41 protein-coding genes are annotated in these 47,133 nt (G+C 72.8%); 15 read left to right on the plus strand and 26 right to left on the minus strand.

The window, feature by feature from the left end; all coding sequences use genetic code 11:
* Positions 1–304 precede the first annotated feature (304 nt).
* Positions 305–1,813 (minus strand): carotenoid oxygenase family protein, encoded by a 1,509-nt coding sequence (locus tag FXF51_RS41895; RefSeq protein WP_262380176.1) that lies wholly within the window; start codon positions 1,811–1,813, stop codon positions 305–307.
* Between the two features lie 323 nt (positions 1,814–2,136).
* On the opposite strand from FXF51_RS41895, the gene FXF51_RS41900 reads away from it, so the two are divergent.
* Positions 2,137–3,147: a 3-oxoacyl-ACP synthase III family protein gene (locus FXF51_RS41900; RefSeq protein ID WP_148440331.1), complete on the plus strand. Its 1,011-nt coding sequence runs from the start codon at positions 2,137–2,139 to the stop codon at positions 3,145–3,147.
* 41 nt (positions 3,148–3,188) lie between these two features.
* Entirely contained in the window at positions 3,189–5,363 is a 2,175-nt protein-coding gene (locus FXF51_RS41905) for an MMPL family transporter (RefSeq protein WP_148440332.1), read from the plus strand.
* Here the strand turns inward: FXF51_RS41905 and FXF51_RS41910 are convergent.
* From FXF51_RS41910 to FXF51_RS41935, 6 genes are read right to left on the minus strand one after another with little or no spacing between them, the layout of a single operon-like run.
* Positions 5,341–6,294 (minus strand): alpha/beta fold hydrolase, encoded by a 954-nt coding sequence (locus FXF51_RS41910; protein ID WP_148440333.1) that lies wholly within the window; start codon positions 6,292–6,294, stop codon positions 5,341–5,343. The two genes, FXF51_RS41905 and FXF51_RS41910, sit on opposite strands and share 23 nt — an antisense overlap.
* Entirely contained in the window at positions 6,294–7,409 is a 1,116-nt protein-coding gene (locus tag FXF51_RS41915) for an NAD-dependent epimerase/dehydratase family protein (RefSeq protein ID WP_148440334.1), read from the minus strand. Before FXF51_RS41915 ends, FXF51_RS41910 begins: the two co-directional genes overlap by 1 nt.
* Complete coding sequence (locus FXF51_RS41920; RefSeq protein WP_148440335.1) at positions 7,406–9,019, minus strand: fatty acid CoA ligase family protein; 1,614 nt, start codon at positions 9,017–9,019, stop codon at positions 7,406–7,408. The genes FXF51_RS41915 and FXF51_RS41920 overlap by 4 nt, the downstream gene beginning before the upstream one ends.
* 34 nt (positions 9,020–9,053) lie before the next feature.
* Positions 9,054–9,389, minus strand: a complete 336-nt coding sequence (locus FXF51_RS41925; RefSeq protein WP_148440336.1) for a hypothetical protein — start codon at positions 9,387–9,389, stop codon at positions 9,054–9,056.
* A 15-nt stretch (positions 9,390–9,404) separates the two neighbouring features.
* The gene (locus FXF51_RS41930) at positions 9,405–10,640 is read right to left on the minus strand and encodes a beta-ketoacyl-[acyl-carrier-protein] synthase family protein (RefSeq protein WP_262380177.1); all 1,236 of its coding nucleotides are present in this window, start codon (positions 10,638–10,640) and stop codon (positions 9,405–9,407) included.
* A complete protein-coding gene (locus tag FXF51_RS41935) occupies positions 10,637–10,885 on the minus strand; it encodes an acyl carrier protein (protein WP_262380178.1) in 249 nt (82 codons plus the stop codon). The genes FXF51_RS41930 and FXF51_RS41935 overlap by 4 nt, the downstream gene beginning before the upstream one ends.
* A gap of 226 nt (positions 10,886–11,111) precedes the next feature.
* Here FXF51_RS41935 and FXF51_RS41940 point away from each other — a divergent pair, with 226 nt between their 5' ends.
* A complete protein-coding gene (locus tag FXF51_RS41940; RefSeq protein WP_148440337.1) occupies positions 11,112–11,681 on the plus strand; it encodes a hypothetical protein in 570 nt (189 codons plus the stop codon).
* On the opposite strand, the gene FXF51_RS41945 is transcribed toward FXF51_RS41940, so the two are convergent.
* Complete coding sequence (locus tag FXF51_RS41945; protein WP_148440338.1) at positions 11,671–12,399, minus strand: PEMT/PEM2 family methyltransferase; 729 nt, start codon at positions 12,397–12,399, stop codon at positions 11,671–11,673. The genes FXF51_RS41940 and FXF51_RS41945 overlap by 11 nt on opposite strands.
* A gap of 53 nt (positions 12,400–12,452) precedes the next feature.
* The gene (locus FXF51_RS41950) at positions 12,453–12,830 is read right to left on the minus strand and encodes a hypothetical protein (protein WP_148440339.1); all 378 of its coding nucleotides are present in this window, start codon (positions 12,828–12,830) and stop codon (positions 12,453–12,455) included.
* A gap of 220 nt (positions 12,831–13,050) precedes the next feature.
* Here FXF51_RS41950 and FXF51_RS41955 point away from each other — a divergent pair, with 220 nt between their 5' ends.
* Positions 13,051–13,914, plus strand: a complete 864-nt coding sequence (locus tag FXF51_RS41955; protein ID WP_316247664.1) for an oxidoreductase — start codon at positions 13,051–13,053, stop codon at positions 13,912–13,914.
* Positions 13,915–13,926: 12 nt separating this feature from the next.
* On the opposite strand, the gene FXF51_RS41960 is transcribed toward FXF51_RS41955, so the two are convergent.
* From FXF51_RS41960 to FXF51_RS41975, 4 genes are all read right to left on the minus strand, one after another.
* A complete protein-coding gene (locus FXF51_RS41960) occupies positions 13,927–14,757 on the minus strand; it encodes a carbohydrate deacetylase (protein ID WP_187414872.1) in 831 nt (276 codons plus the stop codon).
* Entirely contained in the window at positions 14,754–16,133 is a 1,380-nt protein-coding gene (locus tag FXF51_RS41965; protein ID WP_262380179.1) for an MFS transporter, read from the minus strand. The genes FXF51_RS41960 and FXF51_RS41965 overlap by 4 nt, the downstream gene beginning before the upstream one ends.
* A 171-nt stretch (positions 16,134–16,304) precedes the next feature.
* Complete coding sequence (locus tag FXF51_RS41970) at positions 16,305–17,159, minus strand: lytic polysaccharide monooxygenase (protein WP_148440342.1); 855 nt, start codon at positions 17,157–17,159, stop codon at positions 16,305–16,307.
* A gap of 24 nt (positions 17,160–17,183) precedes the next feature.
* Positions 17,184–18,242 carry a glycoside hydrolase family 19 protein gene (locus FXF51_RS41975; protein WP_187414873.1) on the minus strand — a complete coding sequence of 353 codons (1,059 nt, stop codon included), beginning with the start codon at positions 18,240–18,242 and terminating at the stop codon, positions 17,184–17,186.
* A 220-nt stretch (positions 18,243–18,462) separates the two neighbouring features.
* Here FXF51_RS41975 and FXF51_RS41980 point away from each other — a divergent pair, with 220 nt between their 5' ends.
* The gene (locus FXF51_RS41980) at positions 18,463–19,839 is read left to right on the plus strand and encodes an NlpC/P60 family protein (RefSeq protein ID WP_148440343.1); all 1,377 of its coding nucleotides are present in this window, start codon (positions 18,463–18,465) and stop codon (positions 19,837–19,839) included.
* Between the two features lie 9 nt (positions 19,840–19,848).
* Here the strand turns inward: FXF51_RS41980 and FXF51_RS41985 are convergent, their stop codons facing one another.
* The 3 genes from FXF51_RS41985 to FXF51_RS42000 all read right to left on the minus strand — a co-directional run bounded on the left by FXF51_RS41985 (position 19,849) and on the right by FXF51_RS42000 (position 22,739).
* Complete coding sequence (locus FXF51_RS41985; protein WP_222871699.1) at positions 19,849–21,045, minus strand: cytochrome P450 family protein; 1,197 nt, start codon at positions 21,043–21,045, stop codon at positions 19,849–19,851.
* Positions 21,046–21,127: 82 nt separating this feature from the next.
* Complete coding sequence (locus tag FXF51_RS41990; RefSeq protein ID WP_187414879.1) at positions 21,128–22,159, minus strand: hypothetical protein; 1,032 nt, start codon at positions 22,157–22,159, stop codon at positions 21,128–21,130.
* Positions 22,152–22,739 (minus strand): RNA polymerase sigma factor, encoded by a 588-nt coding sequence (locus FXF51_RS42000; RefSeq protein ID WP_262380180.1) that lies wholly within the window; start codon positions 22,737–22,739, stop codon positions 22,152–22,154. The genes FXF51_RS41990 and FXF51_RS42000 overlap by 8 nt, the downstream gene beginning before the upstream one ends.
* A gap of 192 nt (positions 22,740–22,931) precedes the next feature.
* On the opposite strand from FXF51_RS42000, the gene FXF51_RS63100 reads away from it, so the two are divergent.
* From FXF51_RS63100 to FXF51_RS42045, 9 genes are all read left to right on the plus strand, one after another.
* On the plus strand, positions 22,932–24,242 hold the full coding sequence (locus FXF51_RS63100) for a TetR family transcriptional regulator (RefSeq protein ID WP_187414874.1): 1,311 nt from the start codon (positions 22,932–22,934) through the stop codon (positions 24,240–24,242).
* A 174-nt stretch (positions 24,243–24,416) separates the two neighbouring features.
* Entirely contained in the window at positions 24,417–26,237 is a 1,821-nt protein-coding gene (locus FXF51_RS42010; protein WP_148440345.1) for a flavin-containing monooxygenase, read from the plus strand.
* 26 nt (positions 26,238–26,263) lie between these two features.
* Positions 26,264–27,901, plus strand: a complete 1,638-nt coding sequence (locus tag FXF51_RS42015; protein WP_222871700.1) for an SMP-30/gluconolactonase/LRE family protein — start codon at positions 26,264–26,266, stop codon at positions 27,899–27,901.
* A gap of 101 nt (positions 27,902–28,002) precedes the next feature.
* A complete protein-coding gene (locus FXF51_RS42020) occupies positions 28,003–29,460 on the plus strand; it encodes an MDR family MFS transporter (protein ID WP_262380181.1) in 1,458 nt (485 codons plus the stop codon).
* Positions 29,461–29,804: 344 nt separating this feature from the next.
* On the plus strand, positions 29,805–30,398 hold the full coding sequence (locus FXF51_RS42025) for a hypothetical protein (protein ID WP_262380182.1): 594 nt from the start codon (positions 29,805–29,807) through the stop codon (positions 30,396–30,398).
* A 226-nt stretch (positions 30,399–30,624) separates the two neighbouring features.
* On the plus strand, positions 30,625–31,782 hold the full coding sequence (gene trpB, locus FXF51_RS42030; protein WP_148440349.1) for a tryptophan synthase subunit beta: 1,158 nt from the start codon (positions 30,625–30,627) through the stop codon (positions 31,780–31,782).
* Positions 31,779–32,579 (plus strand): tryptophan synthase subunit alpha, encoded by an 801-nt coding sequence (gene trpA, locus FXF51_RS42035; RefSeq protein WP_148440350.1) that lies wholly within the window; start codon positions 31,779–31,781, stop codon positions 32,577–32,579. The genes trpB and trpA overlap by 4 nt, the downstream gene beginning before the upstream one ends.
* Positions 32,580–32,612: 33 nt before the next feature.
* Positions 32,613–33,368, plus strand: a complete 756-nt coding sequence (locus FXF51_RS42040; RefSeq protein WP_148440351.1) for a GntR family transcriptional regulator — start codon at positions 32,613–32,615, stop codon at positions 33,366–33,368.
* Positions 33,369–33,544: 176 nt separating this feature from the next.
* Positions 33,545–34,309, plus strand: coding sequence for a DUF899 family protein (locus FXF51_RS42045; RefSeq protein ID WP_148440352.1), 765 nt, complete (start codon positions 33,545–33,547; stop codon positions 34,307–34,309).
* Positions 34,310–34,397: 88 nt separating this feature from the next.
* On the opposite strand, the gene FXF51_RS42050 is transcribed toward FXF51_RS42045, so the two are convergent.
* The 10 genes from FXF51_RS42050 to FXF51_RS42095 form a co-directional block, all read right to left on the minus strand.
* Positions 34,398–36,005, minus strand: coding sequence for an amidase (locus FXF51_RS42050; protein ID WP_148440353.1), 1,608 nt, complete (start codon positions 36,003–36,005; stop codon positions 34,398–34,400).
* A 67-nt stretch (positions 36,006–36,072) separates the two neighbouring features.
* Complete coding sequence (locus FXF51_RS42055; RefSeq protein WP_222871702.1) at positions 36,073–37,095, minus strand: DUF2804 domain-containing protein; 1,023 nt, start codon at positions 37,093–37,095, stop codon at positions 36,073–36,075.
* Positions 37,092–38,507 (minus strand): NAD-dependent succinate-semialdehyde dehydrogenase, encoded by a 1,416-nt coding sequence (locus tag FXF51_RS42060; RefSeq protein WP_148440354.1) that lies wholly within the window; start codon positions 38,505–38,507, stop codon positions 37,092–37,094. The genes FXF51_RS42055 and FXF51_RS42060 overlap by 4 nt, the downstream gene beginning before the upstream one ends.
* Positions 38,500–39,171: a GntR family transcriptional regulator gene (locus FXF51_RS42065; protein ID WP_187414875.1), complete on the minus strand. Its 672-nt coding sequence runs from the start codon at positions 39,169–39,171 to the stop codon at positions 38,500–38,502. Before FXF51_RS42065 ends, FXF51_RS42060 begins: the two co-directional genes overlap by 8 nt.
* Positions 39,172–39,184: 13 nt before the next feature.
* Positions 39,185–40,345, minus strand: coding sequence for a mandelate racemase/muconate lactonizing enzyme family protein (locus FXF51_RS42070; RefSeq protein WP_148440356.1), 1,161 nt, complete (start codon positions 40,343–40,345; stop codon positions 39,185–39,187).
* A 5-nt stretch (positions 40,346–40,350) separates the two neighbouring features.
* Positions 40,351–41,181, minus strand: coding sequence for a carbohydrate ABC transporter permease (locus FXF51_RS42075; protein ID WP_148440357.1), 831 nt, complete (start codon positions 41,179–41,181; stop codon positions 40,351–40,353).
* Positions 41,175–42,065 (minus strand): carbohydrate ABC transporter permease, encoded by an 891-nt coding sequence (locus FXF51_RS42080; protein WP_262380183.1) that lies wholly within the window; start codon positions 42,063–42,065, stop codon positions 41,175–41,177. The genes FXF51_RS42075 and FXF51_RS42080 overlap by 7 nt, the downstream gene beginning before the upstream one ends.
* Positions 42,062–43,423 carry an ABC transporter substrate-binding protein gene (locus tag FXF51_RS42085; protein WP_148440358.1) on the minus strand — a complete coding sequence of 454 codons (1,362 nt, stop codon included), beginning with the start codon at positions 43,421–43,423 and terminating at the stop codon, positions 42,062–42,064. The genes FXF51_RS42080 and FXF51_RS42085 overlap by 4 nt, the downstream gene beginning before the upstream one ends.
* Before the next feature lie 37 nt (positions 43,424–43,460).
* Entirely contained in the window at positions 43,461–44,594 is a 1,134-nt protein-coding gene (locus FXF51_RS42090) for a zinc-binding dehydrogenase (RefSeq protein WP_148440359.1), read from the minus strand.
* A gap of 74 nt (positions 44,595–44,668) precedes the next feature.
* Positions 44,669–45,736: a DUF5937 family protein gene (locus FXF51_RS42095; protein ID WP_148440360.1), complete on the minus strand. Its 1,068-nt coding sequence runs from the start codon at positions 45,734–45,736 to the stop codon at positions 44,669–44,671.
* A 92-nt stretch (positions 45,737–45,828) separates the two neighbouring features.
* Here FXF51_RS42095 and FXF51_RS42100 point away from each other — a divergent pair.
* Positions 45,829–47,133 (plus strand): ATP-binding cassette domain-containing protein (locus FXF51_RS42100; RefSeq protein ID WP_148440361.1); only part of this gene is annotated, 1,305 nt, incomplete at its 3' end.

Here is a 47,133-nt window from a genome sequence, read left to right on the forward strand (position 1 = left end):
CGCCCGTCGGCCCTGCCGCCCGTCGGGATGTCTGTCGCAGGCCGGATCGCGTGGTCTCTGCCGGGGGCGGGGGTGCGACAGCCTGCCCGTCGCGAGAGTTGATCAGCCGATCCGGGCGGGTGCACACTGCGGACGCGGAAAGATCCGGCACCATCGCCCCCACCCCCGGGTCGGTGGAGATCACATCCCTATGACCGGCGCCGTCCATCCGGCGTGACCGCGCTCCCGTTCTGGCCGGACGCGCTCCGCCCGACGGCGGCGGCCCCGTCGAAGGTGACACCTGCTCCACCTCGCCCGCCGGAGTTCACTCGCGGGATCGGGGGATCCACGAGCCGTGGAATCCGGCCGGGACGCCGCGGGGCAGCTCCACCGTCGCCACAGGGCCGCCCTCCACGCGGGCCGCGTCCAGCACCAGGAGCTGTGAGGCGGAGCCGTCGCGGCGGGTGGCGACGGCCATCAGCCAGCCGTCGTCCTCGCGGCGCGGGCCCGGCGTCGCCGGCACGAACACCGCCTCCCCGACCATCGTCTCGGCGTCCAGCTCGTGCACGGCGCAGGTGCCGGTGACGTCGTCGTACTTGACGATCGCGCAGTGGTCGCGGCTGCGGGGCTCGTTGCCGGTGACCGTGTAGAGGTAGCGGGAGCGCCGGCCGGTCAGGTCGTCGTCGATCGTGGGGAACTCCACCACCCGGTCGTCGAGCTGCTGCTCGGTGGCGCGGCCGGTGGCCGGGTCGAGGATCCAGCGGTGCAGGGAGGAACGGCCGATCGCCGGGGCGCCAAGGTCGCGCGCGCCGTCGGTTCGCGAGCCGACGCCACGGTCGGAGCCAGGCGGCGGGGTCGGAAGGGGCGGCGGGGGTAGGGGGCCGAAGGTGCGTTCGGCGTCGGTGCGGGACAGGCGTGGGGAGAAGCCGCGCGCGGCGTCCGCCCGGGACAGCATCGCCCAGAGCGCGGTCCACTCGGCGGGCGAGTAGCGGACGGCATCGAGGATCACCCGGCCGCCGGCGTCCTCGTGGGCGTTGCCGACGTGGAAGATCCAGCACGGCTCGATCTCGAACCACGTCACCTCGGCGCCGGGACGATCGTGCCGCATCAGGCCGAGCCGGGCGCCGTGAGCCTCGTCCCAGCCGTACGGGATGCCCCGGTCGGCCAGGGAGAGCTGGAACGTCATGGGCAGGTCGAGCCAGACGACGTGGTGCTCGGTGACGGCGAAGTCGTGCATCATCGTGCCCGCCCGCACCGGCACCTCCCGGCTGTGGACGAGCTCGCCCTTGGCGTCGAGCCGGTGGTAGGTGAGCAGCGGCGGGACGAAGCCGTAGCCGAAGAAGTGCAGCTCTCCGGTGTCCGGGTCGGTCTTGGGGTGGGCGGTCATGGCGGTGGTGAGCCGGCCGCCGAAGTCGCAGGGGCCGACGGTGGCGAGGTCGGGCGTCACCTCGTACGGCAGGCCCACCTCGACGAGGGCGTAGACGCGGTCGGCGTGCGCCATCACGTGGGTGTTGGCCGAGGTGGCCGTCAGGTCGATCCGGCCGTCGGGGGTGACGAACGGCTTGTCGTGGAAGGCGCCGGTCCGCACCCACCGGTTGCGGTACCACTCGGCGCGCCCGCCGCGCAGCCGTACCCCGTGCAGCATGCCGGGACCGGCCTGGAGGTGGCCGCTGCGCCGGCCGGGCAGGGGGTTGGGGCCGTTGCGAAGATAGCGGCCGTCCAGCTCGGGCGGGAGCGTGCCGGTCACGGGCAGGTGTACGGCGTCGATCTCGTCGGGCACCGCCTGGAGGTGGCCGGGGAGGCCGTACTGTTCGACGGTCTGCGGGTCGATCACGACGCCTCCAGCGAGGTACGGGAGAGCGTCACCAGCGGGTCGATCACGGCGCCTCCAGCGAGGTTCGGGGCAGCGTCACCATAGGACGGGGCGGCGGCGCCGCCTAGGCGCGCCGTGGCCACATTGCCGCTCGGCGGCGCCCGCCGGGATCGCCGCGCGGTGGCGCTGGTCAAGGCCTCGGCAAGCCGGGGCGTGCGCTCGGCGGTTCAGCTAGGTTCGCCGCCGGGTCTTGCTTATCGTGGGCGCCTGTTGCCCAGGAAAGGCGGACTTAGCATGCTCTATCGGCCAGCCGCGCGGCCCGTACGGGGAAGGGGCGAGCCCGCATGAGCCGGTCGCGGTACTCCCGCGTGGCGGGGGTGGCGGTGCACCTGCCGGACGACAGCCTGACGACACCGCGGCTGGAGGACCTGCTCGCCGAACGCAACCCCGGCGTCCAGGTGCCGCGTGGCCTGATCGAGCGGCACAGCGGCGTGCGGCGCCGCCACGTCGCGCCGCCGGAGAGCATGGCGTCGGACCTGGCGGTGGCGGCGGCCCGGCGGCTGCTGCGGCAGACCGGGCACGCGCCGCCGTCCATCGACCTGATCATCTACGCGGGCGTGTCGGGCGACGCCGTCGAGCCGGCGACCGGTCACATGGTGGCGGCCAAGCTGGGGGCGAACTGCCCCGTCTTCGACGTCCGGGACGCGTGCAACAGCGTCCTGCGGGCGATCCACCTCGCGGACGCGCTCATCACCGGCGGCTACCACCGGACGGTCCTCATCGCGTGCGGCGAGGTCGTGACCGCCGGCATCCAGTGGCGGCTGGAGTCGCAGGAGGACTTCGAGCCGGCGATCCCGTCCTACACGGTCTCCGACTCGGGCACGGCGCTGCTGCTGGAGTCCAGCGGGACACCAGGGGTGCTCGGGGACCGATTCGGGGCGAACTCCGCGTACTGGGAGTCCTCGATCATGCCGTTCGTACGCGATCCGCTCGGCGGGTTCGGCGCCGGGCCCTTCGCGATCGACCCGGTCTCGCTGGCCATCGGGGTGCAGAAGCTGGACCTGAGCGTGCTGCGGCAGCCGCTGGCAGAGCGGGGGCTCGGCTGGGAGGACATGGCGGTGGTGTGCGTGCACCAGCCGTCGCTGGCGGCGCTGCACTGGTTGTGCGAGCTGATCGAGCTACCGCCGGACAAGGCCGAGGTGACGATCGTCGATCACGGCAACCTGGCCGCCTCGACGTTGCCGATGCAGTTGCGGTCGGCGGAGGAGGCGGGGCGGCTCAAGCGGGGCGACCTGGTCGCGCTGGTGGGGGTGGCGAGCGGGCTCAGCTCGGGCACGGTGCTGCTGCGCTGGTGAGGACGCGCCCCGCCGGGACCGGACCATGAGGAGGAGTGTCCATGCCGGTCGGCATCCGTCATCGCAGCCCCCGCGCCGTACCCCCCGCCGGGTCCGGCCTGTGGCAGGACGGTCTCGCCGCGGGCTCCGGCGTCCTCGACCGGCTCGGGCGGGCGGTCGCGGGCCCGGCCGGATGGCTCGTCATCGCGTGCTGGCTGCTCCTGGCGGGCGCGGCGCTGACGGTGCTGCCCGGCCTCGCGCAGCGGCTGGCCCCGCCCTCGCTGGAGGTGCCCGGCTCACCGTCCGCGAGAGCCGCGGCGGTGGTCGCGCGCGGCTTCCCCGAGCTGGGCGGCGAGCAGATGATGCTGGCGTTCGGCTCGTCCACCTTGAACGCGGACGAGCCGCGCCACCAGCGGGCGGTCGCCGCCACGGTGGAGGCGCTGGCCGCCCGTCCGGACGTCGGCGCGATGCTGCCGCTGCCCGGGACCGACGGCGGGCACCCCCGCCACGCGTACGTGCTGGCCGGCGTGCACGGCGACGAGCCGGCCCGGCAGCGGAACCTGCCCGCCCAGCTCGCGACCGCCCGCCAGGCCGCCCAGGACGCGTCGGGCGGCGTGGTCACCGTGACCATCCTGGGGGTGAGCCGGGCCTTCGCGCAGCTCGCGCACGCCGACATGGCGGATCTGCGGTCGATGGAGGCGATGACCGTCCCGGTGGCGGCGGTGCTGCTGGTGCTCGGCCTGGGCGCGGTGGGGGCGGCGGCGCTGCCGCTGGTGGTGGGCGGTGCGGCGATCCTGACCGCGGTGGGCGCGCTCGCGGTGGCGGCGGCGCTGGCGCCGGTCGACTCGACCATGCTGACCTACACCGTCACCATGTCGCTGGGGCTGGGGCTCGACTACACGCTGCTGATCCTGCTGCGTTACCGTCAGGCGCGCCGCGCCGGGCTGACGACGCGGCTCGCCGCCGGGCGCGCCGCCGCCACGGCGGGCGGCACGGTGCTGTGGTGCGGGGCCGCGATCGTCGTCACGTCCTGCGCGTTGCTGGTCGTGGACGTGCCGTGGGCGCATTCCCTGGCGCTGGCCGGCATGCTGGCCGCGCTCGTCACCCTGGCCGCCGCGCTGACGCTGGGACCGGCGCTGCTGTCCCGCCTGGACCGGTGGCTGGAGTTCGGCACGCTGCCGTGGCGCAGGGCCGGGGCGGCGGGCGGGCGGGCGGCGTGGTTGCGGAGCGCCGAGCACATGATGCGGAGGCCCGGCCGGTACGCCGTGGCCGCCGTCGCCGTGCTGGCCCTGGCCGCCGTGCCGGTGCTGCACCTGCGGATGGGTCTGCACTACGACCGTCCGGCGCTGGCGGGCACCGACATCGGCGCCGGGATGGCCGAGCTGGAACGCGACGGGGTGGCCGGGCTGACCACCGTGGCACTGCCGCACCCCGGCGGCGCCGCGCCCGTGGACACCTTCGCCTTCCAGCAGGCGCTGCGGGCCGACCCGAGGGTGTCCATGGCCACCGTGATGGACAACGGCAGGGACCTGACCGTGATGCTCATCGCCGACCGGTGCCCGCCGGACGGGGCCGCCGCGGCCGCGTTCCAGCGGGACCTGCACGCGATGGGCGCGCGCCTGCTGCCCGCCGGACAGCCGATGCCGGCCGTCGGGCCGGCGGCGCGGCTCGGCGACCTGGCGGCGGCGGCGCTGGACGGGCTGTGGCAGGTGCTGGCGGTGGTGCTGCTGGCATCGTTCGGGTTGCTGCTGCTGACGTTCCGCAGCCTGCTGATCCCGCTCAAGGCGGTCGCCATGAACCTGCTGTCCGTCTGTGCCGCCTTCGGGCTGCTCACCGCCGTCTTCCAGGACCTGGGGCCGGAGGGCGCCGACGTCAACGCGTTGCTGCCGCTGATCGTGTTCACCATCGTCTTCGGGCTGTCCCTGGACTACGAGGTCTTCCTCGTGCACCGCATCGCCGAGCACTACCGCCGGAGCGGCGACAACACCGCCGCCGTGGTGCACGGGCTGCGGTGCACGGCGCGTCCGATCACGCTGGCGGCGGCCATCATGGCGGTCACGTTCGGGGGGCTGATGCTCACGCGGCGGCTGGACTTTCAGCAGGGCGGGTTCGCGGTGGCGGCGGCGATCGTGCTGGACGCCACGATCATCCGGATGGTGCTGGTGCCGAGCCTGATGCGGTTGCTGGGGCGGTGGAACTGGTGGCTGCCCGGGTTCAGCGGCGCAGGAAGGCGGTGACGGCCGGTTCAGTGTGGCGCAGGAAGGCGGTGATCGCCGGGACGAGGCTGTCGTGGGCGTCCTCCAGCACGTAGTGCCCGGCGCCGGGAAAGGCGTGCACCTGCGCGCGCGGCAGGCGCCGCCGCCACTCGCGCAGCATGAGCGGGTCGAGGACGGGATCGCGCAGCCCCCACCCGATCAGTACGGGCCGGTCGGCGAACGCGGCCAGCGTCTCCCCCGCCCGCACCAGCAGCGGCCACGACGGGTCGCCGGGGCCGAGCGGGATGTCGTGGACGAACCGCTGGACGGCCAGCCGGTGCTCCCTCCCGTCGTCCGGCGCCAGGAAGGCGGCCCGCACGTCCGGCGGGAGCCGGTCGCGCAGCCCGAACGGCGGCAGCGTGGCCAGCCGGGCGAACGCGTGGTGGCGCAGGAACAGGCGCTCGCCCAGCCGCGTCTCCCGCAGCAGCCACAGCGGCAGCCGCAGCGCCGGGCGCACCCGCGGGCCGTGCGGGTCGGGGAAGGCGGCGGTGTTGAGCACGACCAGCCGGGACACCCGGCCGGGGTGGCGGGCGGCCCAGGCCATGCCGATGGGGCCGCCCCAGTCGTGCATGACGAGCGTCCAGCCGTTCTCGGGGGCGGAGCGTTCGGTGATGAGGTGGTCGGTGAGGGCGTCGAGGTCGTCCACGCGGGAGGCCAGGGTGAAGGGGTGACGGCCGGCGGCGGGCTTGTCGGACAGGCCCATCCCGAGGTGGTCGGGGGCGATGCAGCGGTGCTCGCCGCGCAGCGCCAGGACGAGGCGTCGCCACAGGTAGCTCCAGGACGGGTTGCCGTGCAGCATGAGCACGGGCGCGCCGTCGCCCTCGTCCAGGTAGTGCAGGCGCAGGGCGTCATGGGTGAACCAGCGCGACTCGAAGGGGTAGCCGGGCAGGGGCGGGCGCGTGCGGGTGGGCATCAGACCTCAGACGTGCGGGCGGACGGGTGGCGGGCCGGCGTCAGGACCTCAGGCGTGCGGGCGGACGGGTGGCGGGCCGGCGTCAGGACCTCAGACGTGCGGACGGAGGCGTGGTCCGGGGCGGCGGGGTCGCCGGACAGGTGCCTGGCAAGCCTGGCCAGCCCTTCGGCCATGCCGACGCGCGGCTCGTAGCCGAGGTCGCGGCGGGCGGCGGAGATGTCGAACCAGTGGGACGTCGTGGCCTGCACGACCGCCATCCGGGTGATCGGCGGTTGCGCCCGTACGCGGGCCAGCCGGTAGCCGTGCTCGACGGCCGCCGCGCCCAGGCGGGCCAGCCGGGCGGGCACGTGGCGGGTCACCGGCGGCAGGCCCGCCGCGCCCAGGAGGCCGTTGACCCAGTCGGTGAGCGTGACCGGCTCGTCCTGGGTGATGAAGTAGGCGCGGCCGGCGGGCGGCGATCCGGGGGCGAGCGCGTCCAGGGCCAGCAGGTGGGCCTCCGCGGCGTTGCCGACGTACACGGTGTCGATGCGCTTGCCGGGGGCGCGCGGCAGGACGAGCCGGCCGCGGCGGGCCCGCGCGGCGAAGCGGGGCAGGAAGTGCGGGTCGCCCGGCCCCCAGATGAGGTGCGGGCGCAGCGCGACCGTGGCCAGCCGGTCGCCGTCGGCGGCCAGGACCATGCGTTCGGCGATCGCCTTGGTGGCCGGGTACGGGGCGGGGAAGCGGCGGGCGTACGGGGCCGACTCGTCCACGCCCTCCAGGTCGCGGCCGTCGTGGACGACGCTCGGCGAGGAGGTGTGCACCAGACGGGTGACGCCCGCACGCCGGCAGGCCTCGATCACGTTCGCGGTGCCCTCCACGTTGATCGAGCGGTAGGCGTGGGCCGGGCCCCACATGCCGGCCAGGGCGGCGCAGTGCACCACCGCGTCGCAGCCGGACACGGCGGCCCTGACGCCGTCCCGGTCCCGCAGATCGGTGGTGTGCTGGAGCACGCCGAGATCGGCCAGTGCCGGGTGGTGGCGGCGGTTCAGCGCGGAGACGTGCTCGCCTCGTGCCGCCAGGAGCCGGCAGATGGCTTGGCCGAGGAATCCGCTGCCGCCGGTGACCAGGACCTTCATCGTTCCTCCAGGCCGAGCTTGCGGGCGGCCCAGCGGGCCAGGAGCGGGCGGCGGATCTTGCTGGCGTGCCGGACGTCCGTGGGGAGGCCTGGATGCGCCAGTACCTCGGCGACAGCGCCGCCCGTGGCGGCAAGCGCCCGCACCCGTTCGAGGGTCTCGTGGCGTGAGGTGCCCGGCTCGCACTCCACGCACAGGACGGGACGCTGGTCGCCCGGCGGGCCCACGCCCACCAGCGCGCTGCGGCGCACGCCCGGCAGCGCGTTGACGATCGGCTCGACCTGGTCGGTGTACAGCTCGCCGCCGGCGGTGCGCACCCGCTCGCTCTTGCGCCCCGCGAACCACAGCCGCCCCTGCTCGTCCATCAGGCCCAGGTCACCCATGCGGTGGACGGGCTCGCCGTGGTCGTCGACGCGGGCCAGGGCGCCCTCGTCCGGGCGGGCGAGGTACGGGTCGCCGACCGCCGGGCCCGCCACGGTGATCTCGCCCACGGTGCCCGGCGGCACGAGAAGGTCGTCCGACCAGTGTGGGATCGCCTCGTCGGTGATGCGGATGACGCGCACCTTGTTGCCCGGCAGGACGCCGCCCAGGCAGGTGCCCGCGCCGCGCGCGGTGGCCTCGGCGGTAGCGGTCAGTTCGGCGGCGTCCGCCATGCTGACCAGCAGGCATTCGGTGGCTCCGTAGATCGAGCGCACGTCGGCGTGCGGGGGCAGGCAGCGCAGGGCGCGGCGCAGCACCGGGAACGGGAGGGGCGCGCCGGCGGTGAGCACCACCTCGACGGTGTCCAGGATCTGGTCGTGCCGCAGGCAGTGGCGGGCCAGCCGGTCCAGCAGGGCGGGGGCGGCGAACAGGGCGCGGACGCGGTGGGTGGTGATCGAGCGGGCCATGGCGGCCGGGTCGGTGCGTTCCGGGCGGCTGGGGGTGCGGCGCGGGATGATCGCCTCGCACCCCATCGACGGGGCCGCCACGGCGAACGGGGGGAAGGTCGAGTACAGCGTGGTGCCGGGTTCCAGTGCGCCGAGGTGGGCGAGCAGCTCGGTCTGTCCGGCCAGATGGCGGTGGCGGTAGGGGACGCCCTTGGGCGCGCCGGTGGAGCCTGAGGTGAAGACGATGAGCGCCGGTTCGTCGCCGTCCGGTGCCGTCCAGGCCGGGTGGCGGGTGCGGGCGTGGCGGGTGCGGGCGAGCCACATGGAGCGGGTGGCGAGTGTGACGGTGGTGCGCACGCTGTCGCGCGCCCAGCCCAGCAGGACGCGCGCCAGGTGGGCGCGCGGGATCGCGACGAACGCCTCGGGAGCGGCCTCCGCGAGGCACGCGCCGACCGCCCGCGCCCCGAGGCCCGGATCGATCAGCACCGGCACGGCCCGCAGCCGCAGCAGCGCCAGGACCACTGCGACCAGGTCACGGCCGGGCGGGACCAGGACGGCGGCCCGTGTTCCCGCCGTGACGCCGGCGCGCGCCAGCCTGGTCGCCGCCCCCGTGATGAGGTCGTCGAGCTGGGCGTAGGTCAGGGTCTCGGTGTGGCGGCGCCGTTCGACGCGGCAGGCGACCGTGCCGGGATGGGCGCGCGCCCAGTGCTCGGTCATGGCCACGACGTCGAAGAGCGGGGTGGTCACACCACATCACCTCTCACAGCTCGGAAGCGGGGGGTCAGCAGGACGCGGCCTCCAGGACGCGCAGGTCCCTGGGCAGCTGGAAGCCTAGGATCTGCGTCTCGGGTGCCGCCGCGACACCCGATGAAGTGGCGCCCGGCGCCGCGGCCGCTGATGTGGCAGCGGAGACCCCGGCTTGCGACCCGCCGGCGGAGCCGGACCTGAAGAAGTTCGTGAAGGCCTGGGCGAGCGCCTGCACAGGCACGGTGAGACACACCCGTTCCGGATCCGGCCCCGCCGCGACCCCACCGGGCACGTCGGCGGCGGCCGGACTGGCGGGGGCGGCGGTGGCGAGAAGGGCGGCGGCGAGAAGAGCGAGAGCGGAGATGCGCACAGCGAGAGTCCTTGGTCAGTATGGCGAGAAGATCAGCGTGGCGTTGTGGCCGCCGAAGCCGAACGAGTTGGACATCACCGGCCCCGGCGGCATGGGCCGTACCCGGCTGACGACGTCGACGTCGCAACGCGGGTCCAGGTGGTCGAGGTTGGCGGTCGGCGGAATGGCTCGTTCGTTCATGGACAGGACGGCGGCCACGGCTTCGATGGCGCCCGCGGCGGCGATGGCGTGCCCCGTGACCCCCTTGATCGAGGTGACGGGCACGCGGGCGGGGCCGAACACGTGGGTGATCGCCTGGGCTTCGGCCACGTCGTTGAGCGGCGTACCGGTGCCGTGCGCGTTGACGTGCGCGATCTCGTCCGGTGCGAGGCGGGCGTCGGCGAGTGCGGCGCGCATGCAGCGGGCGGCGCCTTCGCCGTGCGGCGGCGGGGCCGTGAGGTGGTGGGCGTCGGAGGTGGAGGCGTAGCCGGTGAGCTCGGCGTGGATGCGGGCGTCGCGGCGCAGGGCGTGCTCCAGGTTCTCCAGGACGAGGAACGCGGCGCCCTCGGCCAGCACGAAGCCGTCCCTGTCGCGGTCGAAGGGCCGGCTGGCGCGTTCAGGCGCGTCGTTGCGCAGTGACAGCGCCTGGCAGCGGTGGAAGGCGAGCAGCACGGTCGGGGTGACGCAGGCCTCCGCTCCCCCGGCGATGACCAGGTCGGCGGAGCCGTCGCGCAGGAGGCGGGCGGCCTCGCCGATCGCGTGCGAGCCGGAGGCGCAGGCCGTCTCCACGGACAGGCTCGGCCCCTGGATCTGGTGGTGGATGCCGATGGCCGCCGCCGCGGAGTTGTGCATGATCATCGGCACGTGCAGCGGGCCCGGGTTGCCGCGTTCCGGGTGCCGGCCGGTGAGCATGACCGTCTCGTCGGTCATCCTGCCGCCGAACCCGGTGCCGGTGACGACCGCGCGCCGGTGCGGCGGCGTCCTGGGCGGGCCGTCGCCGGCGTCGGCGAGCGCGTCGGTGGCGGCGCAGAGCGCGAGCTGGGCGACCCGGTCGAGCCGGGACGCCTGCTTGGGCGTCAGGTACGCCGAGGTGTCCAGGTCGCTGATCTGGCAGGCGAAGCCGACGCCCAGCCCCTCGGTGCCGAACGAGGTGATCGTCCGGGCGGTGGAGCGGCCGGCCAGCAGCGCGTTCCACAGCTCCTTGGGGTGGGCGCCCGCCGTCGTGCGCACGCCCATCCCGGTCACGGCGACCCGGACGCGGGAATCCCTCACGCGGACTCGCTCAGCAGCAGCCGCGCCTTGGCGTAGACGTCGCCCACCGTCCGGACGTCGGCGAGGGTCTCGCGGGGCAGCGGCCCCCACGTGTCCTCCAGGGCGACGTGCAGTTCGGCCAGGTCCAGGCTGTCGGCCTCCAGGTCCTCGCGCAGCAGCGCGTCCTCGGTGACCCGGCTCGGATCGACCTTGAGAATCTTCGCGCAACGCTCGCGCACCACGGTCACGATGTCGTCGTCGCTCACGTCGGGCTCCTTCCTGCCAGCGCGTCGAAACGCGGCTCGTGTCACCCAGCGTCGCCGATGGGGCGATAGATGATCACTTGTGGCACGTCGTCCGCCGTTAAGGAGTTGATCAAGTTTTGCCGCGAAGCGGTTCGCCCGTGCCGCCGCAGATCATGCTCGCTTCTGTCGTGGGCGCGCCTGCGAGGGATCAGCCGCGCACCGATCACGGCACGTACGAGGAGATGACATGCCCGTTCACCCGCTCATGCCCGTAGCCGCGGCCCTGGCGGCCGTCCTTGCCACCGCGCCCGCCCCCGCGCCCGCCCCCGCGACCGCCTCGGCGACCGTTCGGCAGACGCTGCTCACCTGCCAGGTCGCCACCACCTCCGAACGTCCGATCACGTTCTCCCCGCCGGTCAAGCTGCTGCCGCGCACGGTGACGGCGCAGGCCGGCATCGTGCTGACCGGCTGCGCCTCCGCCTCGCCGTCGGCCGCCCACCTGCGCTCGGGCATCATGAACGTGCACAGCACCGGCCGCGCCTCCTGCGCCGGCGTGCGGGACGTCCGCGGCAAGGGCACCATCACCTGGTACGGGGCCGACGGCAGGCAGACGGGCGTGTCCACCGTGCGGCCGTCCGTGGAGAAGGTGGCCGGTTACAACCCGGGCGACATGCTGCTCGGCGGGCGGGTCACCAAGGGGGCGCTGGCCGGCTCCAGCCTGGCCGGCACCGCCACCCCCACCTCCGACGTGAACGCCTGCGCCACCAAGGGGCTGAGCGCCGTCCACGGCACCGGGAAGATCACCTTCATGACCTGACGTAGGCGCGCTCGATGAAGGGGCGTTCGCAGAAGTGGTAGAAGAGGTAGATGCCGAGCTGGAAGGCCGCCGCGAAGGCGAGGCCTTCCAGGGAGCGTGACCAGACGGCCCAGCCGTAGGCGTGCAGGTTGCCGGCGCCGTACATGGGGTTGCGCAGGTACCTGTAGGGGCCGGCGACCACCAGCTCGCCCGCGTCCTTGAGCGGCCGGCCCGCGAACATGTCGCGGCAGTAGTAGGTGTCCAGGCCGGCGGTGCGGGCCGCCCAGACCTTCGTGAACGTGCCCGCCGCCATGAGCGCCGCCCCGATGACGTACGCCGCCCAGGACGGGATCGCCGCCGGGAGGCTGTCGCCGTAGGCGTAGATGACGACGGCCTGGGCGAAGCCCTGGTTCATGAACAGCAGGCCCAGGGCCACCTCGTACATGGCGTAGGCGCGGTCCTCGCCGAAGCGGGCGATGAGGGCGGTGCGGCCGGGGCCGCCCAGTGTCAGGCTCAGCCCGCCGTAGTACAGCAGCCACACCGCGGTGGCGTAGGCGGTGGCCACGGCCGGGGTCGTCAGCACGGGGGTGAGCAGGTAGTACAGGGCCGCCATCGCGGTGAACAGGAGCAGGCGGGCGGGGCGGTAGCGGGTGCCGCGGTCCAGGCGCAGGCCGGAGATGCCGAGCAGGATGATGGGCAGCCGCCAGGTGGCGGGCCGCGCGGTGGTGATGGTGTGCATGTGCGGGTCTTCCGGTCGCTGGACGGGTGGTGCCGTGTGTCCCGTGGGCCGGGTCAGCAGGGGGCGGCTTGCAGGACGAGCATGTTCTCGGGCACGACGGGGCCGGACGGGCGCGGTCCCGACGCCTGCACCTGGGCGGTCCGGGGCTGAGCAGGGGCGATGACGCTGGGCGCCGCGGCCTCAGCTACGGCTGGGGCGATGGCGCTGCCCGCCGCGGTCTCTTCCGCGGCGGGCGCGGCGCTCGCCGCGAAGCTGGACAAGAAGGTGCTGAACGCCTGGGCCATCGCCCCCACGGGCACGCTGACGCACAGCTTGCCCGTATCACCGCCGGGCGCGGCAGCCGGCGCGGTGAGCGGGTCGGGGGTGTCGGCGGCGGCGGGCGCGGCGAGCAGGACGGTGCAGAGGGCGGCGGCGAGAGCGCGGAGGCGCACGGTGACTCCTTGGTCGAGGCGGCGACGGATCAGGGCGCGGGAGGCGATCTGTCACTCAGCGTCGCCGATGCGGCATTAGGTGATCACTTGTGACGCGACGTACGCCGTCAAGGAATTGATCAAGTTTGCCCCGCACGTGACGATCCATCCGCATCCGCGTGGTCGGCGGCGGCCGGCGCCGTGGGGTGTTTGGCCGGAACGCTTCCGGCCTCTACCGTGGATGATCGTGACAACGGAACGATGGGCGCTGGGCGGCGATCTGAGCGTCGCGCGGATCGGCTACGGCGCGATGAAACTCACCGGCTGGCCGAGGGGCGAGCGTCCCGGCAGGGAGACGGCGCTGGCCGTCCTGCGCAGGGCCGTGGAGCTCGGGGTGAACCACATCGACACCTCGAACTACTACGCCCGTGACGGCGTGGCGGCCAACGAGCTGATCCGGGAGGCGCTGCACCCGTACCCGGACGACCTGGTGATCGTGACCAAGGTGGGGGCGCTGGTCGAGGGCCCCGACATCGCCCTGCCCGCGCCGCGGAAGACCGGCCTGACGCCGGACGGCCTGCGCCGCGGCGTCGAGGCGAACCTGCGCTCGCTCGGCGTGGACCGCCTGGACGTGGTGAACCTGCGGATGGGCGACCTCGACCGCGGCGGGACGCCCCTGGCCGAGCCGCTGGAGACGCTGCTCGCGCTGCGCGAGGAGGGGCTGATCCGGCACCTGGGCGTCTCCAACGTCACGGCCGCCGAGGTCGAGGAGGCCCGCAAGATCGCGCCGATCGCCTGCGTGCAGAACCTCTACAACCTGACGCGCCGCGAGGACGACCCGATCGTGGACGCCTGCGCGGAAGCCGGGATCGCCTACGTCCCGTTCTTCCCTGTCGGCGGCTTCCAGCCGCTCACGGCCGAGCGCCTGGACGCGGTCGCCGCCAGGAACGGCGCGACGGTGCCGCAGGTGGCGCTGGCCTGGCTGCTGGCCCGCTCGCCGAACATCCTGCTCATTCCGGGTACGGGATCGCCGGCCCACCTGGAGGAGAACGTCGCCGCCGGCAGGCTGAGCCTGAGCGTGGAGGATCTGGCCGAGCTGGGATAGCGGACGGCGGCGTCAGGCCCACCAGCTCTCGACCACCTCGACGCCCTCGCTGTCGAGGGCCTGGTGCCACACGGGGTCACGCAGCAGCCGCGCCTCCCACGTCCGCACGATGCCGTCCGGGCCGATGACGGCGTCCTCGCGGGACGGGTGCAGGAACAGCTCGCTGGTGCCCTCGGGCAGGGCGGCGAGGCGGCGCAGGTAGTCGTCCCTGAGCCGTTCGTAACCGCCGAGGTCGCGGGCCGTGCTGCGGTTGGTCGCGATCGTCTGCGGGATGCGCACGCCGAGCGCGTCGGCGTGCGCGACGGCCTGCGCGTGGGCGGCGGCGAGCGGCGGCGGGAGCGGCCCGCCGAAGTACGGCTCGGGGTCGCGGGGCAGCCGGAAGGCCAGGCCGTTGCGGGCGCACCAGGCGAGCGTCCCGGCCAGCCAGGATCGGCCGTGCAGGCCGTACAGGGTGCCGGAGTGCGAGTCGGCGGCCACGGGCGGCAGGCCCTGCGCGCGCATCCAGCGGAGTTGCGCGTCCGCCTCGCGCAGGACGTCCGCCGTCTCGCCGCGCGCGCCGAGCACGAACGGGTCGTCGCTGAGCGTTCCGTCGGGGTCGGCGAGGCCGGCCGCGCCGTCGAGCGGGCGCCAGCGCGGCAGGCCGCGTTCGCTGGTGAGCGTCACGTGCAGGCGGGGCACGACGCCCGCCTGCCGCATGCGGGCCGCGGCCTGCTCCGCCTCCGGCGAGACGCAGATGAGCGTCGTCGCGGAGACGTGTCCCTCGGCGAGCAGCGCGGCGATGACGTCGGTGGTTCCAGGCTCGCGGCCGAGGTCGTCGGCGGTGATGACGACGCGACGGCTCACCGGGGCTGCTCCGTGGCGCTGTCGTCCACAGCGGTCCCGTCCGGCTCGACCGCCTCGGGCGGCGTCTCCACCGGCACCGAGATGAGCCACGCCGCCACCGCGCCGATCGCGGTCAGCACGAACGGGTACGCGCACAGGTACACCCGGAACGCCAGCCCGGGATCGCCCCCGGGGTCGTCCCCCGAGTTGTACCCGAAGAACACCCCGAGCGACGTCAGCGCCAGCCCGGTCACGATCCCGTTGAGCCGCGAGAAGAAGCCGAACGCCGACAGGAAGAGCCCCTCCCTGTGCTCCCCGTTGCGGGTCGCGTCGGCGTCCAGGACCCGCGCCACGATGAGGTCGTTGGTGGCCAGCATCCCCGACCACCCGGCCCCGACGAGCACCCCGGCGGCGATCGCGGTGAGCAGGTCGGTGGCGAAGAACAGGGCGGCGAAGCTGACCGCGAGGGCGGCGAAGGCGATCCGCCAGGCCCACATGGCGCCGCGGCGGGCCACGACGCGCGTCCACACGGCGAGTCCGGCCGCCGAGACGAGGATGACGACGCCCTGGAGGTAGAGCGCGTTCACGACCGGGAGGCCGAGCGAGTAGCGGACGTAGAGCTGGATGCCCGAGAGCACGAGCGCCATGGCGATGCCGTAGCAGGCGCCGGTGAGCCCGACCGTCCAGAACATCGGGTTGCGCACGATGGACCACACGCCGGGCAGCAGCCGGGACCGTTCGCGCGTCGAGTAGCGCGGCCGCTCGCGCGCGCTGAGCGCCATGAACGCGATCACGACCACGGCCACCACCCCGTAGATGATCGCGGTGGTCTGGAAGCCCTCGGTGGACTCCTCGGTGCCGAACACGCTCGTCGTGAGCAGCGGGGTGACGGCGAGCGAGATCACCAGCGCCACGAGCTGGAAGCCCTGCCGCAGGCTGTTGGCGACGGCGCGGTCGCGCTCGCGCGGGTACAGCTCGGGCAGCAGCGCGCCGTAGTTCGCGTTGAGCATCGAGTCGAAAGCCTCGCACAGGATCGCGAACACCGCGAACCACACGACCAGGCCCATGCCCTCCAGCGAGGACGGCGCCGAGAAGAAGGCGATCATGCAGGCGGCGAGCATCGGCGCGCCGACGAGCAGCCACGGCCGCCGCCGGCCGAACCGGGTGCGGGTGCGGTCGGACAGGTGGCCGAGCAGCGGGTTGTCGAGGGCGTCGATGACCGCGTAGATCACCATCACGGCGCCGTAGGCGCGGACGTCGAGGCCGAGGATGTCGACGTAGTAGAGGATCATCGATCCCTTGATCATGTTGATCGGGATCGAGGTGCCGAACATGCCGATGGCGTAGCGCCACGCGGGAGTCCGCCCCGGGTCGGAGACCGTAGCAGGCTGGGACACGCGATCACCTTCCTTGCGGGGGGCGGCGATGCCGTACGGGGGCGGGCATCGCCGCGAGCCCTCACGGTACGGGTTTACCCCCATTCAGGTGATCGTCCGGCGGCGGCCTCTCGTTCCACCCGATCGGCGGCGCCCGGCTTCCCGCCGGGCGCCGCCGGTCTGGTCACCGCGTCAGACGCGCTTCCACAGGGCGGCCACGTTCGGCGGCTCCCAGCCGGTGAGCGCCGTGTGCGCCTGGATACACGAGTAGGTCACGCCGTTGTACGTCACCTTGTCCCCCACGCGGTAGGCCGTGCCCGCGCGCCAGGTGCCGCCCGGCTGGGTGGCGGTCGGCGTGGGGGTGGGCGTCGGCTTCGGGGTGGTGGTCGGGGTGGCGGTCGGGGACGGGGTCGGGGTCGACGGGTTGCCGCCGCCGAAGTCCACGTCGGAGCAGGTGTAGAAGGCCTCGTTGCTGCCGACCACCCGCTGCCAGATCGAGTAGAGGACGTGCCGGCCGGTGCGCTGCGGCAGGTTGATGGTCCAGTTGGTGAACGTCGTCGGGTTCTGGCCGTTGAACGTCTTGATGTGCACCAGGTCGGACCACTTGAGGGGCATGGTCGGGTTCCAGCCCGCGCGGGTGATGTAGAACTCGAAGTTGCTGTTCGCGTGCGGGGCGGTGGCGTGGTAGGTGAGCGTGAAGTTGCCGGGGCTCACCTTGGTCGCGGGCCAGTCGGCGCGCTGCAGGTCGAGGCCGCGGTACTTCTCGCGGCCCGCGCTGCAGAGCTTGCCGTCGGGGATGAGCTGGCGGTGCCGTCCGCCCGCTTCCAGCAGGGAGACCTCGTTCCAGTCGTAGTAGGCCTGGGTGCCGCCGGCGGCGACGGCGGCCTTGCACGCGGCGGACTTCGGCGCCTCCGGGCCCTCGTTCTTGCAGACGTAGACCCGGCTGGGCGGGTTGGACATGGTGCCGTGGGCGTTGGCCGCGGACGCCGGCAGCAGGGCCAGCACTCCGGAGGCGGCCATCGCGGCGGCGATGGTGCTCTTGCGCATGCGTACTCCTGGGGGGTGGGGGGATCAGCAGGAGAGGTTGCCGCCCGGGCTCACGCCGAGGATCTGGGTGAAGCGCTGGTAGGCGTTGATGCGGCTCTGCACCTGGGCGGGGTTCCCACCGCCGCACTCGATGCCGCCGTTGATGCTGCGGATCGTCTCGCCGAAGCCGCGGCTGTTGACCATGGCGTTGTGCGCGGTCATGGTGCCCGGCCCGTTCTGGGTCATCCAGTACCAGAGCGCGGTCTTCCAAGCGACCGCGGACTCCCGCTCCACCCGCCACGGGTCGGCCAGCAGGTTGATGCCGAGGGCGTCACCGGCCGCCTTGTAGTTGAAGTTCCAGCTCAGCTGGATCGGGCCGCGGCCGTAGTAGGCGGCCTGCCCGGCGGGGCAGCCGTAGGGCTGGCCGGAGTCGCAGTAGTGCGGGTAGTTGGCGGTGTTCTGCTCGACGATGTGGACGAGGCCGCCCGTCTCGTGGTTGACGTTGGCCAGGAAGGCGGCGGCCTCCTGCTTCCTGACGGTGTCGCTGCCGGTGCCGGCGAACGCCGGGTAGGCGGACATGGCGGCGGTCAGGCCGCTGTAGCTGTAGAACGCGTTGCGTCCAGGGAACATCTGGTTGAACTGCGCCTCGCTCACCACGAACCCGCCCTGGCCGGGCGGATCGGTCGGGGTGGTGCCGCCGCAGGTGTACGGGTCCCAGTACCAGTGCGAGATCACCGGGTCGTAGCCGGGGTTCTCGTGGACGGCGACATAGTGGTTGCCGTCGGTGTAGCGGACGATGCTGCCCGCCGCGTACCACTGCCCGGCCACCCAGTTCGGGTGGTCGCAGGACGGGGCGGGCGTGCCGCCTCCGCAGGCGCCTTGATCGGCCCAGACGCCGGCGGTGCCGGGCGTCTCGTTCTGCGTCCACCATTTGGCCGACCAGTTATGGCCGTTGTAAGAGATCACGGCGCCGCCCTGGTAGGCGGTGGAGGCGTTCCATGCCGTCGCGCAGGCTGCCGCTGAGGCCGACGACACGGGGAGGATGACTGAGATCGTGCCCGCCGCGAGCAGCGCGGCGGCCAGCGACGTCAGGCTTCGTCGCACCCGACACTCCCTTCGCTGTCTAACCCTTAGGAAAGTTTCCTATGAGTAGAGGCGATGGTGGCATGATCCGGTCCGGCGCGACAAGGTTTTCAGTCAAGTCCCATGTCAGGCGGGGTGCGCCGGCCTCGGTGTCCCGCTCCTGCGCACAAATTCCGCTCGTCCATGCGTCCACGCCCCGCTCCGCGACGAACAGTCCAGAGCACCGACCAAGGGGGACCGCATGATCGAGCACCACAGACCGGGGGGCCGCGCGGCCCAGAGGGCCATCGCCGCGGGGGGCGGGCTGGTCTCAGGCATGGCCCTGATCGCCGCCGTCTCGACCGGCCCCGGGTACGCCGCCGCCTCGGCGAACCCGGACCAGTTGAACAGCACCATGTGCGACTACGCGGGAGGCGACACCGCCGGGCTCGGCCTGACCGCCGAGCAGACCGGCAACGCCGAGGTCATCGTCGAGGCCGCCGCCGACCTCGACCTGCCGCGCCGGGCGGCGGAGATCGCGCTGGCCACCGCGTTCCAGGAAAGCCGCTTCGACAACGGCGCCGTCTCGGCGAGCGGCAGGTCCTTCGGCCTGTTCCAGCAGACACCCGCCGCCGGCTGGGGGACGCGCGAGCAGGTCACCACCCCGAGCCGCGCCGCCCGTTCGTTCTACCAGCGGCTCGTGCGCGTGCCCAGGTGGCAGAGCATGCCGCTGACGAAGGCCGCCGCGCTCGTGCAGCGGCCCCGGACCGATCTTCGGGGCAGGTACGCCAAGCACGAGACGCTCGCCAAGCAGCTCGTCGCCGCGTTATGGGACGAGCGTGACCTGGATGATCTCGACCTGACGGACAGGGAGAAGGCCCGCATCCAAGAGCGGCTCAAGACCGCCGCCGGTCTTGGGCTCTCCCGGGAGAAGGTCGTCTCCGCGCTGGCCGGCGACCTGCGGGAAGAGGACGACGCCGAGGACTCCGAGACGATTCTTGATCAGGACGAGGACTCCGACACGGCGCGCGACGAGGCCGAGGACATCGTCGGCGACATCGCGGCGGGGTTGTGCGACGAACGCGACGACGACGAACGCGACGATGCACGCGACGACGACGTACGCGACGACGACATGCGCAGTGGCACGATGCGCGACGACAACATGCGCAGTGGCAACATGCGTGACGGCGACATGCGCGGCGGCAGCGGAACCCCGCTCACCGCCACCGGCGCCGGCGGCAACACAGCCGTCAGCGCCGCCCTGACCCAGCGCGGCATCCCCTACTCCTGGGGCGGCGGCGGCCCGGCCGGCCCCAGCTACGGCATCGGCCGCGGCGCGGACATCAAGGGCTTCGACTGCAGCGGCCTCACCGAGTACGCCTGGAGCAAGGCCGGCGTCCGCATCGGCGGCACCACCTACGAGCAGGTCAACAAGGGCCGCAAGGTGGCGCGTTCCGAGGTGCGGCCGGGCGACCTGGTCTTCTACGACACCGACCCCACCCGCCCTGGCCCGGACCACGTCGGGCTGGCCATCAACAACACGCAGATGGTGAACGCCCCCAGCACCGGCGCGGTCGTCCGGGTGGACTCCATCGACCGGCGGAGCTACCTGACCGCGGTGCGCCCGTCCCGCTGACGCCGGTCGTCAGCGAACCCGTACGGGCAGGCTGTGCACCCCCCGGATGAGGGTGCTGGCGCGCCACTGCAGGCTGGGCGAGCCCAGCTCGATCGTGGCGAAACGGCCGAGCAGCTTCCCGATGGCGATCTGCGCCTCCAGCCTGGCCAGCGGCGCGCCCACGCAGTAGTGGATGCCGTGACCGAAGGCCAGGTGGCCGCCGCCCGGCCGGCTGACGTCCAGCCGGTCGGGGTCGGGGAACCGGTCCGGGTCGCGGTTCGCGGCCAGCAGCGAGATGAAGACGAACTCGTTCGCGGGGATCTCGACGTCGCCGACCCGGATCGGCTCGGTGGTGAAACGCAGGGTCGCGATGTTGATCGGCCCGTCGAAGCGCAGGAACTCCTCCACCGCGCCCGGCAGCAGGGCGGGGTCGGCCCGCAGCGCGGCCTGCTGGGCGGGGTCGCCGATCAGGGCGAGCACGCTGTTGGCGATCAGGTTGACCGTGGTCTCGTGGCCCGCCACGAGCAGCAGGAACGCCATGGACACGACCTCGTCCCGCGACAGCCGGTCGCCCTCGTCGGAGATGTGCACCAGCTCCGACAGCAGGTCCTCGCCGGGTTCGGCGCGCTTGGCGGCGACGAGGCGGGTCAGGTAGGCCAGCATCCACGTGTGGGCCTCGCGCATCTCCTCGGGCGACGAGGCCGCCACGAAGGGGCCGGTCCAGGTCCTGAACTCGTCGTGGTCGGAGGCCGGGATGCCGAGCAGCTCGCAGATGACGGCGATCGGCAGGGGGAAGGCGAACGACTCCATCAGGTCGGTCTCGCCCGCCTCGGCCATGGCGTCGAGCAGGCCGTCGGTGATCTGCTCGATGCGCGGGCGCAACCGGGACACCGTCCTGGCCGTGAACGCCTTGTTGACGAGCTTGCGCAGGCGCGTGTGGTCCGGCGGGTCGGAGTTGAGCATGTGGGCCGACAGCGAGGAGGCGTACGGGCCCGCGGTGCCCGGCGGGAACAGCTCGACCGCCCTGGCGCTGTCCTTGGCCAGCCTGGGGTCGTTGAGCAGTTCCCTGGCCTCCGCGTACCTGGTGACCAGCCACACCCGGAGCCGCCGGTGCGCGAGCGCGGGCCGCACCGGCCCCGTCTCACGCACGCGCCGGTAGGCCGGGTGCGGGTCCTGGAAGAAGGCCCGGTCGAGGTTCACTGCCGGGTACGTCTCGCCGTTCTGCAACGTGCACCTCTCCGCCTCGCGTGTCTGCTGAGGTCAGGATGGCAGAGCCGCGTGTACGGGCCGCATACCCGGCGTTGCCTGCTCAGCGTGGGAGTTCGTCCGTCCACCCGGTGGTGACCGAGATGTAGGAGTTGCTCATCGCCGACCCCCCTTCGGACGTCAACAGGACGTTGGCGCGCACCACCCGGGCGGCGTCCGGATCGACGACCATCTTGATCGTCAGCTTCCCGGCGAACGGAATCCGCAGCTCCTGCCCACCCTCGACCGGCCCGGCGTTCTCCACCCCCGGCGTGCCGGCGAGCGCCTCGAACGCGGCCGAACGCACCCGCGCGGGCGCCGGCAGCTCCGTGATCAGGGTGATCAGCGGGGAGACGAGCGCGCCCTCCCGGTCGGCGGGCATCATGGCGTGGTCGTGTCTCGGCAGTTCGGCCAGGCGCCGCTTCAGCTCCTCCGGTTCGGACGGGAGCGCTTCGAGGTCCGCGAAGCCGATCTCGGCGCCCATCAGCCTGAACGGCGCCGGGTCCTCGACGACGGCCCCTGGAGTGGCGTACGGCTCGTTCCTGGTCCAGCGGCGGCCGTCGCGGCCGGTCCAGCTCTCCTGCGCCTCCGGACCGTCCACGCTCTGCCAGGTGCGGGTGATGTGCCAGTAGGCGCCCGTCCCCGAGGGGATGCGTTCGGCGCTGGCGGCAGCCATCAGCAGGACGTCCCGGCCAGAGGCCGGTGCGGCGGCGGGCGGGAGCGCGCCGGTGAGGATCACGGCGACGGCCGCCGCGGCGGCTACGGCCATGCCCAGCGTGGGCAGAAGCCAGCCACGGCCCCGGCGAACGCGGCCCCGGCGGGTGTGGTCCGGGCGGGTGTGGTCCGGGCGGGTCTGGTCCGGGCGGGTCTGGTCCGGGCGGGTCTGGTCCGGGCGGGTCTGGTCCGGGCGGGTCTGGTCCGGGCGGGTCTGGTCCGGGCGGGTCTGGTCCGGGCGAGCGCGGCCCCAGCGGGCGTGACCTGGGCGGGCGTCGCCCTGGGCGATCCAGGCCTGGAGGCGTTCCCGGCTGCGGTCGATCGCCTCGGTCGACGGGGCGGGCTTGGCCAGCAGGGTCGCGACGGCGTCCAGGTCATCCACGGGTGTGCTCCTTCTCGACAAGGGCGATGATCTTGCTTCGGGCGCGGCTGAGCCGGGAGCCCACGGTGCCGGCGGCGATGCCGAGCGCCTGGGCCACTTCGTCGTAGCTGAGCTGGCCCAGCGCCACGAGCAGCAGCACGTCGCGCTCGCCGCCGGACAGCGCGGCCAGCGCCTTGGCCAGGTGCGGCTGCATGCGCTCGGCGGCGACGGAGGTGACGACCCGGTCCTCGTGGCCCTCCACGGCGGGCTCGGGCCCCAGCTTCGCGAGCGCCCTGTAGTGGCGGATCTCCTTGCGGCGGTGCCGGGCGATCAGGTTGGTGGCGATGCCGAACAGCCAGGGCCGCAGGTCGCCGCGTTCCGGGTCGTACCGGTCGCGGCGGTCGAAGGCCAGCAGGAACGTCTCGGCGGCGAGGTCCTCGGCGATCTGCGTGTCCAGGCGACCGGCGACGTAGAGGTAGATGTCGCGGTAGTAGCGGTCGTGGACGGCGGTGAACAGGGCAGGGTCGCGCCGAAACCGCGCGGCCAGTTCCGCGTCGGCCAGCTCATGGTCGGTCGCCTGTTCGCTCACTTCGGTACTCACGTTCTTGTCTCCGGCATGGAGGTCAAGCCTTCCGGTCAGGTTCGGCGGTCACGATCACCCATCCTTCGCCGCAACCCGGAATCGTCTTCCCCCGCGCGTGTGCGGGCCGCTGTTCACTTCTGCGCCCAACCGAGCAGTCGTTTGCACTAAGTGCAGGTGCGGCCCGACTCACCGAGGCCCTACTGTCTAGGGGTGACCTCCACGTCCCCGGACCTCCGCACCACCGTCGCCGCGGACAAGACCGAGCGCTGGCACCGCCTGCGCCAGGCCGCCCTGACCCTGTTCGAGGAGCGCGGATTCGCCGCCGTGTCGATCGACGACATCGCGGCGGCGGCCGGGGTGTCGCGGCGCACGTTCTTCAACCACTTCGAGACGAAGGCGGGTGCGCTGTTCGACCCGGCTCCCGGGGAGGCGGCGCAGGTCGCGGAGCTGCTCGCCCGGGAGGTCGGCGCCGACCCGTGGGTGGCCCTGACCAGGGCGCTCAGGGCGTACCTGGCGGTGGAGTTCCGCACGGTGTCCGCGCGGCGGCGCATCCTGGCGGGCCAGCCCGAGCTGAACCGTTTCCTCCTGCTGGCCAACATGTACTTCGAGGAGTCCGTCCTGGCCTGGCTCGGCGGTCGCGGCATCACCGGGCTGCGCGCCCGGGCGATGAGCAGCATGGCGCTGGCCTGCGTACGGGAGGCCTTCACCGCGTGGGACGCCGAGAGCGGCCAGGCGCGCCTGTTCGAGCTGTTGGACCAGCTGTTCGCGCTGGCCGCGGCGGGCACGGCGGCCATCAGGCCGACGGGAGCCGCCGACAGAGCCACGAACAGGACCACGAGCAGGACCGCGAGCAGGACCGCGGACAGGGCGACAGACAGAGCCACGAACAGGGCCACGCCGAAGGCGAGCCAGACCAGGAGCCGGATCCTCCTGACCGCCGAGCGGCTGTTCGCCGAACACGGGGTGTTCGCGGTCTCCAACCGCCAGATCAGCGAGGCCGCGGGCCAGGGCAACAACGCCGCGGTCGGCTACCACTTCGGCACCAAGTCCGACCTGCTGCGCGCGATCGTCGACGACCACACCGCGCGGCTGGAGCGGATCAGGGAACGGCTGCTGCGATCCAGGGGCGACAGCACGGAGCTGCGCGACTGGGTCGCCTGCGTCGTGCTGCCGTTCACCGACCACCTGAGCAGCCTGGGAACCCAGAGCTGGTACGCCAGGCTCGCCGCGCAGATCATGACGGAACCGCGGCTGCGCGAGCTGGTGGCGGGGGGTTCGCACGACGCGCCCGGCTTCCACACGGTCGTCGCCGGCCTGCACCGCTGCCTGCCCGGCCTCCCGCCGGAGCTGCGCCGCCGGCGCGACGACATGGCCCGCACGCTGCTCGTGCACACCTGCGCCCATCGCGAGCGCACGCTGCCGGCGGACGCGGACGCGGCCAGGGCTGCGTGGGAAGCCACGGCCGCCGAGCTGATGGACGCCGTCGAGGGCCTGTACCTCGCCCCCGCATCCAGCCATTGAACCAATCATTTGACTTAATTTTCCGACTCCGGTTAGCTTTTCTCAGACGGGGCGATCATCATCCGCCGCTGCACCACGTGCCTGCCGCCCCGTCCGTTCGGCTGTGCGATCTCCCGCGCCATGTCCCCCCGGGTGCGGCTGTGACGCAGCGGCGCCACAACCGGAAGGGCATCCATGGACCAGTCTGCGAAGCCGCCCGCGCCTCTCACCGTCGCGGAGCCGGGCTTCGACCCGGACGCGCTGCGCGCCAGGTACCGCCACGAACGCGACCGCCGGCTGCGGCCCGACGGCAACGCCCAGTACCAGGGCGCCCGCGGCGAGTTCGGCTACTACGCGGCCGACCCGTACACGCCGCGCACCGAGCGGGAGCCGGTCCGCGACCGGGTCGAGGCGCTGGTGGTCGGCGGCGGCTTCGGCGGACTGCTCACCGGGGCCAAGCTGCGCGAGGCCGGCGTGGACGGCATCAGGATGCTTGACGAGGCCGGCGACTTCGGCGGCACCTGGTACTGGAACCGCTACCCGGGCATCCACTGCGACATCGAGTCGTCCGTCTATCTGCCGCTGCTCGAAGAGGTCGGCTACCTGCCCACCATGCGGTACGCGCCCGGCGAGGAGATCCGCCAGCACGCCGTCGCGATCGCCAAGCTCTACGACCTGTACCGCGACACGATGTTCCACACCCGCGTCACGGAGCTGCGCTGGGACGACGACGCGGACGAATGGCAGGTGCGCACCGACCGCGGCGACGACTTCCGGGCCCGCTACGTCGTGATGTCCGCCGGCACCCTGGCCCAGCCGAAGCTGCCCGGCATCCCGGGCATCGAGACGTTCAAGGGGCACACGTTCCACACCAGCCGCTGGGACTACGGCTACACCGGCGGCTCGGCGGAGGGCGGCCTGCACAAGCTCGGCGGCAAGCGGGTCGCGGTCGTGGGCACCGGCGCCACCGGCATCCAGGTCATCCCGCACCTGGCGCGCGACTCCCAGCACCTGTACGTCTTCCAGCGCACCCCCTCCTCGGTGGACGTCCGCGACAACCGCCCCACCGACCCGGCCTGGACCGCCTCCCTCAAGCCCGGCTGGCAGCGGGAGCGGATGGACAACTTCCTCACCGTCGTCACCGGCGGGCACGCCGAACAGGACCTGATCGACGACGGCTGGACCAGCACCGCGCGCCTCCAGCGCAACCTGCTGGCGGGCACCGTCGACACCGATCTGTCGCCCGAGGAACGCGCGTACCTCGACGAGATCGCCGACTTCCAGAAGATGAACGAGATCCGCGCCCGCGTGGACGAGGTCGTCACCGACCCGGCCACCGCGGAGCTGCTCAAGCCCTGGTACCGCTACATGTGCAAGCGCCCCACCTTCAGCGACCACTACCTGCAGACGTTCAACCGGCCCAACGTCACGCTGGTGGACACCGCCGACCACGGCGGCATCACCGCGATGACCGAGTCGGCGGTCGTGGTCGGCGACCAGGAGTACGAGGTCGACTGCGTCATCTTCGCCACCGGCTTCGAGGTCGGCCGGTCGGGCATCGTCTCCGGCACGCTGCCGGTGTTCGGCCGGGGCGGCGCGCCGCTGCTCGGCACCTGGCGGCAGGGCCCGCGCACGCTGCACGGCTTCTACAGCAACGGCTTCCCGAACCTGTTCCACCTGGGGTCGCTGCAGAACGCCGCCGCGGTCAACTTCGTGCACATCCTGCTGGAGCAGGCCGTGCACATCGGCGCTGTCGTAGCCGAGGCGCGCCGCCGTGGCGTCATCACCGTCGAGCCGACCAAGGACGCCGAGGAGGCGTGGATCGCCACGATCCGGGAGCTGGCGCCGGACAACAGCCGTTTCCAGGCCGAGTGCACGCCCGGCTACTACAACAACGAGGGCAAGCCCCGCCCGGTCAGCTTCGCCTTCGGGCCGGGCCCTGTCGCCTTCCACGACCTGCTGCGCCGCTGGCGGGCCGAGGGCGGCGTGGACGAGGTGCTGGCGGGCGGCCGATGACCGATCAGCCAAGGAGCGCGCGACCGGTGACCGGCCGGCCGGGGAGCGCGCGGCAGGGGAAGCGCCGTAAGGTCGAGGCTCTCGTCCGGGCGCGCCCGCTGTGGGGCTCGAACGGCATGGCCTTCGGTCCGGACGGCCGCCTGTACGTGGCCCAGTTCCTGGCCGGGCAGATCAGCGCCGTGGACGTGGCGACCGGCGACGTCGAGGTGGTCGTGTCACCGGACGGCCCGCTTCAGTCCCCCGATGACCTGGCCTTCGACAGCGACGGCGCGATGTACGTGACCGACCTGGTCCCCGGCCGGGTGTGGCGGCGTGACCCGGCCGGGCACTTCACGCTCGTCACCGACGAGGTGACCGCGCCGAACGGCATCGCCTGCGTCGGCACCCGCGTGTTCGTCAACGAGATGATCCCGGGCGGACGCCTGCTGGAGCTCGGCGACGACCCCGCGGTGCTCGCCTCGGGCCTGGCCATGGGCAACGCCATGCAGCTCGGCCCCGACGGACGGCTCTACTACCCGCACATGCTCACCGGCGAGGTGTTCCGCGTCCCGCTCGACGGCGGCGAGCCCGAGCTGGTGGCCGCGGACGTGCCCGACCCGGTCGCCGTACGCTTCGACCGCGAGGGCGTGCTGCTGGTCCTGTCGCGGGGCGAGTCCGGATTCGTCACGCGGCTCGACCTGGCCGGCACCGGCGACAGGTCCGCGATCGTCAGTGAGCTGAACGCCCTGGACAACGCCGCCTTCGACGCCGACAACCGGATGTTCGTCTCCAGTTACGCCCATGGCGGGGTCGCCGAGCTGGCGGGCGACGGGCGTACCCGCCAGATCGTGCCCCGCGACCTCGGCGGCCCGTTCGGAGTGACCGTCGATCTGGGCGGCGGCGTCCACGTGGCCGACCACTACCGCCTGGCCCAGCCCGCGAAACAGCCCACAGAACAGTCCGCTGGACAGCCCGCAGAACAGTTCGCGGGGCAGCCCGCGGGGCAGCCCGCCGACCGTCCCGACGAGGACGTCACCACCACCGAGCTGGTGAACTTCGTGCACGGCGTCGCCGCCGACGGCGACCTGCTCCACACCACCTCCCAGTACGGGCAGGTCCGCACCTACGACCGCGTCTCCGGCACGACGCGCACCAGAGCGAACGGCCTGGACCGCCCGCTGGGCATCGCCGTGCGCGCCGACGGCACCCTGCTGGTCGCCGAGTCGGGCGCGGGCCGCGTCGTCGCCATCGACCACGACGACCAGGTCAGCGTGGTGGCCGACGGCCTCGGCAGCCCGGCAGGGGTGGCCGTGGACGGTGGGCGCTGCTACGTCACCGACGAGCGGCTGTCGGCGATGTACCGGATCGGGGACGGCGGGCCCGAGCTGCTCGCCGGCGGGCTCGGCGCCCCTCAGGGGATCACCGTCCACGACGGCGTCGTGTACGTTGTCGAGACCGCCCACCGCCGCCTGCTCGCCATCGACCCCGCCACCGGCGACGTCACGGTCGAAGCCGACTCGCTGCCGGTCGCGAGCCCGACGCCCGATCCCCGGCCCGGCCTGTTCGTCGTGCCCGGTCTGCCCGGGATGCCGCGCCCGTTCGCCGGGATCGCCGCCACGCCGGACGGCGCCCTGGTGCTGTCCGCGAACGGCGACGGCAGCGTCCTACGCCTCAAGACGCCATGAGCGCCGCACACCAGCGGCGTCCCGCATCACAAGACAACGGGAGCGCCGCACACCAGCGGCGTCCCGCGCCACAAGACAACGGGAGCGCCGCCCATCGGCAGGTGCTCAAGGCGCTCAGCGGGCTGCTCCTCGCGCTGTTCGTCTCGACTCTGGCCAGCACCGTCGTCTCCACCGCGCTGCCGCGCATGCTCGGTGACCTGCACGGCTCCCCCACCCAATACACCTGGGTGGTGACCGCCACCCTGCTGGCCGCCACCGTCGCCACCCCGATCTTCGGCAAGCTCGCCGACCTGTTCTCCAAGCGGGCCCTGATCCAGATCGCCGTGGTGATCTTCGTCGCGGGCTCGATCGCCTCCGGTCTCTCCCAGGACGCCGGACAGCTCATCGCCGCCCGCGCCCTGCAAGGGGTCGGCGTCGGCGCGTTGCAGACCCTGGTCAACATCGCGATCGCCGCGCTGGTCTCGCCCCGCGAACGCGGCCGGTACGCCGGTTACCTGTCCAGCGTCACCTCGATCTCCACCATCGGCGGCCCGCTGCTGGGCGGCTTCATCGTGGACACCTCGTGGCTGGGCTGGCGGTGGTGCTTCTTCGTCGGCATCCCCGTCGCGATCGCGGCGCTGATCATCCTGCAGCTCACCCTGAGGCTGCCGGTCTACCGCCGTGACAACGTGAGGATCGACTACTGGGGCGCCACGTTCATCACCGCGGGCGTCAGCCTCCTGCTGATCTGGATCTCGTTCGTCGACGACGCCTTCGCCTGGGCCTCCTGGCAGACGGCCGCCATGGTCGGCGGCTCCGTCCTGCTGCTGGGCGTCGCGCTCCGGATCGAGTCGCGGGTCGCGGAGCCGATCGTGCCGCTGCGCATCATCCGGCAGCGCGCCACCGCCCTGGCGATCCTCGGCAGCCTCGCCGCCGGCACCGCCATGTACGGCGCGACGGTCTTCCTCACCCAGTACTTCCAGGTCAGCCGCGGCCACACGCCCACCGAGGCGGGGCTGCTCACCATCCCGATGATGGCGGGCATCCTGGTCTCCTCGATCGTCGGCGGGCGGCTGGTGTCCCGCAGCGGGAGGCTCAAGCCGTTCCTCATCACCGGATCCGTGTCGCTCACCGCCGGGTTCGTGGTGCTCGGCCTGATCGACCAGCACACGTCCATGGTGCTCATCGCCGCCGCGATGGTGCTCGTCGGCGCGGGCGTCGGGCTGACCCTGCAGAACTTCGTGCTCGTCGTGCAGAACGCCGTCTCGCTGACCGACATCGGCGCCGCCAGCGCCACCGTCGTGTTCTTCCGTTCGCTCGGCGGCACCGTCGGCGTCGCCGTGCTCGGCGCGGTCCTGGCCCGCCAGGTCGGCGCGGGCACGGCCGCGGGCGTGCCCGCTGCCGCCGCCTACGGTTCCGCCACCGGGCACGTCTTTCTCATCTCGGCCGCCGTCGCCGTGGTGGGTGTCGTCGCCGCGCTGCTCCTCAAGCCGATCACCCTGCGGACGAAGGCGGCGGAGGGCGGGCCGCCGGCCCAGGGGGAGAAAACCCGGCGCGGCTCCGAACCAACGGCCGTGTGACGGCATCCAAGAAGATCACAGAACCTCGAAGGGACTGATGTGATCACTGGGCCGCGCACGACACAGGACGCCCTCGCCGCCGCGTGCCTGTCCTCAGCATGGTGAGCCGCAAACGAGCGTCACGCTCGGGGAGGCAGCGCGACGCGAGCCGCAAGCGGGCCGCACGCTCCGAGCAGCCGCCTGACGCGAACCGCAAACGCGCCGCACGCTCCGAGCAGCCGCCTGACGCGAACCGCAAACGCGCCGCACGCTCCGGGCAGCAGCCTGACGCGAGCCGCAAACGCGCCGGGCAGCAAGCCGACGTGAGCCGCAAGCGGGCCGCACGCTCCGGGCAGGAGCTTGACGTGAGCCGCCTGCCCGAAGACATCGTGGCGCTCATCGACGCCCTCGAACCCGGCGAGAGCCTGGTCCTCACACGCGACGGCGCGTCGATCGCGACGATCTCCAGCACCGTGGACGTGATCCAGGGCGCCGTGGTCGACCGCGACGCGCCGGAGGAGCAAGCCGACGAGCAGCCACCGATCGACCTCGACGGCGTGACGGTCGTGGCCACGGCGATGGAGCTGTCGGCCGCGGCCCGGGTCGCGCTGTCGGACCAGCTCGGCCCGGACTACGTGGTGCTCGACATGCACGCGGCCCCCAAGACGGCCGACGTGCTGCTGGTGCCGCCGGCGAGCCCGCAGCTCATCGGCAGGCTGCGGCTGATGTTCCCGGAGGCCCGCGTCATCGTCGCCGAGATCGAGGACCACGAGCTCGGGGTCCGGTATGAGGGCCCGGTCGGGCGGCTGCTCAACGCCGGCGTCGACGGGTACATGCCGCCGGCGGCCCTCCCCCAGGTGGCCAGGCAGCTCGACTTCACGCTACGGCAGGGACGCGAGCTCGCCGGCGGAACGGCGGTGCCCCTGCAGATCACACCGCCGGACCCCGGCGACGCATAAAACAGCCCGCGCGAACGATCGCACGGTCCGGCCCGCGGTGGGTACGCGGGCGCCTGGCCCGGCCCGCTGCAGGGGCGTGGGCCGCTTCCTCGTGCTCACCCGAGGTGGCGCGCCGTGCCCTTCCCATGCCACACTCACTGTTATAGAACTCTCTACAGAGTTATAGAACGAGGTGAGCGCAGAGATGACCCAGACACGGCATGCGCCCGTTCAGCCGTCCGAAACGATGGGCGAACCCACGGCACGGGGCCGCTTCGGCGAGTACGGCGGCCGGTACGCGCCGGAATCCCTGGTGGAGGCGTGCCGCGAGGTGGACGAGGCGTTCCGCGAGGCGTGGGCGGATCCCGGCTTCCGCGGCGAGCTGGCGGAGCTGCTCGCCCTGCACGCCGGGCGGCCCACCCCCCTCACCCCGGCCCGCAGGCTGTCGCGGGAGCTGGGCGTGCGGCTGTACCTCAAGCGCGAGGACCTCACCCACACCGGCTCCCACAAGATCAACAACGTGCTGGGCCAGGCCCTGCTCGCCACCCGGATGGGCCGCCGCCGGCTGATCGCCGAGACGGGGGCGGGCCAGCACGGGGTGGCCACCGCCACCGCCGCCGCGCTGCTCGGCCTGGAGGCCACCGTCTTCATGGGCGAACGCGACATCGAGCGGCAGGAGCTGAACGTCTTCCGCATGCGCATGCTGGGCGCCGAGGTGATCCCGGTGACCACGGGCAGCCGCACGCTCAAGGACGCCACCAGCCAGGCCATGCGGCACTGGGTCGGCGCGACCGGCGACTCCCACTACTGCATCGGCTCGGTCGTCGGGCCGGACCCGTACCCGTGGATGGTCAGGGAGTTCCAGCGGGTCATCGGCGAGGAGGCCCGCGCGCAGTGCGCCGCCGAGCTGGCGGCAGGCGTCCCCGGGTACGTGGTGGCGTGCGTCGGCGGCGGCTCCAACGCGGCCGGCACGTTCGCCGGTTTCGCCGACACGACGGCGCGTTTCGTCGGCGTCGAGGCGGACGGCGGCGCGGGCGCGGCCCGCGGCAGTCTCGGCGTCCTGCACGGCTGCCGCTCCCTGTTCTTGCAGGACGGCGACGGCCAGATCGTCGAGGCGCACTCCATCGCCGCCGGGCTCGACTACCCGGGCGTCGGCCCCGAGCACGCCCACCTGCGCGACCTGGGCCGGGCCCGGTACGACACGGTGACCGACGACGAGGCGGTCGGCGCGGCGGTGCGGCTGGCGCGCACCGAGGGCATCGTCCCGGCGCTCGAATCGGCGCACGCCCTCGCCTGGGTGATCCGCGCGGCGGGCGACGGCGGCCTGCCCGCCGGGGCGACGGTCCTGATGACGCTGTCCGGCCGGGGCGACAAGGACATCTCTACCCTGAAGGAGCTGCTGTGACGGACCAGACTCTGGCCGCCGGCCCGGTCGAACGCCACCTGCGTGCCCGCCGGGACGCGGGACGCGGCCTGCTCATGCCGTACGTCACCGGCGGGATCACGCCCGGCTGGACGCGGTACCTGGAGGCGTTCGCCGCGGCCGGCGGCGACGCGATCGAGGTCGGCCTGCCGTTCTCCGACCCCACGCTCGACGGCGTCACCATCCAGCAGGCGAGCGAGGCGGCGCTGGCGCGCGGCGCGAGCACCCGCCGGATCCTCGCCGACCTGGCCGAGGTCCGCGACCTGGGCGTGCCGCTGGTCGCCAGCACCTACTACAACCTGGTGCTGCACGACGGGCCCGAGGCGTTCTGCGCCGCGCTGCGCGAGGCCGGCGTCACCGGCCTCATCGTGCCCGACCTGCCGGTGCACGAGGCGGACGAGCTGACGGACGTGGCCGCCGCCGCCGGGGTGGACCTGGCCCTGCTGGCGTCACCGGCGACGCCGGAGCCGAGGCTGGCGGAGATCGCGCGCCGCAGCCGCGGGTTCGTCTACGCGGTGTCGGTGATGGGCACCACCGGTGAGCGGGCCGCCCTGGCGGCCGGAGCGACGGAGCTGACCACGCGCCTCAGACGCGCCACCGACCGGCCGGTCTTGCTAGGATTTGGCATCTCCACCCCTGACCAGGCGCGGGAGGCCCGCCGGCACGCCGACGGCGTGGTGGTCGGCGCCGCCGTCATGCGGCGGGTGCTCGACGGGGCGGGGCCGGACGATCTGCGAGCCTTCCTCGCGACCCTGCGCCGAGCCCTCGACCAGGAGTGACGCACCACGAAGACCCAGGAGTGACGCACCACGATGACCCCCGACGCCGGGCACGAGGCGAGATACCGCGCCATCGCCGCCGACCTCGCCGCGAAGATCCGGTCGGGACACTACGCCCCTGGCGAGGCCCTGCCCCCGCAACGGGAGCTGAGCACCGCCTACGGGGTGACCCTCATGACGTTGCGCCAGGCGCTGCGGGAGCTGAGCGACGAGCGGCTGATCGTGCAGCAGCCCGGCAAGGGCACGTTCGTCGCCCCGCCGCACCTGGCGTACCAGCTCGACTCGCTTCGCAGCCTGGTCGACGACCTGCGTAAGCAGGGCCACGACGTGCGCACCTCGGTGGCCGGGCGGGCGATGCGGCGGGCCCCGGCCCGGATCGCCGCCGAGCTGCGGCTGCGTCCCGGCGACACCGCACTGCGGCTGGAGCGGGTGCGCGAGTTCGCGGGGCGTCCGGCCGTGCACCAGGTGTCGTGGGTGCGGCGGCCGGTGGCCGACCGGATCCGCGACCGCGACTTCGCCGCCGTCTCCCTCTACACCGCGCTCGCCGACGCCGGGGTGGCGGTCGCCAGGGCGTCCGAGGTGGTGCGGCCCGGCCTGCTCGACGCCGCCGCTGCCCGCCACCTCGACGAGCCGCAGGGCAGCCCGGTGCTCGTCAGCAACCGGATCACCTACACGCTCGACGCCACCCCGGTGGTGTCCGACCACGCCACGATCCTCGGCAGCATGATGGAGATCCGCACCGAACGCGCCGCCACCGGGCTGTCGCTCACCTGGGGCGCCACCAGCTGAAGGGCGTGGCTCGCGGATGCGTGGCGCGTGGCCGAGCCGCCTGCCGCCCGCCGGCCCGGGCCTGACCGTCCACGGCCTGACCGTCCGCGGCCGGTGTCAGGAGCGTCCGCCGCGATGAGTTTCCGCGCGATCGCGAGTCAGTTCCGGTGACCGTCGCCAACACCACGGAGGACACCATGACGACCGCTCCGCTGCCCGGCCGCCCGCCCGTCACCGACCTGGCCACCTGGCAGGCCGCCAGGGACGAGCTGCTGGCCAGGGAGAAGGCCCACACCCGCGAGGGCGACGCCATCGCCGCGGCCCGCCGCCGGCTGCCGATGGTGGAGTTCGACGGGACGGCCGAGGTGGTCGGCCCCGACGGGCCGGTCCCGTTCCTGGAGCTGTTCCAGGGCCGCGACGAGCTCGTGGTCTACAAGCACATGTGGTACGACGGCGCGCCGCACCAGGGCCAGTGCGAGGGCTGCACCACCACGGCCTGGCATCTGAAGGACGCCGTCTACCTCAACGCCCGCGGCGTCTCCTTCGCCGTCGTGACCACGGGCCGCTGGGAGGAGGTGGCCGCCTTCGTCGCGTTCATGGGCTACACCCAGCCCTGGTACTCGGTGCGGGACGCGCCCGCGCCGATCGGCGACAGCATGGGCTACCTCACCTGCTACCTGCGCGACGGCGAGCGCACGTTCCTCACCTACTCCACGACGGGGCGGGGCAACGAGCGGGTCAACGGCTCCATGGGGCTGCTCGACCTGACGCCCTACGGCCGCGGCGAGGCGTGGGAGGACAACCCGGAGGGCCGGCCCAAGGGGCGCGACGCGTGCTGGACGTGGCGTTCGGACGCGGAGGGGGCGCCCACCTGGGGCCCGACCAGCCGTCCCGTGCCGCAGTGGACCCGTCCCGGCGCCACGCCCGTGGACACCCTGGGGCGGAACGGTCACTGCCACTGACGCGCCGGCCCGCGCGTGCGGGACCGGTGCCGGTACGCCCGGCACCGGTCAGGACCTCAGAGGGGCAGGACCTCACAAGGGCAGGGCGTCAGGGCAGCGTACGCAGGTACGTAGGCGGCTTGCGGGCCTTGCTGGCCTGCTCGAACGCGTACCCCAGCGCGATCAGGGTCGGCTCCGAGAAGCGGGTGCCGAAGAAGGTGACGCCCAGCGGCAGCACGTCACCGGCGTACCCGGCGGGGACTGTGATCGCCGGGTAACCGGAGACGGCCGCAGGCGCGGAGGAGGAGACGAAGCCGCTGAAGTCGTCGCCCTTGACCAGGTCGGTGAGCCAGGCACGGGCGTTCGTCGGCGCGAGGACCGCGTCCAGCCGGTTGGCGGACACCACGGAGTCGATCGCCTGCCGGGCCAGCGAGGTGGCCTTCTCGCGCGCGGCCCGGTACGCGGGATCGTTCAGGTCGCCGGTGGTCGCCTGCGCCTGCTCGAACAGCTCCTGCCCGAAGTAGCGCAACTCGGTCGAGGCGTGCCGCTCGTTGAACTCGATCAGCCCGGCCAGGTCGCGGGGGTGCCTGCCGGGGGTGGCGGCCAGGTAGGCGTTCAGGTCGTGCTTGAACTCGGTGAGCAGGGCGGTGAACTCCGGCTCGCCGACCTCGTCCATGCCGTCAAGCTCCAGGTCGTCGATCACGGTCGCGCCGCGCGCCCGGAGCGTGGCGACGGCGGCGTCCAGGGTCGCGAGCACCTCCTGGTCGCCGGCGGCGGCCGACCGCCAGACGCCGATGCGCTTGCCGGCCAGCGCGCCGGGCTCCAGCGCGCCGAGGTAGTCGCGGTCGCCTCCCGGCTCGGTGGCCGGGTCGCGCGGATCCACGCCCTGGATGGCCTGCAGCACGGCCGCGGCGTCGGTGACGTTCCTGGTGATCGGGCCCGCGGTGTCCTGCTGCGCGGAGATGGGGATCACGCCGGCCCGGCTGACCAGGCCGATCGTGGGTTTGATGCCGACGACGCCGTTGGCGCCCGCCGGGCAGACGATCGAGCCGTCGGTCTCGGTGCCGATGGTCACCGCGGCCAGGGTGGCGGCGGCGGCGACCGCGGAGCCGCTGCTCGACCCGCAGGGGTTGCGGTCCAGGACGTAGGGGTTGCTGGTCTGGCCGCCGACGGCGCTCCATCCGCTGGAGGAGGGTGAGGAGCGGAAGTTGGCCCACTCCGAGAGGTTCGCCTTGCCGAGGATCACCGCGCCGGCCGCGCGCAGCCGCTCGACCAGGAAGGCCTCGCGGGCCGGGCGGGAGCCGAGCAGCGCCAGCGAGCCGGCGGTGGTGCGCAGCCGTCCGGTGGTGTCGATGTTGTCCTTGAGCAGGACCGGGATGCCTTCCAGTGCGCCGCGCCCGCCGTGCCGGCGCCGTCTGTCGCTGCGTTCGGCCTCCTTCAGCGCCGCCGCGGGGTCGGTCTGGACGACGGAGTGCAGCAGCGGGTCCACTGCGCGGATCCGGTCGAGGTAGAAGCGGGTGAGCGTCACCGAGTCGAATCGTCCCCGGTCCATGGCGCGCTGGAGGTCGAGGACGGTCGCGCGGTCGAGGTCGAGGCCGCGCAGGGCGGTGCCGGGGTGACGGGTGTCCTCGAGGCCGGCGTGGGCGGGGGGTGCCACGGATAAGCCGGCGATGAGCGCCACCACCGCCGGCCATCGTGCGGGATGCATGGGCTTCATGGGTCATGAGCGTAGCCTCGATCTCGTCGTACGCGGCGCCGGTGACCGCGCCGGCGGCGGCGAGGGCTCACCAGCGGCGGTAGACCTCCTCGGCCCAGCCGTACAGGCCGTCGACGTCGACGATCTCGCCGTCGTCAGCGACGACCGTGCCGCGGTAGTGGCCGAACGCCTGGGCCTCGCGGCTGCGCATGTAGAACGCCCGGCGCACGTCGGCGGCCCTGACGTGCTCCGGGACGAACTCCAGGTCCACCCGCTCGCCGGTGATCCGCCAGGGGGCGTGCCAGTCGGAGGTGTCGTACCGCCAGATCAGCTCTTCGCTGATCTTGTGAACGCGGCCGTCCAGGATGAGCGCGTTCTCGACGCTGCCGGTGCCGTCGGTCCACTTGCCGCCGACCTGGACTGCCACGTCGCGCCCGCCGGGGCGGCCGGCGCCGGCTCCCCAGTTCCACAGGATGTCGCCGGGCCAGCGGCCGCGGCCGAGGTCGAGGGTGGCCAGCGCCTCGTCCGCGGAGATGGTCCGCGTGACGCCGTTGACGCGTACGGTTCCCTCGGCGGGCCGCCCGACGTCCTTGACCGTGTACTGGAAGCGGCGCGCCGACCACGGCACCACCACTGACAGGCTCTCCCGTCCCGGCACCCGGTGGACCAGGATGTCGGCCTCCATCTCGGCCGACTTGAGCCGCAGCCGGGTGCCGCCGGCCGTCTCGTCGGTGCTGATGCGCACCGCGCCGGCGCCGATCCGTACGCTGCCCTCGCCGCTGCGCCCGGAGAAGGAGACGTTCCTGGCGGGCACGAGCAGGCCACGGCTGGTCACCTGCTCGCCGGTGTGCCGGTCGAGGAAGAATGCCGACTCCCCCGCCAGGTAGTCGAGACTGCTCGCGCTGAAGGCGAACACCAGGTCGGCGCTGGTCACGGCCCAGTAGTCCCAGCGCATGGTACGGCCCCAGCCTCGGATGTTGGCGCGGTGCAGGGGGACCCGGCTCCATCCGACGGCCTCGGGGTTGAGCCGCCCGTCGGGCCGGCACAGATCCACCCGGGCGGTGATCTCCCGCTCGTGTACGGCGTTGGCGTGCATCGTGTGCTTCGTCATCGGCCCAGCCCCACGCTGAGATACTTGTACTCCAGGTAGTCGGCCACGCCGAGGCTGCCGCCCTCCCTGCCGTACCCGCTGTTCTTCATCCCGCCGAACGGCGCCTGCGGCGGCGCCAGCGGCCCGCCGTTCACGGTCACCATGCCGAACTCCAGTTCCTCGGCCACCCGCAAGGTCCGGGTCAGGTCCGACGTCCACACGTACGCGGTCAGCCCGTACGGCGTCGCGTTCGCCGCGGCCACCACCGCGTCCACGTCGTCGAACTCGATCACCGGAGCGACCGGCCCGAACGTCTCCTCCCGGCAGACGAGCATGTCGCCGGTGACCCCGGTGAGCACGGTCGGCGGGTAGAACGTGCCGGGCCGCTCAGGCCGCCGCCCGCCGGTCAGCGCCTTGGCACCGCGGGCCAGCGCGTCCTCGACGTGCCGCTCGACCTTGGCCAGTGCCGCCGCGTCGATCAGCGGCCCCATGTCCTGGCCGAGGGTGATGGCCTCGGCGTGGCCGGTCAGCGCCTCGGTGAACGCGGCTGCCACGTCGCGGTGGACGTAGATGCGGTTGGGCGAGGTGCACGCCTGCCCGGCGTTGAGGAATTTGCTGCGGGCCACGGCCGCGGCGGCTGCCACGGGGTCGGCGTCGGGGTAGACGAGCACGGGCGCGTGTCCGCCGAGTTCCACGCTCAGCCGCTTGACGTCGTCCGCGCTGCGTCTGATCAACTCCTTTCCGACCTCGGTCGAGCCGGTGAAGGAGACCTTGCGTACGCGCGGGTCGGCCATCACGGCCCCGGCGAAGCGCGCCGGTTCGGAGGTCGGCACCAGGTTGAACACACCGGGCGGCAGCCCGGCCGCAGTGAACGCGCCGGCCACCGCGATGGCCGACATCGGGGTCTGCTCGGCGGGCTTGAGCACCACCGTGCAGCCGGCGGCCAGCGCCGGGCCCAGCTTGCGGGTGATCATCGAGACCGGGAAGTTCCACGGCGTGATGCCGGCCACCACTCCCACCGGCTCGGGCAGCAGGAAGATCCGGTTGCCCTCGGCCGCGCCGGGGACCGTCTGCCCGTACAGGCGGCGGGTCTCCTCCGCCGCCCAGAGCAGGTGGTCAGCGCCGGAAAGCACTTCAGCGGTGGCCTCGGCCAGGGGCTTGCCCTGCTCTGCGGTCATGACGGCGCCGATCCCGGCGGCCCGGCCGGTCAGCTCGGCCGCGGCTCTGCGCATCAGCTCGGCCCGCTCGTGCGCGGGCAGCGCGCGCCAGCCCGGCAAGGCAGCCGCGGCGGCGTCGATCGCGCGGCCGGTCAGTTCGGGGCCGCAGTCGGCCACCTCGCCTACGGGCGCGCCCGTGGCGGGGTCGAACACGGTGAACGTGCGTGGCCCCGCGTGCCATCTTCCGCCGATCAGCGCCCGGTTTGTCTCAGGCATCCCTTTTTGCCTCCCGTATCCCGTCGATCAGTGCTTCCATGGCGGCCATCTCGTGCGCGTGTTGCAACCGGCTGGCCAGCGCGATGTCACCGGCCACCAGGGCGTCCCTGATCGCCACGTGCTCGGCGTGCGACTCCGGCAGCCGCCAGGGCACCAGGCGGAAGCCGCGCTGCGCGGTCTCCGTCCTGGCCCAGAGCCCCTGCAGCATGCGGTGCGTGAGCCTGCTGTGCTCGGTGTCGCAGAGCAGGGAGTGGAAGCGCCGGTTGAGCCGGGCGAACGTGGCCACGTCGCCGTCGCGAACGGCGATCTCACAGCCGGCCAGCACCTCGTCCACGGCGGCCAGCCGCTCGCCGGTCAGCGCCTCACCGCCCAGCTCCAGCGCAAGCGCCGTCAGGGCGGCCCGTACACTGTAGAGCTCGCGCACGTTCTCCACCGTGAACGCCGCCACCACCGCGCCCACGTGTGGCCTCTCGACCAGCCACTCCTCCGAGCAGAGCTGCTTGATGGCCTCGCGGACCGGCGTCTCGCTGATGCCGACGGCCTCCGCCACCACTCTCGTGATGATCTTCGTTCCCGGCGCGGCAGCACCGGTCATGATGAGGTGCTTGATGTGCTCCGCGGCGAGGTCGGCCTTGGTGCGGAACGGGGAACGTGGTTCTGCCATGATCGGCAACCCTTCAGACCTGCTGTACGGTGAGCGATTCGATCGCCGCATAGTCCAGCTCTACGCCGAGTCCGGGACCCTCGGGAACGCGTACCAGACCGGAGGAATCGGGCAGCAGCGGCTCGGTCAGCATCGCATGGAAAACCTCCGGAACGATCACCGGCGGGTCGTAGGGGTATTCCAGCCAGTCACAGTTCGGCAGCGACGCGCACAGCTGCAGGTTGCCCGCCACACCGAGCCCGGTGGCCCAGGCGTGCGGGATCACCCGGCGCTGCCGGGCCGCCGCCATCGCGGCGAAGTCGCGCAGCGCGCCGATCTCCTCGCTCTCGTTGGCGTCGGGCTGGAAGATGTCGAAGCACTCGTCCTCCAGCATCCGGACGAGCTGTCCGATGCCCCGGTTGTGCTCGCAGCCCGCGATCGGGATCGGCGAGGCGGCGGTCAGCTCGCACAGCGCCCGGTAGTCGTGGCGCGGCAGCGGCTCCTCCAGCCAGGCCACTGCGAGCCCGCTCAGCTCCCTGGCCGTGACCAGTGCTCGCTCGTAGTCCCAGATGAGGCGGCTGCCGTCCGGCGCGTACCGCCAGCGGGAGGCAGCCTGGTTGGCGTCCACCATGAGGGCCACGTCCGGGCCGACCGCCTCTCGCACGGCCGCGACCTGCGCGACGTCCTCGGCGATGGTGGCCGCGTGGACGCGCAGCTTGATGCCCTGGAAGCCGGCCTCGACCGCCCGCAGGGCGTCCTCGGCCCGCTGCCGCGGCCCCCGCACCTCGCCGAAGCTGGCGTAGGCGCGGATCGTCCCGGCGTGGCCGCCCCACAGCTTGTACAGGGGCTGGCCGCACGCCTTTCCGACCGCGTCCCACACGGCCACGCCGACGACCCAGGGCCGGGGGAAGACGTACTCGGCCACGTAACGCAGCCGGTTGGCCACGTGCGTCGTCGCGAACAGGTCCAGGCCGACGAGCTGTGGCCGGATCCAGCCCCGGATCGCCTCCAGCAGCATGGGGCCGGTGCCGTGGCCCATGTCACCGCCGGACACCCCGATGATCCCCTCGTCCGTCTCGACCTCGACGATGATCGCCGACATCGCCCGGTGCGCGCCCTCCGGCGCCCACGACGGAGCGAACGGCCTCGGGTAGGCCAGCTCGATGACGCGCCCGCGCACGTCTGTGATCCGCATCTGTCTCACCCCTTGGTCGCGCCGTCGGCGAGACCCTTGATCAGGTACTTCTGTACGGCCAGCGCGAAGATCACCACGGGCAGTACGGTGAGCACGCCGACCGCTGCCAGCGGCCCCCACATGCCGCCCTTCTCGGTGTCGGCGGCGATACCCGCGATCGCGACCGGGATGGTGACCGACTTGTCATTGGTGAGGATGAGCGCGAACAGCAACTCCTCCCAGGCCAGGATGATGCAGAAGATCAGCGTGGAGATCAGCCCGGTCATGCTGGTGGGCACGATGATGCGGAAGAACGCCCCGAACCGGGTGCAGCCGTCAATCATCGCCGCCTCCTCCAGTTCGGGCGGCAGGCTGCGGAAGAAGGCCCGCATGAGCCACACCACGTACGGCACCAGGAAGGTGACGTAGGCCAGGATCACGGTGATGTACTGGTCGGTCAGCCCCAGCTTGCGCGCCACCAGGAACAGCGGCACGACCAGGGCGATCGGCGGCACCGCCCGGGAGGCCAGGATGAGCCCGGCGGCCACGTTCGCACCGCGCGTCCTCATCCGCGACAAGGCGTAGCCCGCCATGGACCCCGCCACCATCGAGATGGCCGACGCTCCGACCGCCACGATGATCGTGTTGATCATGCGGGGCAGGATGCGGGCCTGCTGGAAGTAGCTGACGTAGTTGTCGAAGGTGAGCTCGCTCAGCCAGCGCGGCGGGACGGTGAAGATGTCCTTCGGCAGTTTGAAGGAGATGCTGATCATGTAGAGGACCGGGAGCAGGAAGAGCAGCGTCACCAGGCAGGCGCCGGCGATCGCGGCCCAGCGTCCCAGACGGGGCCTCACCATCGGTTCTCCAGACGGTGGCTGACGCGGAACAGGACATAGGTCAGGGCCATGGTGATCACCAGCACGATCGTGGCCATGGAGGAGGCCGAGCCGAACTCCAGGCTCCTGAACCCCTTCTCATAGATGTAGAGGTTGACCACGTTCGTGGCGTTGCCAGGGCCGCCCTTCGTGGCGGCGAGCGCGATGTCGAACATCTTGACCGCGCCCAGCCAGCGGACCACGAACGCGGCGGCCATCACCGGCACGAGCAGCGGCAGCGTGACCCGCCACAGCGTCTGCCAGCGGCCGGCGCCGTCGGTCTTGGCGGCCTCGTACACCTCGCCGGGCAGCGCCATGATCCCAGCCGCGGCGATCAGGACCACGAAAGGCGTCCACCGCCAGGTGTCGATGATGATGACACTGGCCATGGCCAGCGTGGGATCGCCGATCCACTCGACCGGGCCGATCCCGGCCAGGCCCAGCGCGTAGTTGACGACGCCCCAGAGCGGGTCGAGCAGCATCCGCCACACGCCGCCGGCCACCACGGGCGCGACGACCATGGGCACCAGGAACAGGGCGCGCAGCACGCCCCGCCCCCGCCACTCGACGTTGAGCAGGAACGCGATGGCGAATCCCAGCACCATCTGCAGCGGCAGCGCGATCACCAGGTAGACGCCGGTGACCTTGAGCGACTCCAGGAACCCCGGATCGTGCAGCACGGCCGTGTAGTTGCGCAGGCCGACCCAGCCGGCCGGCTGGAAGGTCGCCAGGTCGAAGTCCGACAGGCTGACCCAGAAGGTGTAGAAGATCGGGTAGAGCAGCATGCCGGCGAGCAGGAGCAGGGCCGGGGTCATGAAGATCCAGGCCGTGCCCGGCTCCCCCAGCCGCACGCGGCGACCGATCACTGGCCGTAGCCCTTGGTCTTCAGCAGCTCGGTGATCTCCTTCGCGGCCTGGTCGATGGCCTGCTGCGAGGTCGCCTGGCCGGACATGGCCCGGCTGGTCTGGAGCGCGAGGATCTGCTGCACGGCGTCGGACTCGGGCAGGCGCGGGCGCCACATCTGGTTCTTGGTGGCGACCTCGTAGCCCTCCTTCAGCGCCGCGTAGACGGGCTTGGCCCAGTCGGCGGGCGGGGTGCCGTCGAGGGTGGAGTTACGCGCAGGGAACGTGCCGAACGCCTTGGCGGTGAACTGCTCGCCCTCTTTGGAGGTGAGCCACTGCAGCCAGGTCCAGGCGGCGGCCGGGTGCTGGGAGCGCTTGGAGATGCCGGCCGTCCAGATGCCGCGGTGCGTGCCGGGGCCCGCCGTGCCCGCGGGCAGTGTTGTCACGCCGACCTCCCCGGGCGTCAGGGTCGTGCTCTCCTTGTCGACGGCCGTGCCCTTGTAGACGCTGCCCCACATGAACATGGTGGCCGTCTTCCCCTGGCGGAAAGCCTCCAGCGGCTCGTTGAACTGGTACGTGCTCGCCCCGGGAGGCGCGTACTTGAGCAGGTCCACCTGCGTCTGCAGGGCCTTGACGCCGTTCGCGTCGGCGAAGGTCACCTGCTGCTTGTCGTCCAGCAGCTTCCCGCCGTTGGAGTTGAGCACCGTCTGCCAGACGGTGGGGGTCAGCGGGTCCTTGGTGAAGTACGTGCCGACGGCCCACGAGTCGGTCTTGCCGTCGCCGTCGGTGTCCTGGACGAGCTTCTTGGCGTCGGCGAAGTACTGCTCCCAGGTCGTCTCGGAGCTCGGCTCCCGCACCCCGGCCTTCTTGTACAGGCTCTTGTTGTAGAACATCAGCAGCAGGTTCGAGCGGACCGGGACCGCGTACTGCTTGCCCTCCCACTCACCGGCCGCCAGCGGCGTGGGGTTGATGTCGGCCCAGTCGTAGCCGGCGTCGTTCCACTTGGCCAGCTCGGGGCCCTTGAGGTCGTACAACGCGCCTGTCTTGGCGAGCTGCGGCAGCCACGGGTCGTCGGCGAGCACGGCGTCGTAGGTCGCGGTGGTGCCGGTCAGCTCCAGCATCGTCTTGGCGAGCTGGTCGTTGTACGGGACGCCGTCCACCGTGACCTTGATGTTCGGATACTTCTTGTTGAACTCCGGGACGAGCTGGTCCTGCCACTGCTTGGCGAACGCGTCGTTGGCGATGACGCGGATCGACACCGGGGCGCTCGCGCTGCCGAGCCCGCCACCGTCCGCGGGAATCTCCTCGGCGGCCGAGCCGCAGGCGGCGAGCGACAACCCGATCGCGGACACCGCCGCGACCAGGCGGATCTTTCTTGGCATGATCAGCTTCTCCTTGCAGGGGGTGGGGGATTGCGGGTCAGGCGCGCGGGTCGATGGCGAGTTTGACGATCTCCCGATCGTCGAGCCGGTAGTCGCCACCGAGCGCCTCCAGCGCCCGCCGGGCGCCGGACAGCGGCACGCGGTGGCTGACGACCTGGTCGAAGGGCAGGCCGCCGCGCTGCAGGAGGGTGAGCGCGCTGTGGTATCTGCGCTGCATGTCGGGGCCGGCACCGTAGACGCCGGCGATCGTGATGTCGCGCTTGAGCAGGTCGCTGAAGGGGTTGAACGGCACGGTGCCGCGATCGGTGAAGTTGCCCAGCTCCGCCAGCGTCCCGCCGTCGGCGACCAGGCCGATGGCCTCGGTGAACGCCGCGGGTGAGCCGGCGGTGCCGATCACCGCGTCCGCGCCGCGGCTCTCGCCGAGCGCGTCACGCACGGCATGCGCGCGCCGCGCGGGGTCGGTGACGCGGTCGATGTCCACGACCTCGTCCGCGCCGAGCGCCGCGGCCAGTTCCAGCCGCACCGGTGGCCGGCCCACGGCGACGATCCTCGCCGCGCCCGCCGCCCTGGCCGCCACGACCGCCATCAGGCCGATCGCGCCGACGCCCTGGACGACCACAGTGGAGCCGATCCTCACGCGGGAACGTTCCAAGCCGTGCAGGGCCACCGACAGCGGCTCCTGCAGCACCGCCACCGCCGGGTCCAGATCGGTGCGATAGAAGACCGTCCCGGCGTTGGAGGCGTACAGGTGGGTGGCGAAGCCGCCGGTCAGGTACGGCGGGCGGTCGGCGGGCGAGGCGAAGCCGTACGAGGGACGGCGCTCCGGGCAGCTTCCCGGCCGCCCGCGGACGGTGCACTGGTAGCACCGGCCGCAGCTCAGCGCGGGAAAGACGCCCACCCGGTCGCCGACCTCGATGGGACGGCCCGCGTGGTCGGCGCGAACGCCCTCGCCGAGCACCGTCAGGCGGCCGACGATCTCGTGCCCGAGCAGGGCCGGGAAGCGCACGCTGTCCAGCCGGCCGCGGTAGATGTGGGCGTCCGTGCCGCACATGCCGCACAACTCGACTTCGAGCACGAACTCGCCGGGGCCGGGGCGGGGCAGATCGTATGAGCGGATCTCCACGTCGCCGGCGACGCCCGTGACGATCGCCGCACGCGCCGTCTCGTTCATCCCCGCCTCCGCATTCTGGATTCTATAGAATGCAGTAGAAGCTAGTTCGTCCCTTTTTTGTCGGTCAAGTGTTGTTACCTGAATGTTTCCGGCACGGGGTTCGCCGTGACCGGGGAAGCCGGTCGGCGGGCCGGGGCGCCGGCGAGGAGCCCGGCGCCCAGCTCGGTCGGGTGGTGCAGGACGAGGTTGACCTGACGGACGCTGGCGATGAGGTTGGCCTGGCGCAGGACGCAGGCGTGCTCGCTGGCCGTCGGCACCGATACCCCCACCTGCCGGGCCAGCTCGCTGGTGCTGCAGCCGGGCTCGCGGGCGATGCAGCTCAGGATCTCCGCCCGCGTCCGTCCGAGCAGCGCCACCAGGGCGTCTCCGGCGGTGGCGGCGGTCGTGGCGGCGCGGCGCGGGATGGGGCAGGCCAGGACGGGCGGCAGCGCCGGGTCCACCAGCGCCACCGGGTGCCCCCGGCAGAAGTACGACGGGATCACCGTCAGCCCCCGTCCCCTGAGGTGGATCTCCCTGCTCAGGCCGGGCGGGTAATCGATCTCCAGCACGGGCGGGCGCCAGCGCGCCGCCGGTGCGAGGTGGGCGAGCAGTTGCTCGGCGCCGCCCGCGGCCAGGTGCCGCGCCAGGATGGCGCGCTCCTGGGCCAGGGCGGGCTCCGCCTGCGGCCACTGCGGCGCGAGCGCCGCGTCGCAGTAGCGCGCGACGAGCCGCCCGAGGCGTCTGACGGCGTGCGCGTCCCCGCGTGCGAGGTCGGTCAGGCCGGCGGAGAATGGCCCTGAGCTGCTGCGCAGCCGGTCCAGCTCCGCCCGCAGCCGTCCACGGGGCGTGTCGGCGAGCGCCTGAAGGGCCTGCTCGTCGCCCGACTGCGCCTCGATGGGGGTCAGGAAGTCGGGGAAGTACGGGCCGCGCGGGACGAGCGGGAGCAGCAGCGAGCGCACGTCCGTCAGCAGGCCGTCCCCGGTCAGCCGGGTGCGGGCCTGGCGCCGCCAGCAGGCCATCGCGCCCCCGCCGTCGCGGGCCTGCAGCCGGTGCAGGCTGCCGACCATCTCCCACAGCAGGTCGGTCCGGGTAGCCGGGCGCGTGAGCGCCAGGTCCTCGGAGGTGAAGACGATCCTCAGGACACCGCGCGAACGAGGGGACATGTCCGTCTCTTCCCGTTGACGGGAGGTGCTGGGCCTTCCCGGTCACGATAGGGGATCAGCGGTTTGTCAGCCCCGGTGGGCACACTTCCCTCATGCCCGATGAGCCCCTCGAACTCGGCGAGATCGCACCCTCCGACTACCACTTCCACCACGACACCATGGCCGGGGTCGGCTTCCTGACCATCGCCAGGCGGCTGCCCTCCCTCATCGGCCAGGCCTTACGCCTGGCCTGGCAGGCGGGGCCGCGCGACACCATGACCACCGTCTCGCTCAACCTGCTCGGCGGGATCGTCACCGCGTTCGGCCTGCTGGCCACCACCGGCGTGCTCACCGCGCTGTTCAGCGAGGGGCCGACCCCCTACCGGGTGCTGGCGGCGCTGCCCAGCCTGGTCCTGGTCGGCGCCGCCGCCGTGCTCCGCACGCTGCTGCAGGCGGGCGCGAGCTGGGCGGAGGCGCGGCTGAGCCCGCAGATCGAGCGCGCCGCCGAGGAGCGGCTGTACTCGCTGACCAGCCGGGTCGAGCTGGTCGCGTTCGACGACCCGGAGTTCCACGACGCCCTGGAACGCGCCAGGGGCCGGGGCGCGGGCACCGCCAGCTTCGTGGTGTCGTCGGCCGTGGACGTGGTCACGTCCCTGGTGGGGCTGGCGGCGGCGGCCGGCGTCCTGGGCCTGCTGCATCCGGTGCTGCTGCCGCTGCTCCTGCTGGCCGTGCTGCCCGACGCGTGGGCCGCGGTCCGCAGCGCGCGCCAGCGCTACTCCACCATGTACGGGCTCGGCCCGGCCCGCCGCCGCAAGTGGATCCTCGCCGAGCTGCTGGCCGACCGTGAGCCCGCGGCCGAGGTGCGGGCGTTCACCATGCGGCGCTTCCTGCTGCGCGTCTACGACGCGGTGGCCAGGGCCGAGCAGGAGGAGATGCTCAAGCTGGTCAGGCGGCAGACGCTCACCCGGCTGGCCGGCAACGCGCTCAGCGGCCTCGGCAGCGCCGTGGTCTACCTGGCGTTGGGCGTGCTGCTGACGATCGGCGCCATCCCGCTGGCGGTGGCGGGCACCGCCGTGCTGGCCATCCGGTCGAGCCAGGGCTCGCTGTCGGGCCTGCTGTTCACCACCAACCACCTCTACGAGCAGGGGCTCTACTTCACCGACTTCCTGCGGTTCTGCGACGACGCCGAGCGCCGCCTGATCCCGTCGCGCCCGCTGCCCGCGCCGGAGGGCTTCGACCGCATCACCGCCAGCGACCTGACCTTCACCTACCCGGGGATCGGGGAACCCGCGCTGCGCGGCGTGTCCGTGGAGGTCAAGCGGGGCGAGATCGTCGCCTTCGTCGGCGAGAACGGCTCCGGCAAGACCACCCTGGCCAAGATCCTTTCCGGCCTGTACGAGCCCGACTCGGGCACCGTG

It is taken from the genome of Nonomuraea sp. PA05 (assembly GCF_008086045.1).
Lineage (GTDB): Bacteria > Actinomycetota > Actinomycetes > Streptosporangiales > Streptosporangiaceae > Nonomuraea > Nonomuraea monospora.

What these genes read in the sequence shown, in the direction of transcription:
- FXF51_RS41970 (WP_148440342.1), bottom strand. Translation starts at nt 17,159, where the DNA reads ATGCGCAAGAGCACCATCGCCGCCGCGATGGCCGCCTCCGGAGTGCTG.
- FXF51_RS41955 (WP_316247664.1), top strand. Translation starts at nt 13,051, where the DNA reads ATGATCGTGACAACGGAACGATGGGCGCTGGGCGGCGATCTGAGCGTC.
- FXF51_RS41905 (WP_148440332.1), top strand. Translation starts at nt 3,189, where the DNA reads ATGCCGGTCGGCATCCGTCATCGCAGCCCCCGCGCCGTACCCCCCGCC.
- FXF51_RS42075 (WP_148440357.1), bottom strand. Translation starts at nt 41,181, where the DNA reads ATGGTGAGGCCCCGTCTGGGACGCTGGGCCGCGATCGCCGGCGCCTGC.
- FXF51_RS41945 (WP_148440338.1), bottom strand. Translation starts at nt 12,399, where the DNA reads ATGCACACCATCACCACCGCGCGGCCCGCCACCTGGCGGCTGCCCATC.
- FXF51_RS41900 (WP_148440331.1), top strand. Translation starts at nt 2,137, where the DNA reads ATGAGCCGGTCGCGGTACTCCCGCGTGGCGGGGGTGGCGGTGCACCTG.
- FXF51_RS42070 (WP_148440356.1), bottom strand. Translation starts at nt 40,345, where the DNA reads ATGCGGATCACAGACGTGCGCGGGCGCGTCATCGAGCTGGCCTACCCG.
- trpB (WP_148440349.1), top strand. Translation starts at nt 30,625, where the DNA reads ATGGGCGAACCCACGGCACGGGGCCGCTTCGGCGAGTACGGCGGCCGG.
- FXF51_RS42045 (WP_148440352.1), top strand. Translation starts at nt 33,545, where the DNA reads ATGACGACCGCTCCGCTGCCCGGCCGCCCGCCCGTCACCGACCTGGCC.
- FXF51_RS42055 (WP_222871702.1), bottom strand. Translation starts at nt 37,095, where the DNA reads ATGACGAAGCACACGATGCACGCCAACGCCGTACACGAGCGGGAGATC.
- FXF51_RS42060 (WP_148440354.1), bottom strand. Translation starts at nt 38,507, where the DNA reads ATGCCTGAGACAAACCGGGCGCTGATCGGCGGAAGATGGCACGCGGGG.
- FXF51_RS42040 (WP_148440351.1), top strand. Translation starts at nt 32,613, where the DNA reads ATGACCCCCGACGCCGGGCACGAGGCGAGATACCGCGCCATCGCCGCC.
- FXF51_RS41910 (WP_148440333.1), bottom strand. Translation starts at nt 6,294, where the DNA reads ATGCCCACCCGCACGCGCCCGCCCCTGCCCGGCTACCCCTTCGAGTCG.
- FXF51_RS42085 (WP_148440358.1), bottom strand. Translation starts at nt 43,423, where the DNA reads ATGCCAAGAAAGATCCGCCTGGTCGCGGCGGTGTCCGCGATCGGGTTG.
- FXF51_RS41980 (WP_148440343.1), top strand. Translation starts at nt 18,463, where the DNA reads ATGATCGAGCACCACAGACCGGGGGGCCGCGCGGCCCAGAGGGCCATC.
- FXF51_RS41940 (WP_148440337.1), top strand. Translation starts at nt 11,112, where the DNA reads ATGCCCGTTCACCCGCTCATGCCCGTAGCCGCGGCCCTGGCGGCCGTC.
- FXF51_RS41915 (WP_148440334.1), bottom strand. Translation starts at nt 7,409, where the DNA reads ATGAAGGTCCTGGTCACCGGCGGCAGCGGATTCCTCGGCCAAGCCATC.
- FXF51_RS42065 (WP_187414875.1), bottom strand. Translation starts at nt 39,171, where the DNA reads ATGGCAGAACCACGTTCCCCGTTCCGCACCAAGGCCGACCTCGCCGCG.
- FXF51_RS42090 (WP_148440359.1), bottom strand. Translation starts at nt 44,594, where the DNA reads ATGAACGAGACGGCGCGTGCGGCGATCGTCACGGGCGTCGCCGGCGAC.
- FXF51_RS42050 (WP_148440353.1), bottom strand. Translation starts at nt 36,005, where the DNA reads ATGAAGCCCATGCATCCCGCACGATGGCCGGCGGTGGTGGCGCTCATC.
- FXF51_RS42010 (WP_148440345.1), top strand. Translation starts at nt 24,417, where the DNA reads ATGGACCAGTCTGCGAAGCCGCCCGCGCCTCTCACCGTCGCGGAGCCG.
- FXF51_RS42095 (WP_148440360.1), bottom strand. Translation starts at nt 45,736, where the DNA reads ATGTCCCCTCGTTCGCGCGGTGTCCTGAGGATCGTCTTCACCTCCGAG.